General features: G+C 61.2%; 56 protein-coding genes (2 of these 56 cut by a window edge). 30 read left to right on the top strand and 26 right to left on the bottom strand.

Annotated elements, in window-relative coordinates; genetic code table 11:
• The 3 genes from FHT82_RS16205 to FHT82_RS16195 all read right to left on the bottom strand — a co-directional run.
• Positions 1–949: the 5' portion of an NAD(P)-dependent oxidoreductase gene (locus FHT82_RS16205; protein WP_183732584.1), read on the bottom strand. It extends 11 nt beyond the left edge of the window; 949 of the gene's 960 nt are visible here — the first part of the coding sequence; its start codon is at positions 947–949; its stop codon lies off the left edge, out of view.
• Positions 950–1,059: 110 nt separating this feature from the next.
• Positions 1,060–2,256: a LysR substrate-binding domain-containing protein gene (locus FHT82_RS16200; protein ID WP_183732581.1), complete on the bottom strand. Its 1,197-nt coding sequence runs from the start codon at positions 2,254–2,256 to the stop codon at positions 1,060–1,062.
• A gap of 32 nt (positions 2,257–2,288) precedes the next feature.
• On the bottom strand, positions 2,289–3,209 hold the full coding sequence (locus FHT82_RS16195) for a methylenetetrahydrofolate reductase (protein ID WP_183732578.1): 921 nt from the start codon (positions 3,207–3,209) through the stop codon (positions 2,289–2,291).
• A 408-nt stretch (positions 3,210–3,617) separates the two neighbouring features.
• Between FHT82_RS16195 and FHT82_RS16190 the strand changes: the two genes are divergently transcribed.
• Genes FHT82_RS16190 through FHT82_RS30685 form a run of 5 tightly spaced genes read left to right on the top strand, consistent with a single transcriptional unit; the run spans position 3,618 to position 7,946 of the window.
• Positions 3,618–4,577, top strand: coding sequence for a VOC family protein (locus FHT82_RS16190; protein WP_183732575.1), 960 nt, complete (start codon positions 3,618–3,620; stop codon positions 4,575–4,577).
• A gap of 3 nt (positions 4,578–4,580) precedes the next feature.
• The gene (locus tag FHT82_RS16185; protein WP_183732572.1) at positions 4,581–5,309 is read left to right on the top strand and encodes a PIG-L deacetylase family protein; all 729 of its coding nucleotides are present in this window, start codon (positions 4,581–4,583) and stop codon (positions 5,307–5,309) included.
• Entirely contained in the window at positions 5,309–5,980 is a 672-nt protein-coding gene (locus tag FHT82_RS16180) for a 4-carboxy-4-hydroxy-2-oxoadipate aldolase/oxaloacetate decarboxylase (RefSeq protein WP_210276779.1), read from the top strand. The genes FHT82_RS16185 and FHT82_RS16180 overlap by 1 nt, the downstream gene beginning before the upstream one ends.
• A 4-nt stretch (positions 5,981–5,984) precedes the next feature.
• Positions 5,985–7,031 (top strand): 4-oxalomesaconate tautomerase, encoded by a 1,047-nt coding sequence (locus FHT82_RS16175; RefSeq protein ID WP_348647625.1) that lies wholly within the window; start codon positions 5,985–5,987, stop codon positions 7,029–7,031.
• 48 nt (positions 7,032–7,079) lie between these two features.
• Positions 7,080–7,946 carry a DUF1932 domain-containing protein gene (locus FHT82_RS30685; protein WP_183732566.1) on the top strand — a complete coding sequence of 289 codons (867 nt, stop codon included), beginning with the start codon at positions 7,080–7,082 and terminating at the stop codon, positions 7,944–7,946.
• A gap of 147 nt (positions 7,947–8,093) precedes the next feature.
• Here the strand turns inward: FHT82_RS30685 and FHT82_RS16165 are convergent, their stop codons facing one another.
• From FHT82_RS16165 to FHT82_RS16150, 4 genes are read right to left on the bottom strand one after another with little or no spacing between them, the layout of a single operon-like run.
• Positions 8,094–8,420: a YciI family protein gene (locus tag FHT82_RS16165; protein ID WP_183732563.1), complete on the bottom strand. Its 327-nt coding sequence runs from the start codon at positions 8,418–8,420 to the stop codon at positions 8,094–8,096.
• Positions 8,420–9,262: a class III extradiol dioxygenase family protein gene (locus FHT82_RS16160; protein WP_183732560.1), complete on the bottom strand. Its 843-nt coding sequence runs from the start codon at positions 9,260–9,262 to the stop codon at positions 8,420–8,422. Before FHT82_RS16160 ends, FHT82_RS16165 begins: the two co-directional genes overlap by 1 nt.
• A complete protein-coding gene (locus FHT82_RS16155) occupies positions 9,255–9,608 on the bottom strand; it encodes an extradiol ring-cleavage dioxygenase (protein ID WP_183732557.1) in 354 nt (117 codons plus the stop codon). Before FHT82_RS16155 ends, FHT82_RS16160 begins: the two co-directional genes overlap by 8 nt.
• On the bottom strand, positions 9,601–10,311 hold the full coding sequence (locus FHT82_RS16150) for an alpha/beta hydrolase (protein WP_183732554.1): 711 nt from the start codon (positions 10,309–10,311) through the stop codon (positions 9,601–9,603). The genes FHT82_RS16155 and FHT82_RS16150 overlap by 8 nt, the downstream gene beginning before the upstream one ends.
• A 200-nt stretch (positions 10,312–10,511) precedes the next feature.
• On the opposite strand from FHT82_RS16150, the gene FHT82_RS16145 reads away from it, so the two are divergent.
• The 3 genes from FHT82_RS16145 (at position 10,512) to murA (ending at position 14,330) form a co-directional block, all read left to right on the top strand.
• Positions 10,512–11,246: a GntR family transcriptional regulator gene (locus FHT82_RS16145; protein ID WP_183732551.1), complete on the top strand. Its 735-nt coding sequence runs from the start codon at positions 10,512–10,514 to the stop codon at positions 11,244–11,246.
• A gap of 154 nt (positions 11,247–11,400) precedes the next feature.
• Positions 11,401–12,813, top strand: a complete 1,413-nt coding sequence (locus FHT82_RS16140; RefSeq protein WP_183732547.1) for an aminomethyltransferase family protein — start codon at positions 11,401–11,403, stop codon at positions 12,811–12,813.
• A 203-nt stretch (positions 12,814–13,016) separates the two neighbouring features.
• A complete protein-coding gene (gene murA / locus FHT82_RS16135) occupies positions 13,017–14,330 on the top strand; it encodes a UDP-N-acetylglucosamine 1-carboxyvinyltransferase (RefSeq protein WP_348647620.1) in 1,314 nt (437 codons plus the stop codon).
• Positions 14,331–14,333: 3 nt separating this feature from the next.
• Here the strand turns inward: murA and FHT82_RS16130 are convergent, their stop codons facing one another.
• The 5 genes from FHT82_RS16130 to FHT82_RS16110 are packed head-to-tail and all read right to left on the bottom strand — an operon-like array spanning position 14,334 to position 18,896.
• A complete protein-coding gene (locus FHT82_RS16130; protein ID WP_183732541.1) occupies positions 14,334–15,032 on the bottom strand; it encodes an ABC transporter ATP-binding protein in 699 nt (232 codons plus the stop codon).
• Positions 15,032–15,778 carry an ABC transporter ATP-binding protein gene (locus FHT82_RS16125; protein WP_183732538.1) on the bottom strand — a complete coding sequence of 249 codons (747 nt, stop codon included), beginning with the start codon at positions 15,776–15,778 and terminating at the stop codon, positions 15,032–15,034. The genes FHT82_RS16130 and FHT82_RS16125 overlap by 1 nt, the downstream gene beginning before the upstream one ends.
• A complete protein-coding gene (locus FHT82_RS16120; RefSeq protein ID WP_183732535.1) occupies positions 15,775–16,809 on the bottom strand; it encodes a branched-chain amino acid ABC transporter permease in 1,035 nt (344 codons plus the stop codon). The genes FHT82_RS16125 and FHT82_RS16120 overlap by 4 nt, the downstream gene beginning before the upstream one ends.
• The gene (locus FHT82_RS16115) at positions 16,806–17,666 is read right to left on the bottom strand and encodes a branched-chain amino acid ABC transporter permease (protein WP_183732532.1); all 861 of its coding nucleotides are present in this window, start codon (positions 17,664–17,666) and stop codon (positions 16,806–16,808) included. Before FHT82_RS16115 ends, FHT82_RS16120 begins: the two co-directional genes overlap by 4 nt.
• A gap of 54 nt (positions 17,667–17,720) precedes the next feature.
• Positions 17,721–18,896: an ABC transporter substrate-binding protein gene (locus FHT82_RS16110; protein ID WP_183732529.1), complete on the bottom strand. Its 1,176-nt coding sequence runs from the start codon at positions 18,894–18,896 to the stop codon at positions 17,721–17,723.
• Between the two features lie 333 nt (positions 18,897–19,229).
• On the opposite strand from FHT82_RS16110, the gene ppk2 reads away from it, so the two are divergent.
• A complete protein-coding gene (gene ppk2 / locus FHT82_RS16105) occupies positions 19,230–20,138 on the top strand; it encodes a polyphosphate kinase 2 (protein ID WP_183732526.1) in 909 nt (302 codons plus the stop codon).
• Positions 20,139–20,177: 39 nt separating this feature from the next.
• Here ppk2 and FHT82_RS16100 read toward each other — a convergent pair whose 3' ends face one another.
• The 4 genes from FHT82_RS16100 to FHT82_RS16085 all read right to left on the bottom strand — a co-directional run bounded on the left by FHT82_RS16100 (position 20,178) and on the right by FHT82_RS16085 (position 24,252).
• A complete protein-coding gene (locus FHT82_RS16100; protein WP_183732523.1) occupies positions 20,178–21,020 on the bottom strand; it encodes an ABC transporter permease subunit in 843 nt (280 codons plus the stop codon).
• A gap of 3 nt (positions 21,021–21,023) precedes the next feature.
• Positions 21,024–21,905 carry a sugar ABC transporter permease gene (locus tag FHT82_RS16095; RefSeq protein ID WP_183732520.1) on the bottom strand — a complete coding sequence of 294 codons (882 nt, stop codon included), beginning with the start codon at positions 21,903–21,905 and terminating at the stop codon, positions 21,024–21,026.
• A complete protein-coding gene (locus tag FHT82_RS16090) occupies positions 21,902–23,008 on the bottom strand; it encodes an ABC transporter ATP-binding protein (RefSeq protein WP_183732517.1) in 1,107 nt (368 codons plus the stop codon). Before FHT82_RS16090 ends, FHT82_RS16095 begins: the two co-directional genes overlap by 4 nt.
• 68 nt (positions 23,009–23,076) lie before the next feature.
• Positions 23,077–24,252, bottom strand: coding sequence for an extracellular solute-binding protein (locus tag FHT82_RS16085; RefSeq protein WP_183732514.1), 1,176 nt, complete (start codon positions 24,250–24,252; stop codon positions 23,077–23,079).
• A gap of 237 nt (positions 24,253–24,489) precedes the next feature.
• On the opposite strand from FHT82_RS16085, the gene FHT82_RS16080 reads away from it, so the two are divergent.
• The 3 genes from FHT82_RS16080 to FHT82_RS16070 are packed head-to-tail and all read left to right on the top strand — an operon-like array spanning position 24,490 to position 26,906.
• A complete protein-coding gene (locus FHT82_RS16080; protein WP_183732511.1) occupies positions 24,490–25,212 on the top strand; it encodes a GntR family transcriptional regulator in 723 nt (240 codons plus the stop codon).
• A gap of 34 nt (positions 25,213–25,246) precedes the next feature.
• Positions 25,247–26,434 (top strand): mannonate dehydratase, encoded by a 1,188-nt coding sequence (uxuA, locus tag FHT82_RS16075; protein ID WP_183732508.1) that lies wholly within the window; start codon positions 25,247–25,249, stop codon positions 26,432–26,434.
• Positions 26,343–26,906, top strand: coding sequence for a GFA family protein (locus FHT82_RS16070; protein WP_348647619.1), 564 nt, complete (start codon positions 26,343–26,345; stop codon positions 26,904–26,906). The genes uxuA and FHT82_RS16070 overlap by 92 nt, the downstream gene beginning before the upstream one ends.
• Positions 26,907–27,046: 140 nt before the next feature.
• Here FHT82_RS16070 and FHT82_RS16065 read toward each other — a convergent pair whose 3' ends face one another.
• From FHT82_RS16065 to FHT82_RS16050, 4 genes are all read right to left on the bottom strand, one after another.
• Entirely contained in the window at positions 27,047–27,253 is a 207-nt protein-coding gene (locus FHT82_RS16065; RefSeq protein ID WP_183732504.1) for a hypothetical protein, read from the bottom strand.
• Between the two features lie 149 nt (positions 27,254–27,402).
• A complete protein-coding gene (locus FHT82_RS16060; protein ID WP_183732501.1) occupies positions 27,403–27,771 on the bottom strand; it encodes a response regulator in 369 nt (122 codons plus the stop codon).
• Between the two features lie 92 nt (positions 27,772–27,863).
• Positions 27,864–28,511: a response regulator transcription factor gene (locus tag FHT82_RS16055; RefSeq protein WP_183732499.1), complete on the bottom strand. Its 648-nt coding sequence runs from the start codon at positions 28,509–28,511 to the stop codon at positions 27,864–27,866.
• Positions 28,498–30,087, bottom strand: a complete 1,590-nt coding sequence (locus tag FHT82_RS16050; protein ID WP_183732497.1) for an ATP-binding protein — start codon at positions 30,085–30,087, stop codon at positions 28,498–28,500. The genes FHT82_RS16055 and FHT82_RS16050 overlap by 14 nt, the downstream gene beginning before the upstream one ends.
• Before the next feature lie 502 nt (positions 30,088–30,589).
• Here FHT82_RS16050 and FHT82_RS16045 point away from each other — a divergent pair.
• The 11 genes from FHT82_RS16045 to FHT82_RS15995 all read left to right on the top strand — a co-directional run bounded on the left by FHT82_RS16045 (position 30,590) and on the right by FHT82_RS15995 (position 44,050).
• Complete coding sequence (locus FHT82_RS16045) at positions 30,590–31,585, top strand: aldo/keto reductase (RefSeq protein ID WP_183732494.1); 996 nt, start codon at positions 30,590–30,592, stop codon at positions 31,583–31,585.
• A gap of 33 nt (positions 31,586–31,618) precedes the next feature.
• On the top strand, positions 31,619–32,128 hold the full coding sequence (gene fae / locus FHT82_RS16040) for a formaldehyde-activating enzyme (protein WP_183732491.1): 510 nt from the start codon (positions 31,619–31,621) through the stop codon (positions 32,126–32,128).
• Between the two features lies 1 nt (position 32,129).
• Positions 32,130–33,575 carry an NAD-dependent succinate-semialdehyde dehydrogenase gene (locus FHT82_RS16035; RefSeq protein ID WP_183732489.1) on the top strand — a complete coding sequence of 482 codons (1,446 nt, stop codon included), beginning with the start codon at positions 32,130–32,132 and terminating at the stop codon, positions 33,573–33,575.
• A complete protein-coding gene (locus FHT82_RS16030; protein ID WP_183732486.1) occupies positions 33,575–34,570 on the top strand; it encodes a LysR family transcriptional regulator in 996 nt (331 codons plus the stop codon). Before FHT82_RS16035 ends, FHT82_RS16030 begins: the two co-directional genes overlap by 1 nt.
• Before the next feature lie 37 nt (positions 34,571–34,607).
• The gene (locus tag FHT82_RS16025; RefSeq protein WP_183732484.1) at positions 34,608–36,233 is read left to right on the top strand and encodes an ABC transporter substrate-binding protein; all 1,626 of its coding nucleotides are present in this window, start codon (positions 34,608–34,610) and stop codon (positions 36,231–36,233) included.
• 52 nt (positions 36,234–36,285) lie between these two features.
• A complete protein-coding gene (locus FHT82_RS16020) occupies positions 36,286–37,245 on the top strand; it encodes an ABC transporter permease (protein ID WP_348647618.1) in 960 nt (319 codons plus the stop codon).
• Between the two features lie 7 nt (positions 37,246–37,252).
• On the top strand, positions 37,253–38,098 hold the full coding sequence (locus tag FHT82_RS16015) for an ABC transporter permease (protein ID WP_210276778.1): 846 nt from the start codon (positions 37,253–37,255) through the stop codon (positions 38,096–38,098).
• Positions 38,095–39,684: an ABC transporter ATP-binding protein gene (locus FHT82_RS16010; protein WP_183732481.1), complete on the top strand. Its 1,590-nt coding sequence runs from the start codon at positions 38,095–38,097 to the stop codon at positions 39,682–39,684. The genes FHT82_RS16015 and FHT82_RS16010 overlap by 4 nt, the downstream gene beginning before the upstream one ends.
• Positions 39,685–39,780: 96 nt before the next feature.
• Entirely contained in the window at positions 39,781–41,199 is a 1,419-nt protein-coding gene (locus FHT82_RS16005; protein ID WP_183732478.1) for an aldehyde dehydrogenase family protein, read from the top strand.
• Positions 41,200–41,210: 11 nt separating this feature from the next.
• Positions 41,211–42,428, top strand: a complete 1,218-nt coding sequence (locus FHT82_RS16000; RefSeq protein ID WP_183732476.1) for a mandelate racemase/muconate lactonizing enzyme family protein — start codon at positions 41,211–41,213, stop codon at positions 42,426–42,428.
• An 8-nt stretch (positions 42,429–42,436) separates the two neighbouring features.
• A complete protein-coding gene (locus FHT82_RS15995) occupies positions 42,437–44,050 on the top strand; it encodes a GMC family oxidoreductase N-terminal domain-containing protein (protein ID WP_183732473.1) in 1,614 nt (537 codons plus the stop codon).
• Positions 44,051–44,058: 8 nt separating this feature from the next.
• Here the strand turns inward: FHT82_RS15995 and FHT82_RS15990 are convergent, their stop codons facing one another.
• Positions 44,059–44,535 carry a cupin domain-containing protein gene (locus tag FHT82_RS15990; protein ID WP_183732470.1) on the bottom strand — a complete coding sequence of 159 codons (477 nt, stop codon included), beginning with the start codon at positions 44,533–44,535 and terminating at the stop codon, positions 44,059–44,061.
• A gap of 193 nt (positions 44,536–44,728) precedes the next feature.
• On the opposite strand from FHT82_RS15990, the gene FHT82_RS15985 reads away from it, so the two are divergent.
• Entirely contained in the window at positions 44,729–45,730 is a 1,002-nt protein-coding gene (locus FHT82_RS15985) for a LacI family DNA-binding transcriptional regulator (RefSeq protein ID WP_183732467.1), read from the top strand.
• Positions 45,731–45,787: 57 nt separating this feature from the next.
• Here FHT82_RS15985 and FHT82_RS15980 read toward each other — a convergent pair whose 3' ends face one another.
• From FHT82_RS15980 to FHT82_RS15960, 5 genes are read right to left on the bottom strand one after another with little or no spacing between them, the layout of a single operon-like run.
• Entirely contained in the window at positions 45,788–46,579 is a 792-nt protein-coding gene (locus tag FHT82_RS15980) for a transporter substrate-binding domain-containing protein (protein WP_183732464.1), read from the bottom strand.
• A 21-nt stretch (positions 46,580–46,600) separates the two neighbouring features.
• Entirely contained in the window at positions 46,601–47,518 is a 918-nt protein-coding gene (locus FHT82_RS15975; RefSeq protein ID WP_183732461.1) for a N(4)-(beta-N-acetylglucosaminyl)-L-asparaginase, read from the bottom strand.
• An 8-nt stretch (positions 47,519–47,526) separates the two neighbouring features.
• Complete coding sequence (locus tag FHT82_RS15970) at positions 47,527–48,261, bottom strand: amino acid ABC transporter ATP-binding protein (protein WP_183732458.1); 735 nt, start codon at positions 48,259–48,261, stop codon at positions 47,527–47,529.
• Between the two features lies 1 nt (position 48,262).
• The gene (locus FHT82_RS15965) at positions 48,263–48,934 is read right to left on the bottom strand and encodes an amino acid ABC transporter permease (RefSeq protein WP_183732455.1); all 672 of its coding nucleotides are present in this window, start codon (positions 48,932–48,934) and stop codon (positions 48,263–48,265) included.
• On the bottom strand, positions 48,934–49,605 hold the full coding sequence (locus FHT82_RS15960) for an amino acid ABC transporter permease (RefSeq protein ID WP_183732452.1): 672 nt from the start codon (positions 49,603–49,605) through the stop codon (positions 48,934–48,936). The genes FHT82_RS15965 and FHT82_RS15960 overlap by 1 nt, the downstream gene beginning before the upstream one ends.
• Positions 49,606–49,834: 229 nt before the next feature.
• On the opposite strand from FHT82_RS15960, the gene FHT82_RS15955 reads away from it, so the two are divergent.
• The 6 genes in view from FHT82_RS15955 to FHT82_RS15930 are tightly spaced (at most 28 nt apart) and all read left to right on the top strand, a layout consistent with a single transcriptional unit that may run on beyond the window.
• Positions 49,835–50,365, top strand: a complete 531-nt coding sequence (locus FHT82_RS15955; protein WP_183732447.1) for a hypothetical protein — start codon at positions 49,835–49,837, stop codon at positions 50,363–50,365.
• Between the two features lie 28 nt (positions 50,366–50,393).
• Positions 50,394–51,980 carry an ABC transporter substrate-binding protein gene (locus tag FHT82_RS15950; protein ID WP_183732444.1) on the top strand — a complete coding sequence of 529 codons (1,587 nt, stop codon included), beginning with the start codon at positions 50,394–50,396 and terminating at the stop codon, positions 51,978–51,980.
• Entirely contained in the window at positions 51,981–53,063 is a 1,083-nt protein-coding gene (locus FHT82_RS15945) for an ABC transporter permease (protein ID WP_183732441.1), read from the top strand.
• Entirely contained in the window at positions 53,060–53,917 is an 858-nt protein-coding gene (locus FHT82_RS15940) for an ABC transporter permease (RefSeq protein ID WP_113208969.1), read from the top strand. The genes FHT82_RS15945 and FHT82_RS15940 overlap by 4 nt, the downstream gene beginning before the upstream one ends.
• Positions 53,910–54,734 (top strand): ABC transporter ATP-binding protein, encoded by an 825-nt coding sequence (locus tag FHT82_RS15935; RefSeq protein WP_183732438.1) that lies wholly within the window; start codon positions 53,910–53,912, stop codon positions 54,732–54,734. Before FHT82_RS15940 ends, FHT82_RS15935 begins: the two co-directional genes overlap by 8 nt.
• A protein-coding gene (locus FHT82_RS15930; RefSeq protein ID WP_183732435.1) for an ABC transporter ATP-binding protein crosses the window boundary here: on the top strand, positions 54,731–54,998 show its 5' portion. Its footprint extends 461 nt past the window's final position; the window shows 268 of its 729 coding nt (coding positions 1–268); its start codon is at positions 54,731–54,733; its stop codon lies off the right edge, out of view. Before FHT82_RS15935 ends, FHT82_RS15930 begins: the two co-directional genes overlap by 4 nt.

Genomic DNA, 54,998 nt, shown 5'->3' with positions numbered 1-54,998 from the left:
GGTCGGTTTCCGTTCCGAGCAGTGCGGCAATGATGTTGTCTGCCGTCTGAAGCCCTGTCCGCTCGACAGCCGCAACCGTCTGTGAAGCGATGTGCGGCGTCAGGATGACGTTAGGCGCTTTCAGCAGCGGATTTTCCGGATTGATCGGCTCTTCCGAGAACGCGTCGAAAGCAGCGCCCGCAAGTTTGCCGGAATGCAGTGCTGCGGCAACGGCTGCCTCATCCACCAATGCGCCGCGGGCAGTATTGATAAGCAGCGCGCCGGCTTTCATCCGGCCGATCGCTGTTGCGTCGATGAGGCCCGATGTTTCCGGCGTTGCGGGGCAATGGAGACTGACGATATCGGCCGTTTGCAGGAACTCCTCGAAGGCAACAGCAGTGACGGGAAGCCCTTCCGTTCGCGGTGTGCCGCCCGGCCTTGCGGCGATCACCTTCATGCCCAGCGCATGGGCCATTGTCGCAAGCCGTCCGCCGATAAGGCCGACGCCAATGATGCCGAGTGTTCTGCTCGCAAGTTCGCGGCCCTGATATCCGCCGCGATCCCAATGGCCGCTCCGCATGCGATCGGTCAGCCGGGGTAAGTCGCGGCCCAGAGCCATGATCATCGAGAGCGCCAGTTCCGCGACCGCACCGGCGCCGGCCTCCCCGGCGGTGGTGACGGCGACACCGGCATCGCGGGCGGCTTGCAGGTCGACGCTGTCGACGCCGGCGCCGTGCTTGGCGATGATCTTTAGAGACGTCGCCGCTTCGATGAGTCGGCGCGTGATCGGCGGATTGCCGCGCAGCAGGATTGCGTGGATTGGTCCCTTGCTGACGGCTTCGAGCAGAGCCTGCTCGTCCGGCGCCGCATTGGTGAAATCAAGTGAGATGCCAGCCAGTTCCAATCTTTCGCAAGCAGGCTTCGCCAGCGCATTACTCGTTACGAGCACGCGGTATTCTTCTTGGCTCATATGCACTTTCCCTGAGAGTCAGATGCCGCAAACATATTGCGTTGCGTTGCTTGCCGGAAGTCCGGAAAGCATGGTTTGCGGGCAAGGGGCTCCGAAGGGTGACGCTAATATCAATCCAGCCCTATCGAATGCTCCCTCAGCAGGGCCAGAAATTCGGCTTGAAGGGCTGTCGGCAGCCAGTGACGGCGCAATGTAACGCCGACGGGGCGACGGGAATCCGGCAGCGGATGATCGATCACGGAGAGGAAACCTGCCTCCAGCTCATAACGGATCTGATGGCGGGAGAGCAGGGCAAGGTGATTGGATTTCAGGAGCAGGCCTCTGATCGCGTTGAGCGAGCCGGTTTCGACGCTCTGGCGTACAGGTTTGCCCGCGGGAAAGGTTGCAGCCATGGCGTTGAAGGTCTCACGCGAAGGCGTGTCGCGCCGGGCGACGATCCAGGGGTAGTCTGCGAGATCGTCCGGCGCGATCTCTCGATGCCGTTTCAGCGGATGGTCGACACGTCCGACAATGCTAAGCTCGAAATCGAAGAGCGGCTCCTGATGCACGGTTTTGGAGACAAGATTCCTGCGCAGTGCACCGACGAGGATATCGATACGGCCACGCTCGAGATTGTCGACCAGCACTTCATAGCTGCCTTCCATGATTTCGAAGCGCGCATGCGGATAGCGGCTGGCGAGAACGGCGATCACGTCGGGTACGAGGAACGTGCGCGTCAGCGGGAGGGTGCCGATCGAAATACGACCGGCATAGTGGTTGCGAGCCTCCAAGAGTTCGTCGCGCAGGCTTTCGAATTCGGAAAGTGCCAGGCCGAACCAGCGGGCGGCGGAAAGACCCATGGTGGTCAGACGAACATTCCTGCCGGAATTTTCGAAGAGGGAAATGCCCATCATGGCTTCGGCTTCGCGGGCGGCGCGCTGTACAGCTGGTTCTGATAGTGACAGCATTCGGGCTGCGGCGCTGAAGCTGCTATGCTCGGCAAAACCCGTGATGGCATGAAGGTGCGGCCACGTCAGACGCGTCTCGATGACGCCGATTGCCGCTTTTGCTATCGGCGCGCAGGCTTGGCGGATGAGATCACAGAGGCGGCCGAACCGCTTCAGGGCGATTTTCCCTTCCGCCGTCAACGCCATGGTATCACGTTCGATAAGAGTTGCGTTCAGCAACTTCTCCAGTCGCCGAAGGGCCTGCGAGGCTGCCGGCTGGGTGATGCCGAGGGTGGTTGCGGCCGAGGTCAGCGAGCCGGTCTCGGCGCAGGCGACGAATAGCCTGATATGGCGCAGATTTGGGTGGATTGGCGTCGGCATGGCTCTTCCTGAAAGCCCGCTGCCGGGCCGCATCAGGGTAGCGCGATAGGTGTTTCGACGGAACGGTGTTTGTTCATCCAGTCTGTTGCCACCTGAATGCCGCCGAGCGGGAAGATGTGTAACTGGCTGATGAGGCTTCCAGGCCTTCTTGTCTTGTGATCGGCAAGGGCAGCGATGAGTTCCGTTGGCTCATAGGGGAGCAGCAGCTTGGTTATGTCCATGGCGCGCTTTTGCAGCACCTTCATGGATGGACCGATGCCGCAGGAGATCGCATATTTTAGCAACGTTTGCAGCTTTGCCGGGCCTGCGATGCCGACATGGATGGGCATTGTGACACCGGCCTCCTGAATGCGCTCCGCCCAGTCAATGACAGGTTGGGCGTCGAAGGTGAACTGGGTGGTGAGCGCGAGTTTCGCATTGGTTCGCGAGGCAAAATCCTGTTTCCAGAGCAGTGCCCGATCGGCAAGGGCAGTCGATCCATCGGGATCGACATCGCGGCTGCCCTCCGGATGCCCGGCGAAATGCAGATCGGTGAAGCCATGATGATCGAAAAGGCCGGTCTCGATCAATTGCATCGAGCTGTGAAAATCGCCTATGGGCCTTACCCTGCCGCCACCAAGCAGCAGCGCCTGACGGACATCGGCTTCGCTACGGTAGCGTTCGAGCCAGTCTGCCAGCGTGCGGCGATCCGGAACGCTGCGAGCCGGGATATGCGGCATGACCGGAAACCCCTGCGCATTCAGCCGCCGTGCCGTCGCCACCATGTCCTCGATCGGGGTGCCGTCGATGTGAGCGATATAGACACGTGTCCCGGTGGGCAGAAGCGCGCGGAAATCATCGATCTTGGCGGCCGTGCGCGGTATGACCTCGATCGTCCAATCCTCAATCATATCTGCGAATTCGGGCTCGGGATTGTCCTCCCTCGACTTGCCTGTGAAATTTAACAACGCCATTCCGTCGCTCCCTTTTGGCACTCCTCCATGCCTGTAAAATGTATACATCGAAAAGAAGAATTCAATCAAAATGAGTCACTTTCCGACGTAAAATGCTGAAATCTGGAGGATGCTTAAATAACCGGTATGCATTTCGGTTGCTGAGAGATGTTGAACTGCTTGAAATCAGCCTGCACGTGAAAATTCTTGGCCGGCTACCGCTGAGGGTTTTGGCGGGCGTTCCTTCAGTTCGCCTCCGCGTGATCTGTAACCTCAGCTTATGACCCGTCAGAAGAACGAAATTGCCTGCTCCCGACGACATTCCTAGTGTTTTAAACGACAAGCGAACATGGAGGCGTTCGCCCCCCATGTGGAGGATCATCATGAGATTTTTGAAGGTCGGCGAGGCCGCTGCCGGGGGATCGGCGCATGACTGAACCCTGCTTCGACGTTGCCCATCTCGGGCATGTGGAACTCTACAGCGACCGTTTCGAGGAAAGCCTCGATTTCTTCACACGGGTTTATGGGCTGACGCCCAGCCTGATCGAGGATGGCGTCGCCTATCTGCGCGCCTTCGACGACTACGAATTCCATACGTTGAAGCTCGTGCGCCACTACACGACCGGTGTCGGCCATGTCGGCTATCGCACCTCGTCTCCGGAAGCGCTGGAGCGGCGGGTGAAGGTGATCGAGGAGATGGGCTGCGGTATCGGCTGGGTGGAAGGCGATGTCGGACATGGGCGTGCCTATCGTTTCACCGATCCGGATGGCCATATTTTCGAGCTATATTACGATACGCACGTCTATGAAGCGCCCGAGGGCGAGCGTCCGGCGCTGAAGAATATCGCGCAGCGCTACCACGGCCGCGGCGCCTGCCCGCGCCGGCTCGATCACCTCAATCTGCTCGCAAGCGATGTGCGGGCTATCAGAGATTTCATGATCAAAGCACTCGGCAGCCGGGTGACGGAGCAGATCCTGCTCGACAATGGAAGGCTTGGCGGCTGCTGGTTCACGGTCAACAACAAGACCTACGACATCGCCTATTCCGAGGATCATACCGGTGCGAAGGGGCGCTTCCACCACGTCACCTATGCCGTCGACCAGCGTGAGGACATTCTGCGCGCGGCCGATATCTTCCTCGAGAATGGCGTCCATATCGAAACCGGGCCGCACAAGCACGCGATCCAGGGCACCTTCTTCCTCTATGTCTGGGAACCCTCGGGCAATCGCGTCGAGCTCGCTAATGCCGGGGCGCGGCTGATCCTGAGGCCCGATTGGCTGACCGTCACCTGGACGGAGACGGAGCGCAGGAAGGGCCAGGCCTGGGGCCTGAAGACGATCGAGACATTTCACACGCATGGTACGCCCCCCGTGGCGAGGAAGGACTAGTTCATGGCAAAGACGGCCTTGGTCATCAGCGCCCATTCGGCAGATTTCGTCTGGCGCTGCGGCGGCGCGATCGCGCTGCATCAGGAAAAGGGTTACGAGGTCACCGTTCTCTGCCTGTCCTATGGCGAGCGCGGGGAGAGCGCCAAGCTCTGGAAGAATGCCGGGATGACGCTGGAGAAGGTGAAGGCCGCGCGGCGCGTCGAGGCCGAAAATGCTGCCAAGGCACTTGGAGCGCACGACATCCAGTTCTTCGATCTCGGCGATTATCCGCTGGCCGTGGATCAGGAGGCAAAATTCCGGCTGGTCGATGTGATCCGCGCCGTGCAGCCGGAATTCATGCTCAGCCATTCCAAATGGGATCCCTATAATACCGACCATATGTATGCGACGCAGGTGGCGCTCGAAGCACGAATGATTGCGCAGGCATGGGGTCATAATCCCGGCGAGAAGATCCTGGGTGCGCCGCAGCTCTATCTGTTCGAGCCGCACCAGACCGAACAGATGGAATGGAAGCCTGACGTCTTCCTCGATATCTCGCCCGTCTGGGAGAAGAAGTGGGCGGCAATCCAGTGCATGGAGGGGCAGGAACACCTCTGGCATTATTACAAGAACGTCGCCGAAAATCGCGGCAACCACTTCATGCGCAATTCCGGCGGGCAGTCCGGAGGCCGCAAGTCGACACATGCGGAGGGTTTCCAGTCCGTCTTCCCGCGCACTGTGGATGAACTCTGATGGGCGTCGTCGTTCAAAACATCGCACGGGCGGAGCAGTCCGTCATCGATCGCCTCGCTGCCTGCGGAGTGGCGACCGTGCATGAGGCGCAAGGTCGCAAGGGCCTGCTTGCGAGCTACATGCGGCCGATCTATCCGGGCGCGAGGATTGCGGCCAGCGCCGTCACCATTTCTGCCCCTCCGGGTGACAACTGGATGCTGCATGTGGCGATCGAGCAGACCAAGGCAGGCGATATCCTGCTGCTTGCGCCAACCAGTCCCTGCGAGGACGGTTATTTCGGTGATCTACTGGCGGCGTCTGCCATGGCGCGGGGCTGCCGCGGGCTCGTCATCGATGCCGGCGTGCGCGACGTCGCCGATCTCAAGGCAATGAATTTTCCTGTCTGGTCGAAGGCGATCTTCGCGCAGGGCACCGTCAAGGAAACGCTGGGATCGGTCAATATTCCCGTCGTCTGTGCCGGTGCACTGGTCAATCCGGGCGACGTTGTCGTTGCTGATGATGATGGGGTCTGTGTCGTGCGCCGGGAAGAGGCGGCCGAGGTCGCCGGCAAGGCCGAACAGCGCGTTGCGGCGGAGGAAGACAAGCGCCGGCGGCTTGCTGCAGGGGAACTCGGGCTCGACATCTACAAGATGCGCGAGCGGCTCGCTGAGAAGGGGCTGAAATATGTCTGACACCATTCCGCAACAGGGCGTACGCTGCATGTGGATGCGCGGCGGCACGTCTAAGGGCGGCTATTTCCTGGCGGAGGATCTGCCCGAAGATCGCGATGGCTTTCTCCTTCGCGTCATGGGGTCGCCCGATCCGCGGCAGATCGATGGCATGGGAGGCGCGGACCCGCTGACCTCAAAGGTGGCCGTCGTGAAGCGCTCGGAACGACCCGGCGTCGATATCGACTATCTCTTCCTGCAGGTCTTCGTTGATGAGCCAATCGTCACCGATGCGCAGAACTGTGGCAATATCCTTGCCGGTGTCGGGCCTTTTGCCATCGAGCGCGGCCTGATCGAGGCCGAGGACGGGCAGACGGACGTTCGCATCTTCATGGAGAATACCGGGCAGGTGGCCACCGCGAAGATCGCCACACCGGATCGTCGCGTGACCTATGCGGGCGACGCCCGTATCGACGGCGTGCCGGGCACGGCAGCCGCTGTGCCGATTACCTTCGCAGATACGGCGGGTTCGAGTTGCGGCGCGCTGCTGCCGACCGGCCGTGCGGTCGATGTCATAGAGGGCATCGCTTGCATGCTGATCGACAACGGCATGCCTTGCGTCGTCATGCTGGCCAGCGATCTCGGCATCGAGGGGACGGAGATGCCTGACGAACTCGAAGCCGATCTGGAGCTACGGGCGAAGCTTGAGGCGATCCGGCTGAAGGCGGGGCCGATGATGAATCTCGGCGACGTCGCGAAGAAATCGGTGCCGAAGATGACGATGGTTTCGCGGCCAAGAGCCGGTGGCGCGATTTCGACGCGTACCTTCATTCCGCATCGTTGCCATGATGCGATCGGCGTGCTCGGTGCCGTCAGTGTGGCGACGGCCTGCCTGCTGCCGGAAGGGCCGGCGGCAGAGCTCGCCATCGTGCCCGATGGTGACGAAAAGCTGCTCTCGGTCGAACATCCGACCGGCGAGATGAGCGTGATCGCAACTGTCAGGGTTGGTGTCGTGACCGATGCCGCCGTGCTGCGCACCGCTCGCAAGCTCTTCGATGGATATGTCTTTGCATAAGCGTTCCTGTGCTTCGAACGCAGCGCACCTTTGTAAGTGGAGGCTGACGTGAAGATCGGGTTTCTAGGATACGGCGAAGCGGCGAGGGCCTTTCATGAAGGGCTCAGCCGGCCGGGCCTGAGCTTCATTGCCTATGACATCTTGCTTGCCTCAGACGGCGGCACGGTGCGGGAGGCAATGCATGCCCGCGGTGCTGAGATTTCCGAGACCGTTGCGGGACTTTCTGATGCAGACTGGGTGTTCAGCGCCGTCACCGCCGATCAGAGCCTGCTTGCCGTTGAACCGCTTCTGCCGCATCTGCGTCAGGGGCAGGTGGTGATCGATATCAATTCCGTCTCTCCAGGGCGAAAGCGGGAGACGGCTGCCGCCGTGGAAGCGGCTGGCGGCGATTATCTCGATATGGCCGTCATGGCGCCGGTTCATCCGCGCAGGCATCAGACGCCGGTGCTGCTTGCCGGTGCGCCGGCCGAAAGGTTATTGCCGGAATTTCTTCGCCTCGGTTTCTCCGCCGAGATTGCGGGTATGGCGCCCGGTGCCGCGACAGCGATCAAGATGGTGCGTTCCCTTTTTGTGAAAGGGCTGGAGGCAATCACCGTCGAGGCCTTGCTCGCGGCAAAGGCGTCCGGCTGCTATGAGGAAATCCTCTCCTCGCTTTCGGGTTCTTTCCCCGGCCTCAACTGGCCGCAATTTGCTGAATATCAGATGGAGCGCGCGACGCGGCACGGCCGGCGACGGGCGGCCGAGATGCGGGAGAGTGCCGCAACGCTGGATGCGCTCGGGCTTCGCGGCGGCTTGGCGGCGGAGATCGCCGAGGTGCAGGAGCGCATGGGCGCCTGCGGCGTTGAGCAGGCAAATGGATTGGAAGAAACAGTCGGACGCGTGCTGGAGATACGGCTGAAACCGCAGAAGAGTTGAGCAAGCAAGGATCCGTCGCGGCCTGGATGAGTGGGCCGTGGCTTACAGGCGACCGTCCCTCTCGTTCCGGTCGTTCCCTCTCTTGCTTCGTCGGCCCCTCATCGCCCCTCTCCGGCGCGCTCCTCCCGCTGGTGGCGGAACCGAAATCTATGTCCTTGGTGTCATCGGATCGCTGATGCGTCCGGCCTGGAATGTCGCAGGCAGTGGCGTCAGCTCGATCTTTGCCACGATGCCTGCCTTGTTGAAGGGATCGCCTTCCGCAAAGGCTTTCGCCTCAGTGATACCGGGTGTTTCCAATATGCCGAAATTGCCGACCAAGGCTCCGCTCTCGTCCTGCAGCGCAGAGCCGATCAGCACCGTCGCAAGGCCTTCGCCGCCTGACTGCACCCAGGCGCGATGGGCCGGCCGGTGCAGGTCGCGGGCAGTCTCCTGCCCGGCATGATGCAGGCAGCGCATGAGGAAGAAGGCGGGCATCAGGCGGCGTTTTCGAGAACGACCATGCCGGCGCCGGTCATGGAGGCCGGGGCATGGTAGTGCTTGTGGATGAGGTTCACCCGCTCGTTCATGGCGGCGCGCATGACCAGCCACATGATGAGTTCGGCGCCCTCGGAGCCAAACTGCTCCACATAATCCTCACGGCTCATGGCGCGGTAGGGCTCCGGATTGGCGGCAATGCCATCCAGCCAGGCGCGATCGGCTGTCTGGTTGATGAAGCCGGCGCGGGCGCCCTGAAGCTGGTGCGAGAGGCCGCCGGTGCCGAGGATGACGACGCGCTCGTTCCCCGGCCAGCTTTCAATCGCCTCGCGCAGTACCTTGCCCATTTCCCAGCAGCGCTGCGGTGTGGGGATGGGATACTGGATCGTATTCACCCAGATCGGCAGAACCTTGACCGGCCAGCGCTCAGGCCGGCCGAAGAAGAGTTCCATCGGCACCTGCAGGCCGTGATCGACCTCAATTTCGCGGCAGACCAGAGGATCGAAATGGCGTTCGACCAGTCTATCGACGAAGTGCCAGGAGAAATCGACGGCACCTTCGAAGGCTGGAATGGGCCTCGGTCCCCAGCCTTCATCGACCGGCTGATAAGTTTCCGCCACGCCGACGGCGAAGGTCGGCACGCGGTCGAGGAAGAAGCTGTTGCCATGATCGTTGAAGACGACGACGGCGATATCGGGCCGCACCTCACGCACCCACTGCTTGCCGGCTTCGTAGCCATCGAAGAAAGGCTTCCAGTCCGGCGTGTCGCGCAGGCCCTTGTCGAGGGCTGCGCCGATCGAGGGGACGTGGCTCGTTCCGAGACCGCCGATGATCTTAGCCATTTTTCTTCTTCCCCAGTCTTTCGTAGAGAAAACCCTCATGTGACATGCCGGCCTGCGCCGCACCGATCTCAGTGATCGGCGTCGGGTCGACAGCGGCGATCTTGAGGATGAAGAACAGGTTGCCGCCGAGGCGCACCATCTCGTGCCAATTACGGCTCTTGACTGCAGCCTTCTCCTCATCGCTCAGGCCGAACCGAGCAAGATAGGTGTCCTCATCCGCCTTGAAGGCTTCGCGGTTCTCCGGCTGGCCGAGCGCCATCGCCATCTTGTTGAGCCGGTAGCCGCGGATCGAGCCGGCCCGGTCGAAGAGTGGCGTATCGGGAATGGTCGCTGTCTTCTCAGGCATCAATTCCTCCAAATCTACGGGTCAGCCAATCGATGATCGCGGCAGTCACTTCAGCCGGGCGCTCCACAGGGGCGAAATGGCCGGCATCTTCGATGATGACCAGTTCCGTATCCGGCGCCGCATCGGCAATTTCCTGATGCTGGACGATCGGGCTCCAGCCATCGTGGCGCGCGGCGACAAGCAGGATGGGACAGCCGAGCTCGGCCATATAGGCGCTGGCATTCGGCCGGTTGATCAGCGCACGGATCTGCCGCTCATGCACATCGGGGCCGGCCCGCAGCACCATGGCGCGCAGATTGCCGACCAGGTCCGCATCCGTAAGGCGGGCGGGATTGAGCATAGGCGGCAGCCACTGGTCAGCCAGTTCTTCCATGCTGTGATGACCGAGATCGATCATCTGCTGGCGCCTGATTTCCTCGCCATCGCGTTTCGGGTGGTGGCCGGTATTGGCGAGCACCAGCCCGCTGACGCGATTCGGTGCGATGCGCGCCATTTCCATCGCGACGCGCCCACCCATGGAATGGCCGACAACAATAAGGTCACCTTCGGTGGCCGCGAGAACGCTCTCCGCCATGCCTGATATCGAAGAACTGTGGGACACATCGGCCGCATGCACAGGCATACGGTGCGTGACAACTCCGGCAAGCGGTGCCCAGACGATGCTGTCGGACACGAGCCCTGGAATGAGCGCGAGCGTTGTCATCGATTTTCCTCCTGCAAAACAGACACCATAAATGTATACATTATGTCAAGTGATTGGCGAATTTAGTTCGATAATCGCCATTTTTTGAGGAAAGGCAGCGCTATTATGCATACAGATCCATGCTAAGGTATTGGCTTCGGGATGGGGTTTTGTATGCGTTCGCGCTGTTGTATACATTCTAGCCGGGATTGGAGGCGCCGATGAAGCAGAGTGAAGCCGCAACGCATGGTCGTCGCGCCGTTATCGAGTTGCGGGAAAAGATTTTGAGCGGCGAATTGCAGGGGGGCACGCGGCTGTTCGAAGTGCCATTGGCGGAGGCGCTGGATATTTCGCGCACGCCGGTGCGCGAGGCGATGTCGCGGCTGACGGAGGAGGGGCTTCTGGATCGCCTGCCGAATGGTGGCTTCGTGGTTCGCCGTTTCGGCTTTGCCGACGTGGTCGATTCCATCGAGGTGCGCGGCGTCATGGAGGGCATGGCAGCAAGGCTCGCTGCAGAGCGCGGTGCCGCGCCCGAAGCGCTCGACGAGATCAAGCATACGGTGATCAAGCTCGACGCCTGTTTCGGCGAGCAACTCGACGATGTCGATTTCGACGCCTATTCCGACCTGAATGAGAAATTTCATCACCAGCTTGCGGCACTCGCCGGCAGCGAGATCATCCGCCGCGAGGTGGAACGGGCGAGTTCGCTGCCCTTTGCCTCACCCTCCGCCTTCCTGCCCGACAAGGCTGACATTGCTACCTTCCGCCGTTCGCTCCGATCCGCGCAGGACCAGCACAGGGCGCTCGTCAGCGCGATCGAAGCACGCGAAGGCAGTCGCGCGGAAGCGATCGCCAGGGAGCATGCGCGCACGGCGCGACGTAATCTTGAATACATTCTGGCGGAGGATCCAACCCTGATCGAGCAGATCAGGGGGCTTGCGCTCATTCACCGGTAGTCGGGTAAATCCAGCTTCGAGAGGGCGGTCTGGGGCCGCCCTTTTGCGTTTCTGCCGCATCGAATACCGTGCTGTCAGAAGAAAATAGGCTTGCAATCTGATCGCATTGGGCATTTCATGTATACATTATCGCATGTCAATGGGAGGACATCAGGTGGCGAGATCGAACCTATCCGAAGTTTTGAAGTCGGCCGGCAATACGGTGGAGCTGCTGCGCAACTCCAAGGTCGGCATGTATGTATACCCGGTCGTGGCGGCCGAGTTCTCCAACTGGCGTTCGGAGCAGGCCGCGTGGCGCAACTCCGCCGTCCTCTTCGACCAGTCGCACCATATGGACGAGTTGACAGTCGAAGGCCCCGATGCGGAGACGTTCCTGGCCTATCACGGCATCAACTCCTTCTCGAATTTCGATACGAACCGTGCCAAGCATTTCGTGCCGGTCACGCCGGCCGGTCATGTGATTGGCGACCAGATCATCTTCCGCGAACGCGAGGACAAGTTCATCCTCGTCGGCCGCTCGCCGACTTCCAACTGGCTGATGTTCTGTGCAGCATACGGCAAGTGGAATGTGCGCCTGAAATATGATCCGCGCTCGCCTTCGCGACCGGAAGGCGAACGTGTGCTACGTACGCATTACCGCTACCAGATCCAGGGACCGGATGCTCCCAAGATATTCGAGAGGATGAATGGTGGGCCGATCCCTGACATCAAGTTCTTCCATGTCGACAAGATCAAGCTCGGCTCGAAGACGGTGAATGCGCTGCGCCACGGCATGTCCGGTGCGCCGGGCCTGGAAATCTGGGGTCCTTACGAAGACAAGGCCTATATCCAGTCGGTGATCCTGGAATCGGCAAAGGCGGCGGGCGTCGATCTCGTGCGTTGCGGCAGCCGTGCCTACTCTACCAACACGCTGGAATCCGGTTGGATCCCGTCGCCGCTGCCGGGCATCTATACGGGTGATGGCATGCTGGCAGCCTATCGCGACTGGCTCGGCGCCGACAGCTATGAGGCGACGGGTGCGATCGGTGGCAGTTTCGTTTCCAGCAATATCGAGGACTATTACGTCACTCCGTTCGAGCTCGGCTACGACTTCTACATCGGCTGGAAGAAGGACGACTTCATCGGTAAATCCGCACTTGAAAAACTGAAGGGCCAGACGAGCCGCAAGAAGGTGACCTTCGAATGGAATGCCGAAGATGTCGTCAACGTCATCGCCTCGGCTTTCCGTCCGGGTGAGGATCATTTCAAGTGGATCGATTTCCCGCAGCCGAACTATGCCTCGACTAGTGCCGACAAGATCATGCGCGACGGCAAGATGGTCGGCATGTCGATGTTCAACGGCTACAGTTACAATGAGCGCTGCATGCTCTCGCTCGGCATCGTCGATGCCGATGTCGAGGTTGGCGACGTGCTGACCCTCGTCTGGGGCGAACCCGATGGCGGCTCCGGCAAGACCTCGGTCGAACCGCACAAGCAGGCGGAAATCCGTGTGCGCGTGTCGCCCACGCCCTATTCCCGTGAAGCTCGCGAGAATTACGCCGACAGCTGGCGTAGCAAGAAGAGCTGAGGTTCGACACCACCATCCACGGTGTTCACGACGGCGCTCGGGAGGGCGCCGTTTTTTATGGTTTCCTCCGGTCGCCCTGCCTCTAGCCGTCCACGCGTGGCGGCGCTAAAAACAGCCACACTTCCCAATGGGCGATCACTCCGATGTCACAATGACAAAGCAGATATGCCCTCTGAAAATCGAATCGAACAAGGATGACAGCAGTGGCACAGGCCCAGCCGCATGAGCGAATTCAGTATGTCGTCGAGGGTGGGCACCGTCTTGCCGGCGAGATCCAACCGAGCGGCAACAAGAACGCCGCCCTGCCGATCATTGCTGCCTCCTTGCTGACCGACAAGCTGGTACATCTGACCAATGTGCCGCGTATCCGTGATGTCGAAGCACTTGTCGAACTGATCCAGTCCGTCGGCGCCAAGGCACGCTGGCTCGGTCGCAACGAACTCGAAATCGAGGCGAGCGATCTCAAGCCGGCCGATCTCGATCCCGGCCTTTGCGCCCGCATCCGCGCATCCATCCTGCTGGCCGGCCCGATGTTGGCGCGCTGCGGCGAAATCACGCTGCCGCCGCCGGGCGGCGACGTTATCGGCCGCCGCCGCGTCGACACGCACTTTTTGGCGCTCGAACAGCTCGGGGCCGAGATCAACGTCAATGGCTCCTACAATTTCCGCGCCGAGCGGTTACGGGGCGCTGACGTGTTCCTCGACGAACCCTCCGTCACGGCGACGGAAAATGCGCTCTGTGCGGCTGTTGCGGCCGAAGGCAAGACGATCCTGCGCAATTGCGCATCCGAGCCGCATGTCCAGGATCTCGCGCATTTCCTCATCGCCATGGGTGCGAAGATCGATGGCATTGGCACCAATACGATGACCATTTATGGCGGCCAACCGCTTGGTGGCGCGGTGCATCGGATCGGTCCCGACCATAACGAGATCGGCTCGCTGATCGGCCTTGCTGCCGTCACGGGTTCCGAGATCATCATCCGTCGGGCGGGCGTCGAGCATCTGCGCTCGACGCTGATGACCTTCGAGCGTCTTGGCATTCGCTGCCGCATCGAGGGCGACGATCTCGTGGTGCCGGCGGGGCAGGAGATGAAAATCCAGCCGGATTTCGGCGGCCATATTCCGAAGATCGAAGACCAGCCTTGGCCGGCTTTCCCGGCCGATACGATGTCGATTGCCATCGTCACTGCCTCACAATGCGAAGGCGTGGTGCTGATGTTCGAGAAGATGTTCGAAAGCAGGATGTTCTTCGTCGACAAGCTGATCGCCATGGGCGCGCGCATCGTGCTCTGCGATCCGCATCGCGCGATCGTCGCCGGTCCTTCTAAGCTGCGGGCCGCGCAGGTGGAAAGCCCTGATATCCGCGCCGGCATGGCGATGCTGATCGCCGCCATGTGCGCCGAGGGCACCAGCGTCATCAACAATGCCCAGCAGATCGAACGCGGCTATGAGCGGATCGAGGAACGCCTGAACGCGCTCGGTGCGCGGATCACCCGCGTGCCGCCGCGTGAAGCTTAATCCTCAAACGCCCAGGTGAGCGTCCAGGGTTTCGGGTGAGGCGAGAAGCGCTTCGGAGGTGTTGCGGTAGGTGACCGCGCCTCGTTCGAGAACGATGACCTCGTCCGTCAGCGGCAGTACCTTGCGGGCCTTCTGCTCGACGATGATCGCCGACATGCCTTCGCCGGTGACGATGCGGCGCAGGGCTGCCAGAAGCTCGTCGACGATGATCGGGGCGAGGCCTTCCAGCGGCTCGTCGAGCAGCAGAACCTTCGGATTGAGCATCAGCGCGCGGGCAATGGCGAGCATCTGCTGTTCGCCGCCGGAGAGTTGGTTACCAAGATTGCGGCGGCGTTCCCTAAGGCGCGGAAACATCTGATAGATGCGGCCGATATTCCAGGCGCCGGAGCGGGCACTGGCCGTCAGGTTCTCCTCTACCGTCAGCGAACGAAAGATGTTGCGCTCCTGCGGCACCCAACCGATGCCAAGCGGGGCGCGCTTCTCTGCCCGCAGCCGGGTGATATCGCGCTGCTGCAAGTGGATGGAGCCGGCATGGTGGGTGGTGACACCAATGATCGTATTGAGCAGCGTGGTCTTGCCGGCGCCGTTGCGGCCGAGCAATGCCAGCGAGCGGCCTTCCTCCAGCGTAAAATCGACCTTGGCGAGGATATGGGCCTCGCCATAACCGGCGACGAGGCGTTCGATCCGCAGCAGTTCGGCCATCAGGCGTCCTCCCCGAGATAGATGGCTTTGACCTGCGGATCTCTGGAGATTTCGGCGACAGTCCCCTCGGCGAAGAGCGCGCCGGCGGCGAGCACCGAGATGCGGTCTGCGAAGGAAAAGACGAGGTCCATGTCGTGTTCGATCAGCACGACCGTGACGTTGGCCGGCAGGTCGCGGACGATGCCGAGAACCTCATGGCGTTCCTCTTCGGGAACGCCGGCGGCGGGCTCGTCGAGCAGCAGGACCTTCGGCTGCATGGCAATCGCCAGCGCGATTTCCAGCAGGCGCTGCTTGCCATAGGGCAGGAGCGTTGTCGGCGTGCCCATGGCATCGATCAGGCGGAAACGCTCCAGCAAGCTGGCGGCTTCATCAGCCACTTCGCGGTCTGCCGAGAGCGGCCGCCAGGCGAAACGGCCATGGCCTTTGCGTTCGCTGATTGCCAGCATGACGGAGTCGAGAGGCGTGAAATCGCCGAAGAGCTGGTTGATCTGGAAGGTGCGGGAAAGACCCTTGCCGACGCGTCGATAGGAGGACAGGCCGGTAATGTCCTCGCCAGCGAGCAGGATCTCGCCGCTGTTCGGTGTCAGCACGCCGGTCAGCAGGTTGATGATCGTGGTCTTGCCGGCGCCGTTCGGGCCGATCAGCGCATGGCGGGCGCCCTGGCGGATCTGCAGCGAGACGTCGTTGGTGGCAATAAAGCCACCGAAGCGCTTGACGAGATGGCGGGTTTCCAGCGCAAGCGTCATTTGTTTTCCTCCGCGACGGTGTGCGGCACCTGCGTCTCGCGTTTACGTGCCGTGCCCGGCAGCAGGGTCTGCCAGCTTGTGAGACGCTCGCGGCCGACCAGAACGATGATGATGAGCACGAGGCCGATCCAGAACATCCAGTATTGCGGGGTGATGACCGAGAGCCAGTTGCGCAGGATGGAGAAGAGGACCGCGCCGAAGACGCCGCCATAGAGATAACCGACGCCGCCGATGACCAGCACCAGCAGTACCTCGGCCGATCGGTGGAAGGCGAGCACGTCGGGCGAGACGAAGCTCGTCGTCTGCGTCAGCAGGGCTCCTGCGATGCCGGCGTAGGCAGCCGAGATCGTGTAGATCGCAACGATGCGGCGGGTGGGCGAGATGCCGAGCATGGAGGCACGACGCTCGTTGCGCTTGATCGCCTTCAGTGACAGACCGAAAGGCGAATTGACGATGCGGCGGGCGATGTAAGTCAGAACGACAAGCACGATCAGACAGTAGATATAGCCGGTGCGGCCCCAGAGATCGAATTCGAAATAGCCGAGGATCGGATTCAGCATCACACCGCTCAGACCGTCGGCGCCGCCGGTGAGCCAGGCTGCCTGATTGACGACTTCGGCAAGCAGCATGGCGACGCCGAAGGTGGTCATCAGGCGCGTCAGGTCGGAGCCTCGCAACACGAGGAAACTCGTCAGGAAGCCGAAGAGGCCGCTGACGACAGCAGCTGCCAGCAGGCCGACGATTGGTTCGCCGGAGACATGCACAGCGAAGAGACCGGCCGCATAGGCGCCGAGGCCGAAGAAGGCGGTATGGCCGAGCGAGACTATGCCGGCATAACCGAGGATCAGATCCAGCGAAATGGCAAAGAGTGCCAGGATGGCGATCTCCGTCAGGATCAGCATTTGTGACGGCAGGACGAAGATCGCGGCGATAGCGACCAGCCAGAGAGCAAATTCCCAGATCTGCCAGCGGCCGGCGCGCTTCAAGAGCTTTATGGCCTCCATAGAGGCGTTGTTGTATTCGCCGCTCATCGGCCGCCCTCCCGGGAAAAGAGGCCATGGGGCCGGAGGATCAGCACAAGGATCATGACGGCATAGATGATGAAGGCGCCGAGCTGCGGCACGTAATATTTGCCGGCGACATCGGCGATACCGAGCAGAAGTGCTGCGATGAAGGGGCCGGTGATGGATGAGGTACCACCGACGGTGACGACGATCATGAAATAAATGAGGTATTTCAGCGGAAAGTTCGGGTCGAGGCCGAGCAGTTCGGTGCCGAGCGCGCCGCCGAGACCTGCAAGGCCGGAGCCGAGCGCAAAGGTCAGCGCGAAGATGACGGAGACATTGATGCCCATGCCGCGCGCGACACGTCCATCATCCACGGCGGCGCGAAGCTGGCTGCCGAAGCGCGTGCGGGTGAGCGCCAGTTGCAGCGCGATCGTCAGCACCGCGCAGATGACGATGATGAAGAGCCGGTAGCGGCCAATATCGACACCCATGAAGCCGAAGCGGCCGCTGAGTTCGGGCGGCAGATTGATCAACTGCTGCTGGCCGCCCATGAAATAGTCAATCGCGGCAATCGACATGAAGACAAGGCCGATCGAAAACAGCACCTGATCGAGATGCGACGCCGAATAGAGGCGACGGTAGAGCAGACGTTCGAGCACCACGCCGACAAGCGCCGTAAGGATGAAGGCGGCCGGCAGGCACCAGTAGAAGGAAATGCCGTAGCGGTTCATCATGATGACGGTGATATAGCCGCCGGCCATGGCGAAGGCGCCGTGCGCCAGATTGACGAAATTCATCAGGCCCAGCGTGACCGACAATCCGCAGGCGAGAACAAAGAGAAGCATGCCGTAGGCGATGCCGTCGAACAGGATTGTCAGCATGAGACCTCACTGCATCCAGGCGGCGGAATTGCTTCCGCCGCCTGTTTCACAGGCTTACTTGGCAGCCGTATTCGGATCGTGGATCTTTGGATAAGTGGCGAACTCGACATTGTAGAGCTCGCCATTCTTTTCTTTGACCTCGCGCATGTAGATGTCCTGTACGATGTCGCGGGTTGCCGGATCGATGGTAACAGGGCCGCGTGGGCTGACGAATTCCATGCCCTTCATGGCGTCGACGAGCTTGGTTCCGTCCGTATCGCCGCCTGTCTTTTCGAGCGCGGCATAGGCGACATGCATGGCGTCATAACCGCCGACCGACATGAAGTTCGGGCGCATGTTCTTGTTGGTCTTGCGAATTTCGGCGACGAAGGCCTTGTTTTCCGGGCTGTCGTGATCGGTCGAATAGAAGTGTCCGGTAATCACGCCCTTGGCAGCCGGCCCCATGCCGTTCAAGAGGTCGTCATCGGTCACGTCGCCGGTGGCGATCAGCTTGATGCCAGCATCTGCGAGGCCGCGATCGACGAACTGCTTCATGAAGATTGCGCCGACGCCCGAAGGCACGAAGACGAAGAGGGCATCAGGCTTGGCATCGCGCACGCGCTGAAGGAAGGGTGCGAAATCCGGGTTCTGCAAGGGAACACGGAGCGCTTCGACGACCGTGCCGCCTTCCTTCTTGAACTGGTCGGTAAAGCCCTTTTCGATGTCGATGCCTGGACCGTAATCGGTCACCAGCGTGACGACCCGCTTCAGATTGTTCTGGACAGCCCAAGTGGCGACCGGAACGGCGGATTGCGGGCCGGCCATCGAGGTGCGCACGAAATAGGGCGACTGTTTCATGATGGCTGAGGTCGTGGCCGAAGTGATGATGGCCGGGACCTTGGCTTGATTCAGAACCGGGGCGACACCCATGGCAAGCGGCGTCAGGCCGAAGCCGACGAGCATCTTGACGCCGTCATTGACGACGAGTTCCTGGGCGATGCGGCGGGTCTGATCGGCGGTACCGGTATCGTCACGCAGGACAAGTTCGATCTTCTTGCCTGCAACCGTGTCGCCATTGATTGCCATGTATGCGCGAGCGCCGGCCTCGACCTGGCGTCCGGTTGAGGCGAAAGGACCCGTCATCGGCAGGATCACGCCGATCTTGACCGTTTCCTGTGCAAATGCAGGCGCGCCGGCAAGTGTGGCGAGCGCCGCGCCGGCTATCAATAGTCTTCTCGAAAACGAAATCATGTATACTCCTCCCATTGTTGCGCACCATACCTCTCTCCGGGAGATATGCCCGCGACCCGAACGTTTTCCCTCTCTCCTCCAGAGGAAAAAGCTGATGTCGCGAAATTGCTCAGCAACATCAATGTATACATAAAACTTGACATGGCACAAGCTGCCGCCATCAGTCAGCCCCGCCAATTGGGCTTGGCAAAACGGCCATGAAAGCTTCGGCCGACGGTGTTTCGCCCCTCCTGATTTTGCGTTTTGCCAAAGCAAATTTTCGATCGTCGTAACTCTGTCATATAGCTATGGCGAGAACGTGCTTTATCGAGCGGATTGAATAGGGAGCGTGCCATGATCGAAAACACTCAGCTCGACCGTATCAAGAACGAAATCGCCGATAGCTTCGACGAGGAGCTGGAAATGCAGATGGAGGAGGACCGGCTCGACGAGCTGGTTGCTGAAGGCATGTCCGGCCCGGCCGAGCAGACGCTCGACCGCAAGCTTTACTTCCGCGAGCTCTTCCGCCTGCAGCATGAGCTCGTTCGTCTTCAGGACTGGGTCCAGTACAAGAAGCTCAAGGTCGTCGTGCTTTTCGAAGGCCGCGACTCCGCCGGCAAGGGCGGCGCGATCAAGCGCGTGACCCAGCGCCTCAACCCGCGTGTCTGCCGCGTGGTCGCCCTTCCGGCGCCGACCGAGCGCGAACGGAACCAGTGGTATTTCCAGCGCTATGTTCCGCATTTGCCGACAGCGGGCGAAATGGTGCTCTTCGATCGCAGCTGGTACAACCGCGCCGGTGTCGAGCGTGTGATGGGCTTCTGCACGAAGGATGAGCTGGAAGAGTTCTTCCGTTCGGTGCCGGAATTCGAGCGCATGCTGGTGCGTTCCGGCATCATCCTCATCAAGTACTGGTTCTCGATTACCGACGAGGAGCAGGAATTCCGCTTCAACATGCGCATCCACGATCCGCTGAAGCAGTGGAAGCTTTCGCCGATGGACCTGCAGAGCCGCGTCCATTGGGAAGAATATACCAAGGCCAAGGAAGAGATGCTGGACCGCACGCATATCGACGAAGCGCCGTGGTGGATCGTCCAGGCGGTGGACAAGAAGCGGGCGCGCCTGAACTGCATCGCGCATATGCTGAGCCAGATTCCCTATGAAGAGGTCCCGAAGGAAGAGATCGTGCTTCCCGAGCGCGTGCGTCACGAAGACTACCAGCGTATCCCGGTTCCGCCGGAACTCTACGTCCCTGAAGCCTACTGATTTGTACGAGCCGCTGCCGGTTCTGCCGGCAGCGGCTTCTCAATGCGCCGACTGCTGCTTGGCTCGGGCGACGATCTGCGTCGGATTGACGAATTGCAGCGCGATGATGAGCCAGAAGAGCGTCGTTACCATATAGATCACCGCCATCGCATCGATCGACTGGCTGGCGCGTACGCCGGATGCGAAGACCGCGTAATAGAGCGAGACGACGAGCGTCTGCGTTTGCGGTCCGGCGATGAGGAAGGTCAGCTCGAACATCGCCAGCGTGCGTACCAGAACGAGTAGAAGTGCTGCCAGCATGCCGGGCAGCAGGAGCGGCAGCAGAATACGGATGAAGAGGCTGGTGGTGCCGGCGCCGAAGACACGGGCGGCTGCCTCGATGCGCGGATCGATCTGCTCGATGAAAGGGATCATGACGAGCACGACGAAGGGGAAAGACGGCACGAGATTGATCAGTACTACGCCCCAGAACGTGCCGCCGAGACCCAGCTGGTAAAGCACTGTGGCCAGCGGAATACCATAGGTCAGCGGTGGGATCAGCAGCGGCAGCAGGAAGAGCAGGATGATGGCGCGCTTGCCCGGAAAGTCGCGCCGCGCCAGCGCATAGGCGGTCATCACGCCGAGAATGCCGGAGATGAGGACGACGACGAAGGCCATCTCGAAGGTGACGATGACGACGCTGGAAAGCTGGAACTCATTCCAGGCGCTGAAGTACCAGCGATCCGTCCAGCCGCGTGGCAGCCATGTGCCGAGCCAGCGTGTGGCGAAGGAATTGACGATCACGGCTGCGATGACTGCAAGCAGATTGAGGACGAAGAGGGTGGCGAGCGCCCAGACGGCGATGCGCCAGATCTTCGAGGTAAGGCCCTGGTCACGGATCATGGCTCAGCCTTTCGTGCCGCCGGCAGGGCCGCGGTAGAAGAACGAACGTGCGCCGAGAATGGCGACGACAACGATGAGCTCGACGCCGCCCATGATCAGGGCGATCGCCGTGCCGTAGGAATGGTCATACTGCTCGAAAGCGGCCTGATAGGCGGCAATCGAGATGACCCGCGTCGGCCCTGCCGGAGCGCCAAGCAGGACGGCTGACGGGAAAACGGCGAAGGCCTGCACGAAAGAGAGGCAGAAGGTCACGGCAAGGCCGGGCACCAGAAGCGGCAGGAAAACGCGCATGAAGCGCTGCCGTGCATTGGCACCGAGCGTGGCGGCAGCCTGCTCGATCGCTGGATCGATGCCGGTGATGTAGGACAGCGTCAGCAGGAACGCGAAGGGAAAACCGGTAATCAGCAGCGAGGCAAAGACGCCCCAGTAGTTGTTGGTGAGCTTGACCGGCGAATCCAGGATGCCGAACAGGATCAACGTCTCGTTGAACCAGCCTCGCGGGCCGAGAAAGGTCAGCAGGCCATCTGCGACGAAGACGGTGCCGAGCGTGATCGGCAGCACCAGGATCGTCGTCAGAAGACGCTGGCGGCGCATCAGTCGGACGCGAAAGGCAATCGGTACTGCGAAGGCCAGGTTGACGATGGTGACAGGCAAGGCGAGCCACATGGTATTGGCGATCGTGCCGTACTGGAACTGGTCGGAGAAGAACTTCGCGTAGTTCTCGTACCAGATCCCGCCATCCTTCGGCATCAGCGAATCCGCGACGCCATAGACGAAAGGATAGATGAAGAGGGCGATCATGAATATGAGGCCTGGCAGCACAAGAAGCGTCGTGCCGTCGAGGCCTTGTGCGGCAAGCCTTGTTTTCAGCGACGGGCCGCTCATGCTGCCCCCTTGAAGACGAGCGAGCGGCCTGCAACTGGCTGAAGCGAGGCAGCAGCACCGCGCGGCAAAGCATCATCGGCGCGGAAATAGAGTTCCGATCCATCCTTCGAGCGGGCCATGCCGAAGAAGGCGCGGCCGCGATATTCGGTGCTGGCAACGGTGACGGGGATGCCCGTGCCGTCGGTGGTCGCGACGAGGTCTTCCGGACGTACGGAGAGAACGGCGGCATCGCCGACCTTGAGCGTATCGCGCATGGTGCCGGTCAGCCGCGCGCCGGCGGCTTCGATTTCTGCCTCATTGCCGGAGACGGAGACGACGCGGCCGGGGATGCGGGTGCGGAAGCCCATGAAATCGGCGACATTGATATTGACCGGGCGCTGGTAGAGATCCTGCGGCGTGCCGATCTGCTGGATATGGCCCTGGCTCATGACGACGATACGGTCGGCAAGCGACAGCGCCTCGTCCTGGTCGTGGGTGACATAGATGGTGGTCGAGCCGATCTGGTCGTGGATGCCGCGGATTTCGGCGCGCATTTCCAGGCGCAGCTTGGCGTCGAGGTTAGAGAGTGGTTCGTCCATCAGCACGATCGGCGGGCGGATGACGATAGCGCGGGCAATGGCGACGCGCTGCTGCTGGCCGCCGGAGAGCTGGCCGGGCAGCTTGTCCGCCTGGCTTTCGAGGCGCACGAGGGCGAGTGCATCGATGACGCGCTTGTCGGCTTCCTCGCCACGAATGCCCTGCATCGCGAGGCCGAAGCCCACATTCTTGCGTACGCTCATATGCGGGAAGAGGGCGTAGCTCTGGAAGACCATGCCAAAGCCGCGCTTTTCCGGCTCCAGCTGGTCGATGCGATTGCCGCCGAGGCGGATTTCCCCGCCGGAAAGGCCAAGCAGGCCGGCAATGCAGTTCAGTGCCGTGGATTTGCCGCATCCAGAGGGGCCGAGAAGTGCGATGAATTCGCCGGGTTCAATCGTGAGATCGATGCCGTCGAGGGCGTTGTATGCGCCGAAGGATCGCTTGATGCCATCAAGCTCAAGGCGCGCATTCTTCCGCGATGACAGCGCTGCTGCGTTTTGAACCGGCAAAGTCAATGCAATCTCCATTTGTCGGCGGTCATGCCGCTAGAAATCCGGCGCCGGAAACCGGCGCCGGCTCATTCGATCATCAGCGATCAGCCCTTCTTGGCGCCGATCTTTTCGTCCCAGATGCGGAAGGCCTGCACGAGCTGCTTGGGCTCAAGCGGCACTTCCAGTGGGCTGCCGGCGATCCAGTCGGCATATTCCGGCCGGCCGAATTCCTTGATGATTTCCTGGCTTTCTGCCGGGGCCATTTCGAGGGTGACGTCCTTGACCGCCGGGCCGGGATAGAAGTAGCCGGCGTCATAGGCGATCGCCTGCTGTTGAGGCTGGTAGATGTGGTTGAGGACGTCGAGCAGAACGCCGATCTTCTCGTCGGAAACGCCCTTCGGAATCGCCGCATAGTGGGCGTCGGTGACCCAGTGGAAACCTTCAAGCTTGCCGACCTTGGCTTCCTCGGGGACTATGCCGAGTGCGCGGGGGTTGATATCCCATCCGGTCGTCGTAGCGACGATGTCGCGCGTGCCTTCGCCGAGTTCCTTGAAGACGACTGCGGTGCCGGTCGGGTAGTATTCGATGTTCTCGCCGAGCGCAGCCAGATATTCCCAGGTCTTGGCCCAGCCATTGACCGGGTCGCGCGGGTTGCTGTCGCCGAGCAGATAGGGCAGGCCCATCAGCAGTGTGCGGCCGGGGCCGGAATTTGCAGGGCGGGCATAGAGGAACTTGTTCTTGTTCTGCTTCGTCCAGTCGAGCAGCTCCTGTGCCGTCTTCGGCGGGGTCGCCACCTTGTCAGGCATGTATTCGATCAACGGGCCGGACGGGTAATAGGTGATGACGACGCCCTGATCCTTGGCGAGCGCCTGCATCTTGAATGCCTGCGGCAGCAGGATGCTTTCAAGGTTGGGAAGTGCCGACTTGTGGCTGGACAGGTCGACCCAGAGGCCTTGGTCGACACCAGCCGAAAGCGCGTCTGTGCCGGTCAGTACGAGGTCGATATCGACCTTGCCGGCGGCCTGCTGGGCCTGGATCTTGGCCGGCAGCTCCGGGGCCGGGGCCTTGGTGAAGGAGAAGCTGGAGACGAATTCCGGCTTCGCTTTGGCGTAGTTTTCGAACATGCCCTGCGTCAGCGCCAGGTTGCCGGCGACATCGACGATGGTGATGGTCACCGGGCTTGCAGGCGCCTTCGCCTGAGCGAAAGCCCGAAACGGCAACATCCCGGCCGCGGCGACGCCGGCAGCTCCGCCGACGAATGTTCTGCGTGTGATCTTCATTCTATCCTCCTCCTTTGCGGCGGTGCCGGCATTTGCCCCGAGCGCCGCCCGTTTGCATCGCAATGCACGTCCCATGCCTCGATGCGCCGGTTTTCCGGCGGCATCAAATGCTCGCAGCTCGAAGCTTTTCCTCCGGATGCAATGCCATGCCAGCGTTCTCCTCCGCGGCATGTCTTGGCAACAGAATTCAATTGATATACTAGTATGCACGAAAGTGTCAACGTCCCGAGACCATGCATGCGGCAGGCTTCCGACCCTGAAATCCTCGCCTTCCCGGCACCGCGCGATGCCGGTGGAAAAATCCGGCGCGTGACGACGGCGGCGGCAATCCATGAGCGGCTGCATGCCGATATCGTGTCGCTGAGGATTCCGCCTGGCACGGTGCTGCAGGAAAAGCGCATCGCCGAGGATTTTGGCGTCAGCCGTACGCCTGTGCGTGAAGCGCTGCTGAGGCTCTCCGAAGGCGGCCTCGTCGATATCTATCCGCAATCGGGCACGGTGGTTTCGCGGGTGCCGGTCTCTGCGATTCCGGAGGCCGTCGTCGTGCGCAAGGCGCTTGAGGGAACGACGGTCGAGATGGCGGCAAGCATTGCGACGGAGGCCGATATTGCGCGGCTGGATGCGATCATCGCCCGGCAGAAAACGCATGCCGCACTCGGCAATGCCTCAAGCTTTCATGAGGAGGACGAGGCATTCCACGAGGCGATCACACAGATTGCCGGCTATCCCGGCATCTGGATCATTCTGAAGACGGTGAAGGTGCAGATCGACCGGGCGCGACGCCTGACGCTGCCGGTGCTCGGACGCATGGACAATGTCGTGCGCGAACACATAATGATCCGCGATGCCATCGCGGCGCATGATATCGCAGCGGCGCGCGAAGCCATGATTCATCACTTGAGCGCCGTTATACCCGACGTGGCGGAACTGCGATCGCAGTTCCCCGACTATTTCTGCTGAGAAAACGAACGACAGACCAAGGGAGAGAGACGAAATGCGGCAAGGTTGGAGATGGTTCGGGCCGGAGGCGCCGGTCACGCTGGACGAGGTGCGCCAGACCGGTGCGACAAATATCGTTTCGTCGTTGCATCAGGTGCCGATCGGCCGCGTATGGACCGAGGCGGAGGTGCGCGAGCGCCAGTCACTGATCGAAACGACACCTGCCGGCCGCTCGCAACTGACCTGGAGCGTCGTCGAAAGCATCCCGATCCCCGATGCCGTCAAGCGCAAGGGCGCGCAGGCCAAGGCTGAAATCGAAGCCTGGATCGCCAGCCTCGAGGCCGTTGCTGCCTGCGGCATCCCGATCGTCTGCTACAACTTCATGCCCGTGGTCGACTGGACGCGCACCGACCTCGACTATGTCACGCCGACCGGCGCAACTGCCATGCGCTTCGACCATGAGCGCTTTGCCGCCTTCGAGCTGTTCGTTCTCCAGCGTCCGGGTGCAGCCGAGGAATATTCCGACGAAGACAAGGCGCGGGCCAAGATCGTCTATGAAAGCATGACCGAAGCGGAAATCGCCGAGATTACCCGCATCATCACCTCTGCTCTGCCCGGCTCGACGACCGAGCCGCTGACCATTCCTGCGTTCCGTGAGAAGCTCGTCGCCTACCAGGGCATCGATGCGAAGAAGCTTCGCCAGCATCTCATCGAGTTCCTGGAAGCTGTCGTGCCGGCTGCGGAAGCGCGCGGTGTAAAGCTGACGCTGCACCCTGACGATCCGCCACGCTCGCTGTTTGGCCTGCCGCGCATCGCTTCGACGGCTGAGGATTATGCAGCGCTTTTCAATGCCGTGCCGGCTGCGGCCAACGGCATGTGCTACTGCACCGGCAGTCTCGGCGTGCGCGCCGACAACGACCTGCCGGCGATTGCCCGTCGCTTTGCCTCGCGTATCTATTTCGCCCATCTGCGCGCCACGACCCGTGAGGGCGATGGCCGCACCTTCCATGAAAGCGCGCATCTCGAAGGCGATGTGGACATGGTTGCCGTGCTGAAGGAACTGGTTGCCGAGGATCGCCGCCGCAGCGCCGATCAGTCGATCGTATTCCGCTCGGATCATGGCCACCGCATGCTCGACGACCTGCAGAAGAATGTCACGCCCGGCTATCCGGCAATCGGCCGTCTTCGTGGCCTCGCCGAGCTGCGCGGCATTCTGCATGCGCTTGACGCGCCGCCGACCTGATTTCTCTGCTTTTATGCAATGCCAGCAAAACGGCTGTACAGTTTTGCTGGACCTTGCGAAAAAGAGGAGACCCCCTTCGATGAAGAGAAAAGCCTCATGTTCATGCGGCGCCCTTGCACTTATAGCACATGGCCGTCCTCGAAAGGTATCGGTCTGTCATTGCAACGCATGTCAGCGCCGGACCGGATCGAGCTTCGGAGTGGCGGTCTTTTTTGCAGCTGAGGCAACCGAAGAAACTGGCAAGGCCGCCGTCTATCGCCGGATCGGAGACAGTGGCAGATCGCTGGAATTTTACTTTTGTCCAGCTTGCGGTACCACGGTTTTTTGGAAACCCGAATTCCGGCCTGGGCTCACAGCGGTCGCATTCGGTTGCTTCGACGACAAACAGGGATTGGAGCCGTCTCAGACGGTATACGACGAAAATCGTGACAAATGGGTCCTAATCGAGGTGACGCCTGTTTCACCCGCATGACGTCTGCCGGCTTCGTCGGAAAAGATCGGATGCATCATAGCGGTCGATCAGTCCCTGCGGCCAGTTACCGGCGATGATGTTGGTGCGCAAGCCGAGCTTGTCGGCTTGCGGAAAGCCGTCAGCGCCAGAGGAGGGGAGGATCAGAAATGCGTCCGGCTGATGTCTTCCGGGCGGCGATGCGCGGCAATGCGGACCGGCTGGTATTCATAGATCGCATTTTCCGGTTCCAGACGCAGAAGCGCACAATGGAACTTGTAATTCGCACCGGTCACGATGTTGGAGAAGATCACATCCATCAGGATGTTCTTCCCGACGCTGATAAATATCGGGCGCTTGAGCTTTATCATGGCGTTCACCTCGTTTTTCTATCCAGTGAATTGGATTTAACAAGATGTATATTACTATTTTGCACTTCCGTCTTGAATTATACATAGGTGTATAATTCGAATTAATCTAGAGATGGAAATAATACTCCGGAATGGGACGCAGTGGAGCCTTACGGCTTCAAAGCCATTTCCAGATAGTTGATGAGGGAATCGAACTCGACCGGCTTGCCCAGAAAGGCCAGCGCACCGCCTTCCATCGCGGCCGTGCGGGTTCGTTCGTCGCGATAGGATGTCATGAAGATCATCGGCGGCTTTTCAGGTTCGCCGTTGAGGATTTCCTGCAGTTCGATGCCGCTGAGGCCCGGCATCTTGACATCGACCAGCATGCAATCGATTGCCGCCCTGTTGTCAAATGCTAGGAACTCTTCCGCGGAGGCGAAAAGCTTGCTCTGGTAGCCGCAGGAGTGGATCAGATCGTCGAGCGCCTCCCGAATGGCCTGGTCGTCGTCGACGACCGCGATTGTGGATGTATGTGACACGAGATTGGTAGCCTTGCTTATTCTTGTATTACCTGGGTTTCATTATGAGGCTCGGGATTGTCTCGCGGTACCATACAAGGGTCTAGGTTCCGCTATCTGCCTTCCAGCATCTCGGACTTGCGCACCAGATCGGCCACGGAGCGGACCTGCATCTTGCGCATCACATTGCCGCGATGCAGCTTTACGGTGATCTCGCTGATGCCGAGATCGTAAGCGATCTGCTTGTTCATCAAGCCCTTGACGACGGCAGCCATCACTTCCCGCTCGCGAGGGGTCAGCGTATCGACCAGCGAGGCAACGGCGTCGCTCGCGGCCATCTCTCGCCGGCGAGCCATGTCCTTTTCGATCGCGACGCCAACGGCGTCGAGAATATCCTGATCGCGGAAGGGCTTGGTCAGGAAGTCGACGGCGCCGGCCTTCATGGCGCGCACACTCATCGGAATATCGCCGAAGCCGGTCATGAAGACGATCGGCATCCTGCTGCCGATCCGTTCAAGATGAAGCTGGAAATCCAGGCCGCTGAGACCGGGCAGGCGCACATCGAGAAGGATACAACCGGGCCGGTGCAGATCGGCCTTGTCGAGAAAAGCGGTCGTCGTGGCGAAGGAGGCGGCTTCCATCTGGATCGACCGGAAGAGATCGACCAGCGACTCGCGGATAGATTCGTCATCATCGACGACATAGACGATCGGCAATGCGGACTGAGCGGCTGCCTTCGATGCGGCACTAGTGTCGGTCATGGTCGTCCTCAATCGGTATGATCATTTCGAAGATGGCGCCGCCCTCAGGGTGGTTGCTGGCGGTGAGCTGGCCGCCTCTGGCTTCCAGCGTGCTGCGGCAGATGGAGAGCCCCATGCCCATCCCGGCGGGCTTGGTCGTGAAGAAGGGGGTGAAGAGCTTCGCCATGGCCTCCTCGCTGATGCCGGGGCCGAAATCCCTGACGGAGAGCGTCACGAATATATCATCCTTCCTGGCGAGCGAGATCAGAATCTTGCGCTGGTCGATTGCTGTTTCCTGCATGGCCTGTATGGCATTGGTGACGAGATTGATAAGCACCTGCTGCAGCTCGATGCGGATCGCTTTCACCGCGGGCGGCTTTTCGGCCGGGTCGACCTCGAAGCTCACCATGTCTCGCTGGAAATCGTGCTCCATCAAGGCGCGTGTTTCCTCGATCAGCGTTTCGAGATCGACATATTCAGGCGTGCGGTCGGTATGGGACAGCATGGAGCGGGTGTTGTGGATGATCTCGCTTGCGCGCTGGCTGTCGCGGATAATGCGCTCGGCTGAGCGGCGTACGGCGGCAAGATCTGGCGGTTCGCGGTTCAACCAGCGAAGCAGCGTCTGTGCATTGACGACAATGGCGCCAAGCGGCTGGTTGAGTTCATGGGCGAGGGAGGCGGAAAGCGTGCCGACGGTTGCTGCGCGTGAAGCGCGGGTAAGCTCGTCCTGTGCTTCACGCAGGGCCTTCTGCATCATTTCCCGCTGAGTGATATCCACCATGCCGACTACCACGCGGTTGAAGGCGGCGGGATCCTCGGGAAAACTCATGCTCATGATGACGAGCCGGGTCTCGCCATTTTCAGCGACCAGATTGCCTTTGCCCTCGAAATGCCGCTCTCCGCGAAAGATGGCATTCATCAGATCCAGAAAGGTATCGTCGTCAGGGGCGATGTAACGGCGCATCGTGCGCGATGGCAGGCCGCCGGCGACATGGCCGAGCAGCTCCAGTGCCGCGTCGTTGGAGGCGATGGTGCGGATGAGGCCCGTGCAGGTGGCGATGATGCCGGGATTCGTTCGATAGTAATCCTTGAGGTCGCTCACACCTTCCGCCTTCAAGGACATCAGGAAGGCTCGCACTGCGGAATAATCGCGCTCCCAGAGCGCGATGCGGCTGTGCTCGAAAATATAGCGGAAGCGGGTCTCGCTGTCGCGAAGATGCAGGTTGGCCTCGATAAGCCCGGCGCGCGCGGTTTCGTTTCGGAGAATGAGGGCACAGGTGATGGTGATCGCGGCTAGAGAAACCGCAAAGCGCAACTGCGCCGGAACATCTTCCACCAGGCCGTGCGAATAGAGATAGGCAAAAAGTGTTAGAGCGGCGCAGATGACCGCAAGCAGCGTTGTTCCGATCCTCGTCAGCATTTCGGCGGCCAGCAGCAGCACGATCACATAGAGGACCGCGATGGCGCTTTGGATCTCGGTGAAGGTATCGACGTAGAATACGGCGGCGCCAAGAACCAGTGCGATCAGCCCGAGCGTGATTTCATGCGACGGTGTTCCTCGCCGGTTGATCAGCTTCGACAATACAGATGATCCCATGTCCCCTCGCTGTGGCTCCGGTCTTTATTCACACCGGTTAATTCTAGTGTAGCTTAATGCGGTGTTTGGCCGCGCAAAGCTATACAAAAGTGTTGGAAGTAACGGGTGAGAAGTGCCGGTAAACCAAAAGGAAAGACCGTCCCGGGCGGCGGGACGGTCTATGGCGGATGGGAGGATCCGCGGGGCTTTGGCGGAGGGGAGCGCCTGCCCTAGAGGTGGCAAGGGGCGGTGCCACCAGCTTGAAACCGTGAATGGTCAGGTCGGTTCCGAGCTACGAGTAGAAGGTAGATCGAAGAGCTTTTCCGCATAACTATACTTAGGTTTTGGTCCGGCCATACGAAGCGGCAGGTCCGTTTCTGCGCGAATGGCTTTGAAACTTGTCTGCGCGGGGAAAGGAATGCCATATCTCATTTTGAGATAATCGCATCGAATAAACCTATTTGTCACAATAGTGTCGCCACGCCATAGTCCTGACAGGGAGAAACACTTTTAGGACATTGCTGTGGAATGTGTGCGCTTTGGCCAGACCGGCCTGAAGGTTTCGTCGCTTTGCCTTGGTACTATGGGTATCGGCACATCCCGGTGGAAGGGTTGGGTGCTCGACGAGGAGAAGTCGGTGCCGATCCTCAAGAAGGCGCTCGATGTCGGCATCAACTTCTTCGATATGGCGGACTGGTATTCGACCGGCGTCAATGAGCAGGTCGTTGCGCGCACGCTTTTGTCGCTGACGGACCGCGAAAGGCTGGTGCTCGCCACCAAGGCCTTCTACCCGATGAGCGACGATCCGAACGACAAAGGCCTGTCGCGCAAGCATCTGATGGCATCGATCGACAAGTCGCTGAAGCAGATGGGTACCGACTATGTCGATCTCTACATCATCCACGCCTTTGACCCGGAAACGCCTGTTGACGAGACGATGAGCGCGCTCCACGATATCGTGAAGTCAGGCAAGGCGCGTTATATTGGCGCCTCCACCATGTATTCCTGGCAGTTCGCCAAGATGAACCATGTCGCCGACAAGAACGGCTGGACGCGGTTCGTCAACATGCAGTGCCAGTATTCGCTGCTCTACCGCGAGGAGGAGCGCGAAATGATGCCTTACTGCCATGACGAGGGGATCGCGGTCACGACCTTCTCGCCGCTCGCCCGCGGTTATCTTGCCGGTGGCGGTTCTGCGCCGCGCATCGCCCATGACCTCTATCTCGACTGGTTCGGCGACGAGATCGACCAGGAGATTGCCAAGCGCGTCAACGAAGTCGCTGCCAAGCGCGTCAAGACGGCGAGCCAGATCGCCCAGGCCTGGGTCATTGGTTCCGGCAACAGCACGGTTCCGATCGTCGGCACGGAGAGCCCCGAGCATGTCGTTGCCGCAATCGAAGCTGCTGCGATCGAGCTGACGGCGGAAGAACGCATCTTCCTTGAAGAGCCCTACCGCCCGCGCGACATGATCAACGATTACAATCCGATCCGTCGCCCCCGCTCTCTTTCGAAGGCATAATGGGTTCGACTCGCATCGCTACTGGAGATTTCAATGCTTTATATCGGTGAAGGCTTCGAGGGTTCCGGCCCGAACGCTGCCCATATCAATCTCTATCTCGGCCCGAAGAATGGTCCGATTTCCGGCGCGCTCGCCGGTGCGGCCGCAAGCCCCGGTCCCGGCCACCTGCCGTTCCAGGCGGTGTTGAAGCCGAACCTGCCGGCGAAACCCGTGACGCTCTTCATTGCAAAGGCAGTGATGGAATCCGGTTCGTCGCATGAGCTGATGACTTGGGGGCCTGCGCAGGCCGGTGTCGCTGCCGGCATCACCGCCGCACTGCTCGACGCTTCGCTGCCGGCCGAGGCCGAGGACGACTGGTTGGCGATCGCCGCCGTCTGGGTCAATCCATCGGCAAACGACGCCGAAGAAGTATATCATAACAACAAGGCTGCGACGCATCTTGCAGCCAAGCGTGCACTGATGAAAGGTTGGCCGTCGCGTGCCGAGCTTGCCGAAGGCGTAGCAACGGTCGGTAATCCATTTTTCACGCCTAAGGTCGCCTGACATGAAACTTATCGAAGACAATGCGCTGATCGGCGAAGGCTGGGGCAGTGCTGCTGACGGCAAGCGCTTCGCCGTGCTCAACCCAGCCGACGGCAGCGAGCTTGCGACCGTGCCGGATTGCGGCGCGACTGAGGCCCAGCGGGCGGTCGATGCCGCTGCGAAGGCCTTCAAGACCTGGCGCAAGACGATCGCCTCGGAGCGCTCTGCGGTGCTGCGCCGCTGGGCGGAGCTAATGCTTGCCAATCAGGAAGACCTCGCGCGGCTGCTGACGGCCGAGCAGGGCAAGCCCCTTGCGGAGGCGCGCGGCGAGGTCGCTTATGCGGCAGGCTTCCTGACCTGGTTTGCCGAAGAGGGCCGCCGTGCCCATGGCGGCGTCGTGCCATCCCACAAGGCCGATGCCCGCATCGTCGTCATGAAGGAGCCGGTTGGTGTTGTCGCGGCGGTCACCCCGTGGAACTTCCCGTTGGCGATGATTACCCGCAAGGTCGGACCGGCACTTGCGGCGGGCTGCACCATCATCATCAAGCCGGCTGAAGACACGCCGCTTTCGGCGCTGGCGCTTGCCCGTCTCGGCGAGCAGGCCGGCGTTCCCGCCGGTGTCGTCAGCGTGGTGACGACGAAGTCGCCGGCTGATGTCGTCGGCGTCTGGATGAAGAGTCCCGTTGTCCGCAAGCTTTCGTTTACGGGATCGACGGCGACCGGCAAGCTGCTCATGCGTCAGAGCGCCGATACGGTGAAGCGCATCAGCCTCGAGCTCGGCGGCAACGCGCCGCTGATCGTCTTTGACGATGCCGATATCGATCAGGCCGTGCGCGGCACGATCGCCTCCAAATTCCGCAATACCGGACAGACCTGCGTCTGCGCCAACCGCATCCTCGTTGAGGACGGCATCTATGATCGCTATGCCGAGGCGCTTGCTAAGGCTGTTGTGGCCATGAAGGTGGCGCCCGGCATCGAGGACGGCGCGGCACAGGGACCGCTCATCAATGCGCCGGCGCTGACGAAGGTCGAGCGGCATGTGGCCGATGCCGTCGAAAAGGGCGCCAAGGTACTGACCGGCGGAAAGCCGCACGAACGTGGCGGCCTGTTCTACGAGCCGACGGTGTTGACCGGCATGACGACCAAGATGGCGCTTGCGGCCGAAGAGACTTTCGGTCCAGTTGCCGGCCTTTTCCGCTTCAAGGGCGAGGAAGAGGCGATCGCGCTTGCCAATGATACGGAAACCGGTCTTTCGGCCTATTTCTTCACACAGAATCTCGGCCGCGCCTGGCGTGTGGCCGAGGCTCTGGAAGCGGGAATGGTTGGCATCAACGAGGGCGTAATCTCGACGGAAGTCGCTCCCTTCGGCGGCGTCAAGCAGTCGGGTCTCGGCCGCGAAGGTGCTGCCGAAGGGCTCGATGAATATCTCGAGAGCAAATACGTCCTGTTCGGCGGGCTTGCGGGATAATGACGGAGGATCGCTCTCCCCAGACGAAGAAGGAGCCGGCGGTCGATCGCCGCCGGTTGCCGCTGAATGCGCTAAGGGCCTTCGAGGCTGTCGCGCACCACGGCAGCTTCACAGCGGCAGCCGCCGCGCTCAACATTTCGCAGAGCGCGCTTTCGCGGCATGTCATCGGTCTGGAAGAGAGCATCGGGCGCAAGCTGTTCGAACGCGGCCATAAGGCCACGACGCTGACGGATGACGGACGCTCGCTCGCCACCGGTATTGGCAAGGGTTTCGACCGTATCGAGCAGGCGCTGAAGGAGGTCTGTGCGCCGGACGAACAGCGCCAGCGCAAGCTGCGCATCAACCTGCCGCCGAGCTTTGCGATGAAGCTCACCGTCCCGTTGCTCACCGATTTCCGGCGCAGCTTCCCGGATGTGCTGCTGGAGATTTCGACACCTTACGGCGTACCGGACAGCGAATTCGATGTCGCGGTCGTCTACACGCGACCGGCCGTCGATGAATGGATCACCGACCTGCTCTGGGAGGAGCGGCCGACGATCCTTTGCCATCCCGATCTGGTCAGGGGAGGGGTTTCGGATATCGCGGCTTTCATCGCGGCAAACGAAATCATTCACATCAAGATCGTCGACATGGAGCCCTACCTCACCTGGCAGCGCTTCCTCGTGCAGAACGGTCTGGGCGGGGTTTCCGTGGCGCGCGGCGTGACATTCGACAGCGCCAGCCTCGGGGTTCAATACGCCTTGTCGGGGCAGGGTTTGGTGCTGGCAGATCCGGCACTGTTTCGGGAGGAAATAGAAAGCGGCCGCCTGGTTGCCCCGATCACCGCACATTATTACGAAGGCTTCGGCTATTACCTGAAGACCGATGCGGAAGGGCTGGTGGATCCACTGATTACAGGGTTTCGATCCTGGATCATCAGCCGCTTCAGCAATCGCATGGTGAACGAAGGGGAAAGGCCCGCCCTGCGCATCGTGTCCGGCACAGAGGGTGCCTGATAGCGACCATACTGCCCATTCAAGGAGGAGGCAGATCATGACTGAATTGAAGACCAGCAGCGGCAAGCCGCTGCATCCCTCGGTGCCGGAACTGTGCGAACAAGTCCGTGCCGGCAAGATCGACCGCCGCGGCTTCCTGCGCGCCGTCGCCTGGCTCGGTGTGACGGCGGCTTCCGCCAGCGCCTTCCTTGGTGACAGCAAGCCGGCGCTCGCGCAGGAAACGCCCACGGATGGCGGCACGCTGCGTTTCGGCTGCCAGATCCAGGAACTGACCGACCCGATGATGACAAGCTGGATCGAGGCTTCGAACCTCTATCGCAACAGCCTGGAATTCCTGACCTTCGTCGATGCCGACAATGTCACGCATCCCTATCTCGCCAAGAGCTGGACGCCGTCTGCCGATCTCAAGACCTGGGACTTCGAGCTCGACGAGCGCGCCAAGTGGTCGAATGGCGATGCCTTCACGCCTGAAGACGTGATCTTCAACGTTGAGCGGTGGATCGCCCCGGATTCGCAATCTTCCAACAAGACCGCTTTCTCGGCTGTCGAGAAGGTGGAAAAGACCGGCGATCACGCCGTTCGCATCACGCTGTCGCGAGCAGTTTCCTCGCTGCCCGAGCAGCTTTATTCTTACACCTGCCCGATGCTGCACCGCGACTTCGTCAAGGGCGGCGCCAACTGGCCGGCCAATCCTGTTGGTACCGGTCCGTTCAAGCTGGACGCTTACGAAGTCGGCCGTCAGGCTGTCTTTTCCAAGCGCGCCGATTACTGGGGCAAGCCGGCCCATCTCGACGGCATCCAGTATATCGACCTCGGCACCGATATCACCACGCATCTCGCAGCCCTTTCGAGCGGCCAGATCGATATCATCTACCGCGCGACGATCGCCGAATACGATCTCATGAAGTCGCTGCCGAATATCCAGATCCTGACCGGCAAGGCGGCACACACGCTCGTCATGCGCATGCAGTCCGACCAGAAGCCGTTCGACGATGTTCGCGTCCGCAAGGCCGTGCAGCTTGCCGCCGACAACAAGCAGATGCTCGACGTCGCCTATCGCGGCGAAGGCGAAGTTGGTGCCAATTTCCACGTCTCGCCGGTTCAGCCCGATTACTTCGCGCTGCCGGCTATGCCCCGCGATGTCGAGAAGGCCAAGGCCCTGCTCGCAGAAGCCGGCTACAAGGACGGTTTGGACCTTGAGCTGACGCTCGGCAATACGCAGGGTACCTGGGAACAGGATACTGCGCAGGTGCTGCAGCAGAATCTGGCCGAAGCCGGCATCCGGCTGAAGCTCAATGTGCTGCCGGCCTCTCAATACTGGCCGATCTGGGACAAGGTTCCTTTCGGCCTTACCTACTGGGCGCACCGCCCGCTCGGCGCCATGACGCTCGACCTCGCCTACCGCTCCGGCGGTGCCTGGAACGAGAGCCATTTCGCAAGCAAGGAGTTCGACGCCGCGCTCGACAAGGCGATGGCCGTCGTCGATCCGGCCAAGCGCCCTGAGGCCATGAAGGATGTCCAGCAGATCCTGCAGGATTCTGGCGTCATCATTCAACCCTACTGGCCGAACCGCTTCAGCGCCGCCGCCACCACCGTTCGCGGTTTCGTGCTCCATCCGGCGGATTATTTCCGCATGGATGGCGTCTGGCTCGCCAAGGCTTGATCTTCGGCGGGGCCGCCGTGAAGGCGGCCCCGACCCGGTAAAGAGGTGGTTCGTGACCGTTTTCCTTTTCATTCTTCGTAAACTGGCAAGCGCGCTCGCGGTGATGTTCACCGTGTCGCTGCTCGTTTACCTGGCACTCGAGGTCAATGTCGGCGATGTCGCCGTCAAGGTCCTCGGCCAGTTCTCGACGCCGGCCCAGCGCACTCAGTGGCTGACGGCCAACGGTTACGACGATCCCTTTATCATCCGGTACGGCCGCTGGCTCTGGTCCTTCGTGACCGGCGACTGGGGCATGTCCACCTACTATCGTGCGCCAGTTGCCCAATTGATCCCCGACCGGCTTGCGGCCTCCGGCATTCTTGCCGGTGGTGCGCTGCTCATCATCGTTCCGGTCGGTCTGTTTGCGGGCGTCATCGCCGGCATGCGCCCAGGTTCGTTGCTCGATCGCGTCATCTCCTTCATTTCAATCGCCACGACCTCGATCCCGGATTTTGCCTCCGCCGTGTTCTTCTCGGCTGTCTTCGTGTTCTGGCTGCATTGGTTGCCCGGCGCCAGCACCATGCTTAGCGGTTTCTCGCTGCAGCAGATCATTCTGCCGGTTCTGGTGCTCGGCTTCTATTCGACCGGCTATCTGGCTCGCGTCACCCGCGCCTCGATGATCGAAGTCATGGGCACGCATTATGTCCGCACGGCGCGACTGAAGGGGGCGAGTACCGCGCGCATTGTCTGGCGGCATGCACTACGCAATGCGCTGATTACGCCCGTCACCGTCATCATGCTGCAATTTCCGTGGCTGCTGTCAGGCGTCATCGTCGTGGAGGTTTTCTATGCCTATAAGGGCTTCGGCACGCTTCTCTATGACGCTGCACTCAACAGCGATATCCGCCTCGTCGAAGCCTGCGCGATGGTGAGCGTTGTCGTCGTCGTCGCCACCCAGATCCTTTCCGATCTCGCCTATGGTTGGCTGAACCCACGCGTCTCGCTGCTCGATGCAGCCAATGGTCGGAAGTGAGGGCGCCATGGTGAAAGTTGTCAGATCCTACGTCTCCAATCCAATCATCCTGATCGGCGGTTTCCTGACGATCGGCTGGCTGCTGGTGGCGATCTTCGCGCCGCTGCTCGCGCCCTTCGATCCGATCCGTACGCTGCTGCCGCTTGCAAAGCCGGGTACAGCGGCTCCAACCGGTGGCATGTTCTGGCTCGGCACCGACAAGCTCGGTCGCGATATCCTCTCGCGCCTGATCTATGGCGCGCGCACCGTCGTGATCTTCTCGACGATCGCGACGGTGACCGCCTATGTGGTCGGTGTGGTGCTCGGTCTTGTTGCCGGCTACTGGCGCGGCTGGGGCGATGCGGTGCTCTCCTATATCGCCAATGTGGTACTCTCCTTCCCGGTGCTGGTGCTCTATATCGTCATCATCGTCGTGGTCGGCTCTTCGCCCTTCAACATCGTGCTTGCTGTGACTTTCGGCAGTGCGCCGGCGATCTTCCGTATCGTGCGCGGCATCACTATCGACGTCGCCAGCCGCGATTATGTGGCGGCGGCGGTGACGCAGGGCGAAAGCACTTGGCGCATCATGCTCTTCGATATCCTGCCCAATGCGAGCGGGCCGCTCGCAGTCGATTTTTGCCTGCGCCTGGGCTACACGGCGATCACCATCGGCACGCTCGGCTTTCTCGGCCTCGGCCTGCCGCCACCGACGCCGGATTGGGGCACGATGGTCAATGAAGGCCGCGCCATGGCGATCGCCTTCCCGCATCTCGTCATCTTTCCATGCCTTGCGATCTCGTCGCTGATGCTGGGCTTGAGCCTGCTGGCGGACGGATTGCGGGAAGTCTCGGAAGCGCAGGGGAGGCGTGCATGAGCAGCAACGAAACACAGCCGATCCTCCGGGTCGAAAATCTGAGCGTCGCCCTGCCGAAGGGCGCCGACCGGCCCTACGCTGTGAAGGCCGCGAGCTTCGATCTGAGGGCGCGGGAAATTCTCTGTATCGTTGGTGAGTCCGGTTCGGGCAAGTCGGTTCTGTCCAGCGCGCTAATGGGCGCCGTGCCCGAGGGCTTGAAGGTTGCCGGCGGCAAGGTCATGCTCGGCGATACCGATCTCGTCGGTCTCTCGGAGCGGGCGTTCCGCGCCATCAGAGGCAGCGATATCGCCATGATTTTTCAGGAACCGATCGCCTCGCTCAATCCGGCGATGAAGGTTTCGGCGCAGATCGAGGAAGTTTTCGAACTGCATTCGGATTTCGATGCCGCCGAGCGCAAGAGGCGTGCCCGGGCGCTGATCGAATCGATGCATCTGCCGAACCCTGATCGTATCCTGCAGGCCTATCCGCATGAGCTTTCCGGTGGCCAGTGCCAGCGCGTCGTCATCGCCATGGCGCTTGCCATGAACCCGCGCGTGCTGATTGCCGATGAGCCGACGACGGCGCTCGACGTGACGACCCAGGCACAGGTGCTGAAGCTGGTGCGCGAGTTGCGCGACGTGCATGGCCACGGCATCGTCTTCATCACCCACGACTTCGGCGTGGTCGCCGATATTGCCGACCGCGTGGCGGTCATGCGCCATGGCGAGATCGTCGAGATCGGTGATGCGAAGCAGGTGCTGACGGCTCCAAACCATCCCTATACCAAGGAGCTTATCGCTGCCGTTCCGAGCCTGACGCCGCATGGCCGTCCGGCGGCGCAGACGGGGGAGGAGCCAGTGCTTGCAGTGCACGATCTGCAGCATTCCTACGGCAGCGTTCAGGTCTTGAAGCATGTGGAGCTCAGCCTGTTGCCAGGCCGTGTGGTCTCCATCGTCGGCGAATCCGGTTGCGGCAAGTCAACGCTTGCCAAGGCGATGATCCGCCTGATCGAGCCGAAGAGCGGCCGTGTGGAAGTCGCGGGTGCCGATCTTCTCGGCCTTTCGCCGGCACCGCTGCGGGCGCGGCGGCGGTCGATCCAGATGATCTTCCAGGATCCGTTCGGTTCGCTCAATCCGCGCCGCCGCGTCGGGCCGATGATCGCCCGTTCCGCCATGCTTGCCGGTGTCGAGGCTGGCGAAGCGCGCCGCCGTGCGGAAGAGCTGCTTGATCTCGTTGGGCTGCAGAAGAGCGCCTATTGGCGCAAGCCGTCTGCTTTCTCAGGCGGTCAGCGCCAGCGCATCGGTATTGCCCGGGCGCTTGCGATGCGGCCGGATGTGCTGATCGCGGATGAGAGCGTTTCGGCGCTCGACGTCTCCGTGCAGGCGCAGGTTCTGAAATTGCTTCGCGAGCTGCAGGAGAAGCTTCAGCTCGCCATCGTCTTCATCACCCATGACCTGCGTGTCGCCGCCCAGATCAGCGACGAGATCGTGGTGATGCAGAAGGGTGAAATCGTCGAGCGTGGCAGTGCAGCCCAGGTGCTGCAGGCGCCGACGCACTCCTATACGAGAACACTTCTCGACGCGGCGCCGGGTCGCAGTACGTTCTAACCGCCGCTTTCGGGCGTCGGCACCCTGTTCCGTTTCTACGCATGGCCGGCAGAAGCCGGCATGCGTGGAGTAAGCTATTGTCCTGAGGATGTCGTCATGACGGATTATCGCAATTTTATCGCCGGAGAATTCCGGTCTTCCGGCACGCTGGTGCCGGTGCTCAATCCGGCAACCGAAGTCGCTTTTGCCAAGGTGCCGTCGGCGACTGCTGCTGAAGCGATCGAGTCTGTCGAGGCGGCCGCCAAGGCCCAGAAGGAATGGCAGGTGCTGCCGGCAATTGCCCGTGGTGACGCATTGCGGAAGCTCGCTGCCGCCATCGAACGGCGCGCTGAAAAGATCGGCGCAGCGCTGGCGCAGGAATCCGGCAAGAGCCTTGCCGATGCGACCGGCGAGGCGATCTATGGCGCAGAGCTGATGCGTTATCACGCCGAATGGGCGCGACGTATCGAGGGCGAGGTTATTCCGAGCGACAATGCCAATGAGACGCTGCTCCTGAAGCGCGAAGCGATCGGTGTCGTCGCCTGCTTGATCCCCTTCAACTTTCCGATTTACACGCTGGTGCGAAAGATTGCGCCGGCGCTCATCGCGGGCAATGCCGTGGTCGCGCGTCCCAGCAATTCGACGCCGACATCGGCCTTTGAGATTGCCGAAGCCGTGGTCGAGGCAGGACTGCCTGCCGGGCTCATCAATATCCTCACCATGTCGCATGAAGTTGCGGCGACGCTCTGCACCCATCCCAAGGTCGGAATGATTACCCTGACCGGTAGCCTGCAGGCTGGCCGCGTGGTACTTGACTATTGCAAGGCGAACATTGCCAAGCCGTCGCTGGAACTCGGCGGCAAGACGCCCGTCATCATCGAGCCGGATGCGGACCTCGATGCCGTTGCCGCACAGCTCGTTGCTGCCAAGACCAATCATTGCGGACAGCTCTGCACCGCGCCGGAGCGTGTCTATGTGCATCGCTCCATCCATGACGCGTTGCTTGCCAAGCTGAAGGCCGGCTTTGCCACACGCGCCTTCGGCGACCGTTCGGTCGATGCGTCACGTGTCGGGCCGCTCGCCACGAAGTCTGCACAGATGAACGTGCATAAGGCTGTTTTGAAGGCGGTGGAGCAGGGGGCGCATATCGAGGCTGGCGGTATCCTTCCGGAAGGTCCAGGCTTCTTCTATCCGCCGACGCTGCTATCCAGTTGCCGTCAGGACATGGAGATCATCGCCGAAGAAACCTTCGGGCCGGTGCTGCCTGTCGTCGGCTATGACACGACGGATGAAGCGCTCGCGCTCGCCAATGACCACCAGTTCGGACTGAGCTCGGTGCTCTTTACCAACAATCACCGCACGATCATGCGGTTCTCCGACGCGATCGAGGCCGGCGAATTCTACGTCAACCGTTTCCCTGCCGATCCCTATCAGGGCTATCACGCCGGCTGGAAGCGCTCCGGTCTCGGCGGCGATGACGGCAAGCACGGCATGCTCGAATTCACCCAGACACGCCTCGTCATACTCAAGCATTGAGGATCACGGTCATGCAGATCGCATCGCTTTCCACCCATGTCGTCGCCGTCCCGCCGCCGCATATCGGCGGCATGTACTGGATCTTCGTGCGCCTGACGACGGCTGACGGTATCGAAGGCGTCGGGGAGATCTATTCCACCGCCTTCCATCCGAAGGCGCTCGTGCCGCTGATCGAAGATGTCTTCCAGCGCTATCTGCTCGGCCATGATCCGCATGATATCGAGCGCTTCTGGCGGCTTGCCTATTCGAGCGGTTTTACGCAGCGCCCGGATCCGACTATGATGGGCATCGTCTCCGGCCTTGAGATCGCTTGCTGGGACATTATCGGCAAGGCGGCCGGCAAGCCGGTGCACAAGCTGATTGGCGGGCGCGTGCATGAGAAGCTGCGCGCCTATACCTATCTCTATCCGAAGAACGCCGCCGGAGAATACGACTATAACGATCCGGACCTTGCCGCCGAATGCGCGGTGAAGTTGGTCGAGATGGGCTTTACCGCCGTCAAGTTCGATCCGGCCGGCCCCTATACGGCTTATTCCGGTCATCAGGTGTCGCTCGGGGTGATGGACCGCTGCGAAGAGTTTTGCGCCAAAATCCGCGCGGCTGTCGGCAGCAGTGCCGATCTGCTGTTCGGCACGCATGGCCAGATGGTGCCGTCTTCGGCGATCCGGCTAGCGCGGCGGCTGGAGAAATACGATCCGCTGTGGTTCGAGGAGCCTGTGCCGCCCGGCCGGGAAGAGGCGATGGCGGAAGTCGCCCGTAAGACGTCGATCCCGATTTCGACTGGTGAACGGCTGACGACGAAATACGAATTCCAGCGCGTGCTGGAAACCGGTGCGGCCTCGATCCTGCAGATGAACGTGGCACGTGCCGGGGGCATTCTCGAATCCAAGAAGATCGCCGGCATGGCGGAGGCGCATTATGCACAGATCGCGCCGCATCTTTATAATGGCCCCATTGGCGCAGCTGCTAGCATCCAGCTCGCCGCGTCATCGCCAAACTTCCTGATTCATGAGGCGGTTGTCGATTTCTCGGGCTTCTTTGCCGAGATCCTGAAGACACCGCTGCGCTTCGAGGACGGTTACCTGATCCCGTCTGACGAGCCGGGACTGGGCGTGGAACTTAATCTCGATGTCGTTGCCAAACACTCGCCTTACGAAGGGCAGCGACTGCATCTGCAAATGGATGAAAAGCCCGCCGACGTGAAGGCCTTTGCCCCGGCCCGCGGCTGAGAACGAAGATGACGACATACGATTACATCATCGTCGGCGCCGGCTCGGCTGGCTGCATTCTGGCCGCACGCCTCAGCGAGAGCGGCAGGCACAACGTGCTGTTGATCGAGGCCGGCGGCAATGATAGCTCGCCATGGTTTCGAGTCCCGGTCGGCTATGCGCGCTCCTATTACGATCCGAAGGTCAACTGGATGTATTGGAGTGAGCCGGAGGCGGCGCTCAACGGCCGGCGCATCTATGCCCCGCGCGGTAAGGTGCAGGGCGGTTCCGGCTCCATCAATGCGATGATCTTCGTGCGCGGTGCCGCCGACGATTTCGACGACTGGAAGGCTGCCGGCAATCTCGGCTGGGGCTATGAGGACGTGCTGCCCTTCTTCCGCAAGCTGGAGACGCATGCGGGCGGCGAGAGCAAATATCATGGCGGCGGCGGGCCGATCCATGTGACGCCGATGCGTGGTCAGTCGCATCCGATTACCGACTGTTTCCTGGAAGCCTGTGCCGAACTGCAGCTGCCGCTGAACGCGGATTTCAACGGCGAAAGCATCGAAGGCGCCGGCATTTACGATATCAACACGCGGAACGGCGTGCGCTCCTCCTCATCGCTCGCCTATCTGCGGCCGGCGCTCGGGCGACCCAATCTCGCGATCCTGCGCGATAGCCGGGTGCGCCGGGTGATCGTCGATGCTGAAGCCCGCGCGACCGGTGTCGAGGTGATCGGTTCGGGTGGCATCACCAGCTATTCGGCGCGCCAGGAGGTTATTCTCTCGGCCGGTGCAGTGGATACGCCCAAACTGCTGCAGCTTTCCGGTATCGGCGATGGTGCCCAGCTGCAATCCCTCGGCGTTCCGTTGATCCGGCATCTGCCGGCGGTCGGCAAGAATCTTCAGGACCACCTCTGCGCCAGCTTCTATTACCGCTCCACCGTGCCGACGCTGAATGACGAACTCGGCACGATCTTCGGGCAGGCGCGGCAGGCCTTGCGTTATATCCTGACGCGACGGGGGCCGCTGGCGCTCAGCGTCAATCAGGCCGGCGCTTTCCTGCGCGGCAGTCCGGAGGAAGAGCGGCCGAATATCCAGCTTTACTTCAACCCGCTCTCCTACCGCATCCCGACCGATCCGAAGGCGGGGCTGAGGCCGGAGCCCTACTCGGGCTTCCTGCTGGCCTTCAATTCCTGCCGGCCGACAAGCCGCGGGACTGTCAGCATCGTCTCGCCCGAGTTGGCGGATGTGCCGCAGATCCGGCCGAACTATCTCGGCACCGTCCATGACGAAGAAGAGGTGATCCAGGGCAGCCGGCTTGTGCGGCGGATCATGGAAGCGCCAGCGCTGCGGGCGATCACCGAAATGGAGATGCCGCCTTCGGCAGAGGCTCGCACGGACGAGGAGTTGCTCACCTATTTCCGCGGCAATTCCGGTTCGATCTATCACCTCTGCGGATCGGCTGCGATGGGGCCGGATGCAACGACATCCGTCGTCGATGCTTCGCTGAAGGTGCACGGCATCAATGGGCTGCGGATCGTCGACGCCTCGATCTTCCCGAACATCACGGCCGGCAATATCAATGCTCCGACGATGATGGTGGCGGAAAAGGGTGCGGCGATGATCCTCGCCGCTGCCTAAATTTGCGCCTAGTGCCGATGGATCGGGTCGATCCACGGCACGTCTTCCGGCTTTTCGACCGGCTCGATATCGAGGTTGACGACGACGGGTTCCTGGCCTGAACGTACGACTACGCATTCCAGCGTCTCGTCGCGGCTGGCATTGATTTCCTGATGCGGCACGAAGGGCGGCACATAAATAAAATCGCCGGGACCGGCTTCAGCGGTGAATTCGAGCTTTTCGCCCCAGCGCATGCGGGCCTTGCCTTTCACCACATAGATGATGCTCTCGAGATCGCCGTGGTGATGGGCGCCAGTCTTGGCGTTGGCATGGATCGTCACCGTGCCGGCCCAGATTTTTTCCGCACCCGCACGCGCATTATTGATGGCGGTCGCGCGGTTCATGCCCGGTGTCTGGGCGGTATTCGGATCGAGCGCATTGCCGGGAATGACTTTCACGCCATGTTCGCGCCAGTCGATATGTTTGTGATCGTGATCGTCGCTCATGCTGCTCCTCCTGCTTTTGATGGCAATCTAGATAAGGCGAGGCCAGCGGCCAAGAGCTGCTGGCTGGCATTGCGGCGAAAAGGGCTGGCGGCACCGGTTTCAGTGCCATGAAAGTGGATGATTGCAAGTTTCCGATAGCGAAGATGCGCCTCTCTGCGCTATCACGCCATGACAGGTTGGAAAGCGCTCGAATATGACACAAAACATTGGCCGCGATACCGCTCCGACAATTGCCGATGTTGCAAAGCTGGCAGGAGTGTCGCGAGCGGTTGCGAGCCGGGCGCTCTCCAACGAGCCGCGGCCGGTTTCTGCCGACAAGCGCGAACGAGTGGTCGAGGCGGCCACTCGGCTCGGCTACAAGCCGAACCTTCTGGCGCAGAGCCTGACGACCAAGACGGTCAATCTCATCGCCGTGGTCGTCAACCACATCCATGATCTCTCGGACCTCGATCTCTTCGACCGGCTGCTCGACCAGATCCAGTCGATCGGCAAACAGGTCATCATGATCCGCATCGGCTCGGTCGCCCGCGTCGAGGAGTTCCTGCGCAACGGCGTTGCCTATCATGTCGATGCGGCGCTGGTCTTTTCGGATTTTGCGGATGCGCCGACCGTCAGGCGCATGTTCCGCTCCGATCTCGTCGTCATGCTGAACGGGCTCCACGACGATCTCTCGCCCGTCGTCATGCCCGATGAAGGCAGCGGCATTGCTGAAGCCGTCGCCGATGCGGCGGGGAAGGGCGTGAAGCGGGCGGGTCTCGTCACTGGCCGTTCGTCCTCGCCGATGGAGCAGGCGCGCATCGGCTTCTACAGGCAGGCCTTCGCGGGAAATGGCATAGAGCTGGTGCGCACGGTGCAAGGCGACTATTCCTATGAGAGCGGGCATGCCGCGGCTGCGGAACTGACCGGTGACGATTGTCCAGATGCGATCTTCTGCACGTCCGATGCGATGGCCATGGGCATTCTCGATGTCTGCCGCGCCGATTTTCCCGGCAACCGGCCGACACGTTTCCGGCTCTATGGTTTCGACAATCTCTCGCTCACCGATTTCGACGCCTATCCGATTTCCTCGATCGGCTACGACAAGAGTGTCTATGTCGAGCACATCGTGGATTTCATCGCAAATCCTGGCGATTTTCACCCCGGCCAGCCACCGGTCATCGTGCCGACGACCTATTTTCCGCGCCTGACCGCCTGATAGAAATGACCTCCTGATAGCAAACAGGCCGCCCGAAGGCGGCCTGTGAGGATCATCCTACCACTGCGGGTTCAGAGCCGGCGGGTTGGCTTCTGCGCCCCACCACTTCTTGTAATTGGCTTCATAAGCGCCCGACTGGATGTAGTCGGAAACGAACATGTCGAGCCAGCGGACGAATTCCGGATCGCCCTTGGCGACAGCCATGCCGATCGGGTCGTTGGAATAGAGGCCGGCGAGCGTAACCAGCGTCGGGTTCTTGGTGGCGAGATAGTCGAGCAGCGAGGAATCTTCGATCGCAGCATCGACGCGCTTCTGCTGCAGCTGCAGCACGCCATCGGGAGCGAACTGGTCGACATAGACGAGCTGTGCATCCGGAACGGCGGACTTGAGGAATGTCTCGCCCGTCGTACCACGGCCGACGACGACCTTCTTGCCCGAGAGATCCTTCAGTTCCTTGATGCCGGAGTCCTTCTGGACGATGACGCGCAGGCCGGCGCGGTTATAGGGGATCGAGAAATTGACGACCTTGGCGCGCTCGAGCGTCGCCGAAGTATTGGCGATCGCCACGTCGATCTGGCCGGAAACCAGCATGGAGATGCGGGCGTCGCCCGAGACGTCGGTAAATTCGACCGGTACGCCGAGCTTTTCGGCCAGACGGTTGGCGACATCGACGTCGTAACCGACCGGGTTGTTCTGCGCGTCGCGGAAGCCGATCGGCTCGCCGCCGAGCGATACGCCGATGCGCACGACACCGCGCGAGCGGATATCATCGAGCATGCCGGCAAAGGACGGAAGCGCAGAGCCGGCAACGACGGCCAGCGCGGCAATGGCTGTGAGAATGCGTTTCATAGTTCCATTTCCCTCTTCTGATTATGCCTGTTTCGCGGCCCGAAGCTCCGGTTCGGGCATCGAGTCCTCCCAGAGCCAGTAGCGGATTTCGCCCTCGCATCTGAAATTCACGACCTCATGGTTTCCCTTGGCATCGACAGCATGGATGACCACGCCCGCCAGGAAGCCGGTGGATAGTTCCTTGAGCTCTTCGACGGCCAGCTTGACAGCGTCGGAGAGCGAATAGCCGAATTTGAGCGCCAGGACGACGGTGCGCGCAGTCGAGCAGCGCATGGTCATCTCGCCGGTATGGGTGCAGGCGGCCGCGCCATAACGGCTGTCCGCGTAGAAGCCGGCGCCGGGAATGGGGCTGTCGCCGAGGCGACCGGGATATTTCCAGGCCCAGCCGGACGTTGACGTTGCAGCGTGGATACCGCGTGTGGGGTCGGCGGAAAGGAAGACGGTCGTGTCACGCACACGCTCGGGATCGGTGATGGCGCGGCTCAAGGGTGCCAACGGGATATCGGGGAATTTCGCCAATTCCTCCGGGGACAGTTCCTTTTCCAAACGCTCCCACCAGACGCGCTTGCTGTCGTCGAAGAGCACGTCATCTTCGGAGAAACCGATTTCACTGGCAAAGCGGCGCGCACCATCGCCCGTCAGCATCACATGCGGCAGGCGCTTCATCACTTCATGGGCGAGGCGGGCGACCGACAGTGTGTTCGGCACGGCGCCGACGGTGCCGACATCGCGGGTGTTGCCGTCCATGACGGCGGCATCGAGCTCCATTTTGCCGAGCATGTTTGGCCAGCCGCCGTAACCGACGCTGCGCACCTGGACTTCGCTTTCCACCTTGCTGATGCCGGCGACCATGGCGTCAAGGCTGACGGCGCCATCACGCAGCATCTGCACCGTTGTCGGGAAACCGGGCCAGGCTTCTTTATTGGCCAATAGCAGCATGAATACCTCTAATCTTTGCGCATTTTGGAGAGGAACTGGGCGATACGCTGATGCGCCATGCCGCCCTCGGCGGCGAAGAAATCCGCCGTTGGCAGATCGACGAGCAGCTTGCCCTTGTCGAGGAAGACGATGCGGTTCGAAATCTGCCGCGCGAATTCGATCTCGTGGGTGACGAAGAGCATGGTCGTGCCTTCGGCTGCGAGCTTAGCGAGGATTGCCAGAACCTCGGCCGTCATTTCCGGGTCGAGCGCGCTTGTGACTTCATCAAGCAGCAGGTAACGCGGCTGCATGGCAAGCGCCCGGCAGATGCCGACACGCTGGCGCTGGCCGCCGGAAAGCTGGGCGGGATAGGCATCGGCGCGGTCGCCGAGGCCGACGGATTTCAAGAGCGCGCGGGCCGTGGTTTCGGCTTCGGCACGCGGCTTCTTCAGCACTTCGATCGGCGCCAGCGTGACGTTTCCGAGCACCGTCATGTGCGGATAGAGATTGAAGAGCTGGAAGACCGTGGCCGAGCGCTTGCGGGCTTCCGCCAGCTCTTTCGGCTTGCCGACGTCGAAATCATCGACGGTGATGTGGCCGCCGTTCAACTTCTCCAGGCCGTTGATGCAGCGGATCAGCGTCGACTTGCCGGAGCCGGAAGAGCCGAGGATCGAGACGACCTCGCCGGGATTGATGGTGAGGTTGACGCCATCGAGGACGGTTGTAGGGCCAAAGGCCTTTTTGACGTTTTCTACTTTGAGCATATCAGAGCCCTCTCCAGGCGGCATGCGCCCTGAGGCGGTTTTCGAAGCGGGCGCCGAGCCATGCGAGCAGCTTGGCGCAGGCGTAATAGAGCAGGCCGACCACCGTCCAGACGATGAAGGGTTTTAGCGTGCGCAGGTTCAAGATGTTGCCGATCTTGGTGAGATCGACGACGCCGATGACCGAGATCAGCGAGGTGACCTGCAGCTGGTTGACGAGCAGCGCCGTCAGCGGGCCGATGGCGAAGGCCATGGCCTGGGGCGCCACGACATGGCGCAGCACCTGCCAACGGGTGAGGCCGAAGACGCGAGCGGCTTCGATCTGGTCGCGGCCGATGGATTCGATTGCCGAGACCGCGATGACGTAGACGAAGGCTGCGGAATTGGCCGAAAGCGTGATGGTGGCAGCCGTCGTCGGCGTGATCCGGATGTGCAAGAGGCCGGGCAGGCCGAAGAAGACGAGGAAGAGCTGCACCAGAACAGGCGAGTTCTTCAGGAGTTCTGCAATGAAGGTGATGACCTGCGTCAGCACCGGCACGCGATAGAAGCGGCAGATTGCCCAGAGTGTACCGATCAGGAGACCGATGAGGGACGTCGAGAGAAACAGACCGAGGCTGACGCCGAGGCCCTGTAAAAGCAGCCAGATATCGAAGGGCGTGAAATCGGAAAAACGCATCAGGCTACAGCCTCCATCATGTCGCGGTTCAGGCGGCGGTGGAGGAGGGCGATGCCGAGCGAGACGAGATAGGTCAGCACTGCATAGACGACGAGCAGCACGACATAGACCTCGAAGGGCCTGTAGGTCTGCGAGACGACGATCTGCGCCGAGCCGGTCAGCTCGTTCAGCGTGATCGTCGAGAGGATCGACGATGTCAGGATCATGTTGATCAGCACGGAGCCGAGCGGGCGAACGGAGGTTCTGAGCGCGATCGGCAGCACGATCTTGGTGAAGACCACTCGGCGCGACAGGCCGCTGACTTCGGCGGCTTCGATGACGCCGGGATCGATCGCCAGAATGCCGGCGCGGATAACGTCGGAGGCATAGGCGCCGCCGGCAATTGACAGCGCCACGACTCCCGTCGTGAAGGCATCGATATAGATGCCGATCTCGGGCAGGCCGTAATAGAAGAAGAACAGCTGCACGATGAAGGGCACGTTGCGGAAGATATCGACGTAGACGAAGGAGATCCTGCGCAGAACAGTTGATGATGACGTGCGCGCAATGGCAACGAATGCACCCATGATGACGCTGCCGATCAGCGCTAGAGCACAGGCCTCTGCCGTCAGCAGCGCGCCTTGCGCGAGAAAGCCCAGATGGGGCAAGAGGATCGAAAGGTCGAACCGCACGATCGCTCCCTATGTACAATTGAAACCGGTTTCATCGTGTCGTTTGTGTCCTCTGATGTCAAGAACGCCTGATGTGAAATGCTGATATATCTGTGACGAAAAGTTCGTTTTGGCCGGTCACCTTCGGCAGAATATTTTTCGTCAAAACAGGAAAAAGCTGGATGAATATGGACTGCACAATATCTCGCCACGCCGTTAGCCTTTATCGCACAAAGAAAGAGCAATCTGCATGAGCCAGCTTCCCCAGATCGATTACGAGACCGCTTCCGAAGAGATTCGCGCAGCGCATGACGAGGAAGTGCGGGTTCGCGGCAATATGACCAACATGAAGCGGACACTGCTGCATTCGCCGGAAGCGCATCGAATCTATGCCGAGTGGTTCACGCTTCGGGCTGAGCTCAACCCTGCCATCAGCGATCGCGAAATCTGGATCTTCTCGCATTCGATCTCCAAGGCGCTGAAGTCGGATATCGCCGTCACCTTCTTTCGCCGGGCGCTGATCAAGAACGGGTTCAACCCGGATGCTCTGGAACTCAGCGAGAGCGAATCGCTGCTTAAACGTTTTGGCACGGCTGTTGTCGCCGATTCCAAGGCTATTCCTGCCGATATCTGGGCCGAGCTGAAGGCACGCTACGACACCAAGGTGCTCGTCGATCTCGTCGCCTTTGCCGGCATCATGATCGCTACTGCAGTCTACATCAATGTTGTCGAGGTCGATTTCGATCCCGAGCTCAAGGCTTTCGCCGAAGGCGCCAACTGAGTTTTTCATCACCCGAGGGGAGTTTTCCATGTCCATCATTTCCAGCCGCGCCAAGTTGCTCGGCACCGTCTTCAGCTTGGCGCTGGCTTTCAGCGCGCCAGTCGTTCACGCCGAAACGCCGCCCAACGTGCTCGTCGTTGCCCAGTCGATCGACGATGCTGTCAGCTTCGATCCGGCCGAAGGCTTCGAGCTCACGACCGTCCAGTCCTTCAACAACATCTATCAGCGTCTCGTGCAGTCCAACCGCGATGACGGCACGAAGATCGAGGCAGCACTTGCCGCTTCCTGGGAAGCCGGCAGCGATGGCAAGAGCCTGACCTTTACGCTCGCCGACGCCAAGTTCGCCTCCGGCAATCCGGTTCGCCCCGAAGACGTGATCTTCTCGCTGACGCGTGCCGTGAAGCTCAACAAGTCGCCGGCCTTTATCCTCAACGAACTCGGCTGGAAGGCCGACAATGTCGATGCCGCGATCACCAAGGTCGACGACAAGCATGTCAAGCTCACCTGGACAGCCGATGTCGGCTCCGGCTTCGCACTTTCGATACTGACGGCGCCGATTGCATCCATTGTCGATGAGCAGACGGTTTCGACGCAGGCCAAGGACAATGATTTCGGTAATGGCTGGCTGAAGACCAATTCGGCCGGCAGCGGCGCCTATACGATCGCCACCTACACGCCGCATGAGGCGCTGGTGCTGCAGGCCAATGCCAGTTCCTCCGACAAGCCGACGCTCGAAAGCATCATCATCCGCAACGTGCCTGACGTCGGCGCCCGCCGCCTGCTCGTCGAGCAGGGCGATGCCGATATTGCTCGCGGCCTGTCTGCCGACCAGATCGAAGCGCTGAAGGACAAGAGCGGCATCAAGGTGCTCTCCGTCCCCTCCGCCCGCCAGGACTATATCCTGCTGAACAGCAAGGCGAACCCGACGCTCGGCAACCCGGCTTTCTGGGAAGCGGCGCGTTATCTCGTCGATTATGACGGCATCACCAAGAATCTGCTGCGCGGCCAGAGCAGCGTTCACCAGGCCTTCCTGCCGAACGGCTTCCCCGGCGCGCTCAGCGGCACGCCCTTCAAGCTCGACGTCGAGAAGGCGAAGAAGATTCTTGCCGACGGTGGCATCAAGACGCCGTTCAAGATCGAATTCATCGTCTTCAACGACCAGCCGTTCCTGTCTATCGCACAGTCGCTGCAGTCCACCTTCGCTCAGGCCGGCATCACGCTCGACATCCAGCCGGGTGTTGCCAGCGACATCTATGCCCGCGGCCGCGCCGGCAAGTTCGAGATGACGCTGCGCTACTGGATCCCGGATTATTTCGACGCTCACTCCAACGCCAGCGCCTTTGCGATCAACAAGGACAACTCGGCCAATACCGTTGCCAAACAGGCCGGCTGGGTGATCCCGGAATTGACCGACGAGACGCTCGCCGCCGTCAAGGAGCAGGATGCCGCCAAGCGCGCAGCGCTCTATCAGGATCTGCAGAAGAAGATCCAGGCGAGCTCGCCCTTCGTTTTCATGCTTCAAGGCAATGACCAGGTCGTGATAAGCGACAAGGTGAAGAACTATGCCCAGGGTCTGAATGCAGACCAGGTCTATTACGACAAGGTAGCAAAATAAGTGCCGCAAAGGGCAACGCCTGATAATGCCGACATGACCAACTCCCGCCAGCGCAACAGCTGGCGGGAGTTGTCGTTCGTCTGGCCGCTTTCGAAATGGCTGTGGTCCTTCGCGCTGACGCTTTTCGGGCTGGCGCTGGTGACTTTTACGATGACGCGGCTTTCGCCGATCGATCCGGCACTGCAGCTTGTCGGCGATCATGCCAGCCAGTCCACCTATCAGCAGGCGCGGCTGGAGCTTGGATTGGATCATCCGCTACCGGTGCAGTTCTTCCGCTATATCGAGACGGCGCTTTTGGGCAATTTCGGCCAATCGATCTCGACCGGCCAGCCGGTGGCGAAGGACATTGCCCGCACTTTCCCGGCGACCATCGAGCTTGCGACCGCGGCGATCATTCTCGGCGCTGGCATCGGGCTTGCTCTTGGCATCGCCGCTGCCATGCGGCAGGGGACGTGGGTTGACGGGCTTGCTCGTTTCGTCTCGCTTTTCGGATACTCCGTGCCGATCTTCTGGCTCGGCCTGCTGATGCTGCTCCTGTTTTACGCGCGGCTACACTGGGCGCCGGGGCCGGGCAGGGCCGATGTCGTCTTCCAATATACGGTCAAATCAGTCACCGGCTTTGCGCTTGTTGATACGTGGATATCAGGCAAGGCGGGGGCCTTTCGCGATGCGCTGGCGCATTTGGCGCTGCCGGCGATCGTGCTTGCCTTCCACGCGCTTGCTGCGATTTCGCGGCTGACGCGCGCTGCGATCCTCACCGAGCTTGGCCAGGAATATGTGACGACCGCGCGGGCCAAGGGCGCAAGTCTCCGCCGCATTGTCTTCGTCCATATCCTGCCGAATGTCTCCGGGACGTTGTTGACCGTCATCGCCCTTTCCTACGCCAGCCTGCTGGAGGGTGCGGTGCTGACAGAGACCGTCTTTGCCTGGCCAGGCATCGGCCGTTACCTGACGACGGCGATGTTTGCCGGCGACATGCCGGCGATCCTCGGGGCGACGCTTGTGGTCGGCGCCTCCTTCGTGCTTCTCAACGCGCTGACCGATCTCGGCGTAGCGCGGCTGGAATCGGGGAGGAAGCGATGAGCGCGATCGTCCAGGCGCCATCAGGCGGTCCATCTTTCCTGCGGCGCGTGCTGCGTTCGCCTTCCGCAGCGACTGGCGGCGCGGTGGTGCTCTTCATTCTGGCGCTAGCGTTGCTGGCGCCGCTGATTGCGCCCTACGATCCGAACCTGCAGGAGACAGCCAATCGCCTGATGCCGCCTGATGCCGCGCACTGGCTCGGTACAGACGGTTTTGGTCGGGATATTCTGTCACGCATCATTTACGGTGCGCGGCCGACATTGCTGCTGGTGCTGGTCGTGGTGCTGCTGATGGCGCCACTCGGCATTCTCGTTGGTATCCTCTCCGGTTTCTTCGGTGGCATCACCGAGCGCGTGCTGATGCGGATCACCGATATCGTCATGTCCTTTCCGCGGTTGCTGCTCGCTTTCGCTTTCGTTGCCATCATGGGGCCGGGGCTCATCAACGGTGCGCTGGCGCTGGCGCTGACGAGTTGGCCCGCCTATGCGCGCCAGGCCCGCGTTGAGACTGCGGCGCTCAGACGCAGCGATTATCTGGCGGCAGCCGAAATGGTCGGTATCCGCGGTGTGCGGCTGCTCTGGGGGCATATCCTGCCGCTGGTGCTGCCTTCGGCGATCATTCGTCTGGCACTCGATCTCTCGGGTATCATTCTTGCTGCCGCCGGCCTTGGTTTCCTCGGTCTAGGTGTGCGTCCGCCAACAGCGGAATGGGGCTCCATGGTCTCGGAGGGCACGCAGGTGATCTTCGATCAATGGTGGGTGGCGGCCGTGCCGGGCTTTGCCATCCTGATCACCTCCTTCGCCTTCAACCTGCTGGCCGATGGTCTGCGCGATATTCTGGATCCGCGCCATGACTGAGCCGCTGCTTTCCGCCGAGGATCTGTCGATCGCCTTTCCATCGGAGGCGGGGCCGGTGCGCGTCGTCGATGGTATGTCTTTCTCGGTCGGCCGCGAGGTTCTTGCATTGGTCGGCGAATCCGGCTCCGGCAAGTCGATGACCGGTCGGGCGATCATGGGGCTGCTACCGCGTCGGGCGGAGGTGCGAGCAAAGCGTCTTGCCTTCGATGGCCAGGAACTGACGACGCTGTCCGCATCCGGCTGGAACAGGCTGCGCGGCAGTGGCCTGGGACTGATCCTGCAGGATCCGAAATATTCGCTAAACCCTGCCCATAAGGTTGGCCGACAGGTGGAAGAAGCATTGCTTTTACACACCAAGCTTTCTGCTGCCGAACGGCGCGAGCAGGCGCTCGATATGCTGGAGAAGGTCGGCCTGCCCGATCCGCAGCGCGTCTATTCGAGTTATCCTGCTGCCCTCTCGGGCGGCATGGGCCAACGCGTGATGATCGCGGCCATGCTGATCAACCGACCGAAGCTGCTGATCGCAGACGAGCCGACTTCGGCGCTGGATCGCGGATTGCAGGACCAGATCCTGACGTTGCTGCGATCGCTTACGGAAGAACTCGGCATGGGGCTGCTTCTCATCAGCCACGATCTGCAGCAGGTCTCGCGTTATGCCGACCGCGTCATGGTCATGCGCCAAGGCAAGATCGAAGAGCAGATGGCGTCGGCCGATCTTGCCAATGCCAGATCGGATTACACGCGGGCGCTCTGGGCAGCACGGCCTTCGGCGGCGACTTATGGGACACGGTTGCCGGTTTATGGAGGCGAGGCATGAGTGCGCTCTCCGTTTCGGATCTTTCCGTGACCTTCCAGGGCAGCGGCAAGGGTTTTACCGCCGTGCGCGGTGTCAGCTTCAAGGTCGCGGCGGGCGAGACATTCGGACTGATCGGCCCTTCCGGCTGCGGCAAGACGACGGTGCTGCGTGCCGTTGCCGGGCTCAACACCCATTGGCAAGGCTCCATCACCGTCTTCGACGAGGCGCTGCAGCCGGGGCATAAAATCACCGGCGCGTTGCGATCCAATATCCAGATGGTGTTCC

Origin of the sequence: Rhizobium sp. BK275 (assembly GCF_014193555.1) — a bacterium.
Classification (GTDB): Bacteria; Pseudomonadota; Alphaproteobacteria; order Rhizobiales; family Rhizobiaceae; genus Rhizobium.
This window is presented reverse-complemented; position numbering and strand designations above follow the sequence as displayed.

What these genes read in the sequence shown, in the direction of transcription:
- FHT82_RS16200 (WP_183732581.1), bottom strand. Translation starts at nt 2,256, where the DNA reads ATGCCGACGCCAATCCACCCAAATCTGCGCCATATCAGGCTATTCGTC.
- FHT82_RS16195 (WP_183732578.1), bottom strand. Translation starts at nt 3,209, where the DNA reads ATGGCGTTGTTAAATTTCACAGGCAAGTCGAGGGAGGACAATCCCGAG.
- FHT82_RS16190 (WP_183732575.1), top strand. Translation starts at nt 3,618, where the DNA reads ATGACTGAACCCTGCTTCGACGTTGCCCATCTCGGGCATGTGGAACTC.
- FHT82_RS16185 (WP_183732572.1), top strand. Translation starts at nt 4,581, where the DNA reads ATGGCAAAGACGGCCTTGGTCATCAGCGCCCATTCGGCAGATTTCGTC.
- FHT82_RS16180 (WP_210276779.1), top strand. Translation starts at nt 5,309, where the DNA reads ATGGGCGTCGTCGTTCAAAACATCGCACGGGCGGAGCAGTCCGTCATC.
- FHT82_RS16165 (WP_183732563.1), bottom strand. Translation starts at nt 8,420, where the DNA reads ATGCCCGCCTTCTTCCTCATGCGCTGCCTGCATCATGCCGGGCAGGAG.
- FHT82_RS16160 (WP_183732560.1), bottom strand. Translation starts at nt 9,262, where the DNA reads ATGGCTAAGATCATCGGCGGTCTCGGAACGAGCCACGTCCCCTCGATC.
- FHT82_RS16155 (WP_183732557.1), bottom strand. Translation starts at nt 9,608, where the DNA reads ATGCCTGAGAAGACAGCGACCATTCCCGATACGCCACTCTTCGACCGG.
- FHT82_RS16150 (WP_183732554.1), bottom strand. Translation starts at nt 10,311, where the DNA reads ATGACAACGCTCGCGCTCATTCCAGGGCTCGTGTCCGACAGCATCGTC.
- FHT82_RS16145 (WP_183732551.1), top strand. Translation starts at nt 10,512, where the DNA reads ATGAAGCAGAGTGAAGCCGCAACGCATGGTCGTCGCGCCGTTATCGAG.
- FHT82_RS16130 (WP_183732541.1), bottom strand. Translation starts at nt 15,032, where the DNA reads ATGGCCGAACTGCTGCGGATCGAACGCCTCGTCGCCGGTTATGGCGAG.
- FHT82_RS16125 (WP_183732538.1), bottom strand. Translation starts at nt 15,778, where the DNA reads ATGACGCTTGCGCTGGAAACCCGCCATCTCGTCAAGCGCTTCGGTGGC.
- FHT82_RS16120 (WP_183732535.1), bottom strand. Translation starts at nt 16,809, where the DNA reads ATGAGCGGCGAATACAACAACGCCTCTATGGAGGCCATAAAGCTCTTG.
- FHT82_RS16115 (WP_183732532.1), bottom strand. Translation starts at nt 17,666, where the DNA reads ATGCTGACAATCCTGTTCGACGGCATCGCCTACGGCATGCTTCTCTTT.
- FHT82_RS16110 (WP_183732529.1), bottom strand. Translation starts at nt 18,896, where the DNA reads ATGATTTCGTTTTCGAGAAGACTATTGATAGCCGGCGCGGCGCTCGCC.
- ppk2 (WP_183732526.1), top strand. Translation starts at nt 19,230, where the DNA reads ATGATCGAAAACACTCAGCTCGACCGTATCAAGAACGAAATCGCCGAT.
- FHT82_RS16100 (WP_183732523.1), bottom strand. Translation starts at nt 21,020, where the DNA reads ATGATCCGTGACCAGGGCCTTACCTCGAAGATCTGGCGCATCGCCGTC.
- FHT82_RS16095 (WP_183732520.1), bottom strand. Translation starts at nt 21,905, where the DNA reads ATGAGCGGCCCGTCGCTGAAAACAAGGCTTGCCGCACAAGGCCTCGAC.
- FHT82_RS16090 (WP_183732517.1), bottom strand. Translation starts at nt 23,008, where the DNA reads ATGGAGATTGCATTGACTTTGCCGGTTCAAAACGCAGCAGCGCTGTCA.
- FHT82_RS16085 (WP_183732514.1), bottom strand. Translation starts at nt 24,252, where the DNA reads ATGAAGATCACACGCAGAACATTCGTCGGCGGAGCTGCCGGCGTCGCC.
- FHT82_RS16080 (WP_183732511.1), top strand. Translation starts at nt 24,490, where the DNA reads ATGCGGCAGGCTTCCGACCCTGAAATCCTCGCCTTCCCGGCACCGCGC.
- uxuA (WP_183732508.1), top strand. Translation starts at nt 25,247, where the DNA reads ATGCGGCAAGGTTGGAGATGGTTCGGGCCGGAGGCGCCGGTCACGCTG.
- FHT82_RS16070 (WP_348647619.1), top strand. Translation starts at nt 26,343, where the DNA reads ATGTCACGCCCGGCTATCCGGCAATCGGCCGTCTTCGTGGCCTCGCCG.
- FHT82_RS16065 (WP_183732504.1), bottom strand. Translation starts at nt 27,253, where the DNA reads ATGATAAAGCTCAAGCGCCCGATATTTATCAGCGTCGGGAAGAACATC.
- FHT82_RS16055 (WP_183732499.1), bottom strand. Translation starts at nt 28,511, where the DNA reads ATGACCGACACTAGTGCCGCATCGAAGGCAGCCGCTCAGTCCGCATTG.
- FHT82_RS16050 (WP_183732497.1), bottom strand. Translation starts at nt 30,087, where the DNA reads ATGGGATCATCTGTATTGTCGAAGCTGATCAACCGGCGAGGAACACCG.
- fae (WP_183732491.1), top strand. Translation starts at nt 31,619, where the DNA reads ATGCTTTATATCGGTGAAGGCTTCGAGGGTTCCGGCCCGAACGCTGCC.
- FHT82_RS16035 (WP_183732489.1), top strand. Translation starts at nt 32,130, where the DNA reads ATGAAACTTATCGAAGACAATGCGCTGATCGGCGAAGGCTGGGGCAGT.
- FHT82_RS16030 (WP_183732486.1), top strand. Translation starts at nt 33,575, where the DNA reads ATGACGGAGGATCGCTCTCCCCAGACGAAGAAGGAGCCGGCGGTCGAT.
- FHT82_RS16025 (WP_183732484.1), top strand. Translation starts at nt 34,608, where the DNA reads ATGACTGAATTGAAGACCAGCAGCGGCAAGCCGCTGCATCCCTCGGTG.
- FHT82_RS16015 (WP_210276778.1), top strand. Translation starts at nt 37,253, where the DNA reads ATGGTGAAAGTTGTCAGATCCTACGTCTCCAATCCAATCATCCTGATC.
- FHT82_RS16010 (WP_183732481.1), top strand. Translation starts at nt 38,095, where the DNA reads ATGAGCAGCAACGAAACACAGCCGATCCTCCGGGTCGAAAATCTGAGC.
- FHT82_RS16005 (WP_183732478.1), top strand. Translation starts at nt 39,781, where the DNA reads ATGACGGATTATCGCAATTTTATCGCCGGAGAATTCCGGTCTTCCGGC.
- FHT82_RS16000 (WP_183732476.1), top strand. Translation starts at nt 41,211, where the DNA reads ATGCAGATCGCATCGCTTTCCACCCATGTCGTCGCCGTCCCGCCGCCG.
- FHT82_RS15995 (WP_183732473.1), top strand. Translation starts at nt 42,437, where the DNA reads ATGACGACATACGATTACATCATCGTCGGCGCCGGCTCGGCTGGCTGC.
- FHT82_RS15990 (WP_183732470.1), bottom strand. Translation starts at nt 44,535, where the DNA reads ATGAGCGACGATCACGATCACAAACATATCGACTGGCGCGAACATGGC.
- FHT82_RS15985 (WP_183732467.1), top strand. Translation starts at nt 44,729, where the DNA reads ATGACACAAAACATTGGCCGCGATACCGCTCCGACAATTGCCGATGTT.
- FHT82_RS15980 (WP_183732464.1), bottom strand. Translation starts at nt 46,579, where the DNA reads ATGAAACGCATTCTCACAGCCATTGCCGCGCTGGCCGTCGTTGCCGGC.
- FHT82_RS15975 (WP_183732461.1), bottom strand. Translation starts at nt 47,518, where the DNA reads ATGCTGCTATTGGCCAATAAAGAAGCCTGGCCCGGTTTCCCGACAACG.
- FHT82_RS15970 (WP_183732458.1), bottom strand. Translation starts at nt 48,261, where the DNA reads ATGCTCAAAGTAGAAAACGTCAAAAAGGCCTTTGGCCCTACAACCGTC.
- FHT82_RS15965 (WP_183732455.1), bottom strand. Translation starts at nt 48,934, where the DNA reads ATGCGTTTTTCCGATTTCACGCCCTTCGATATCTGGCTGCTTTTACAG.
- FHT82_RS15955 (WP_183732447.1), top strand. Translation starts at nt 49,835, where the DNA reads ATGAGCCAGCTTCCCCAGATCGATTACGAGACCGCTTCCGAAGAGATT.
- FHT82_RS15950 (WP_183732444.1), top strand. Translation starts at nt 50,394, where the DNA reads ATGTCCATCATTTCCAGCCGCGCCAAGTTGCTCGGCACCGTCTTCAGC.
- FHT82_RS15940 (WP_113208969.1), top strand. Translation starts at nt 53,060, where the DNA reads ATGAGCGCGATCGTCCAGGCGCCATCAGGCGGTCCATCTTTCCTGCGG.
- FHT82_RS15935 (WP_183732438.1), top strand. Translation starts at nt 53,910, where the DNA reads ATGACTGAGCCGCTGCTTTCCGCCGAGGATCTGTCGATCGCCTTTCCA.